The organism is Frigoribacterium sp. PhB24 (assembly GCF_003755185.1).
GTDB lineage: Bacteria > Actinomycetota > Actinomycetes > Actinomycetales > Microbacteriaceae > Frigoribacterium.
Genome location: NZ_RKIC01000013.1, coordinates 54691 through 109158 on the forward strand (window position 1 = coordinate 54691; position 54468 = coordinate 109158).

The following is a 54468-nucleotide window of genomic DNA, read 5'->3' on the forward strand; positions in this document are numbered from 1 at the left end:
CGACGGCCTGATCAGCGGGGGCAACGAGCTGACCAGGCCGTCGCGCCCGGGGGCCACCACGGTGGGCAGCACGAAGGCCCACATGTCACGCAGCCGGTCGAACAGGTCGGCCCGCCCCGTGAGGGCCTGCGACACGATGTGCACGCCGGCGTACGACCCGACGACGAACCGCGCGACGCTCTCGACGTCGGTGTCGACGCGGAAGTCCCCGTCGGCGACGGCACGGTCGACGAGGCCCGAGATCTGGGCCTGCCAGTCCCGGTACGGGTGCTCGACCCTGAGGTCGCGGCTCGGCGACTGGGTGGTCAGACGGATGCCGGCCGTCACGAGCACCTCGGTGGTCAACTGCGTGGCGAGCGACGCGCACGAGAGCATGAGCGCCTCGGCGCCGCTGCCCGCCGTCTCGGACACCTGGTCGGCGTAGGCCCGCGAGAGCGCGTGCTGCTCGGCGATCACGGCGTTCGCGAGGTCGGCCTTCGAGCGGAAGTGGAAGTAGAGCGCGCCCTTCGTCACCTTGGCGGTCTCGGCCACGAGGTCGAGCGAGGCCTCGCTGTAGCCGTGCTCGTCGAAGACGGCGGCAGCCCCGTGGATGATGGCGGCACGGGTCGCCTGGGCGCGTTTCTGCTGGGGCATCGGGTGGGTTTCTCCTGCGGGTCGGCACGGCGTCTTGCGAGGCACCGCACGGTCGCCCCCCGTCGGCCGTTGCACACGTTACCGGGGCGACCTGCGCCCTCCGGCAGTCTCCGGGGTACGCGTGGCCAAGCGTTTCGGGGTACGACCGACCGGTCCACCCGCCGCCCGCTTCCCGGCGAGGACCGCGGGTCAGCGCCTGACGCTCGGCCCGGGAGGCGCGGTGCCGGTCTCGGGGACGGGCAGCGGCTCGGGCGGGGCGACCCGCGCCTCCTCGGGGTGGCCGTCCACGGCGCGGGCCCCGGGCACGCGGCTGGCGTAGAGCACCCCGCCGACCACCGCGACCCCGGCGACGAGCTCGACGAGGTCGGGCACCTCGCCGAACGCCAGCCACGAGGCCAGCACGCCGACGACGGGCACGAGCATCGAGAACGGGGCGACGGTCGCCGAGGGGTAGACCGAGAGCAGGCGGGTCCAGATGCCGTAGCCGACGACCGAGGCGATCAGCACGAGGTAGAGCAGGCAGAGCGCCGACGGCAGCGCCTCGAGCGTGACGACCGTGCCGAGGCTCTCACCGATGCGCGCCGGGCCCTCGACGACGAACGACAGCGCGAGCATGGGCACCGGCGCGACGATCGACATCCACAAGGTCAGGTGCATCGGGTTCGGCGGCGCCGCCCGCCGGACGGCGACGTTGCCGATCGCCCAGCCGAGCGCGCCGCAGAGCGTCAGCACGACGGGCAGCAGCGCGGCGACCTGCGACCGGTGACCCGCGATGACGACGAGCCCCACGACGGCGATGCCGATGCCGATCGCCTGCCGGCGCGTGATGCGCTCGCGCAGCCAGAATCCGGCGATCACGACGGTGAACGGGGCCGAGGCCTGCAGCACGAGCGAGGCGAGGCCCGACGGCATGCCCGCCGCGATGCCGAGGTAGAGGAACGCGAACTGCAGCATGCCGAGGGTGGCCCCGACGAGCAGGAGGCGCGGCCACGGGATCGCAGGACGCGGCACCAGCAGCACGGTCGGCACCGCCAGCAACGTGAAGCGCAGGGCCACGAGCAGGAACGGCGGGAAGTGCTCGAGGGCGATCGCCGTCACGGGGAAGTTGATGCCCCAGCAGACGGCGACGACGAGGGCGAGGAGGCGGTCGCGGACGGTCACCGGACCATCGTGGCGTGGGTGACCGTTCAGGACCAGACCTGATCGTCTCATCGTCTTTGTAGGCTGACTTCATGGATCTCACCCACCTCGACTTGTTGCGCGAACTCGCCGACCGCGGCAGCGTCACCGCGGTGGCCGACGCGACGCGTCGTTCGCCCAGTGCCGTCTCGCAGCAGCTGAAGACCCTGCAGCGTCAGCTCGGGGTCGAACTCGTGCGGCGGGTCGGCCGTGGCGTCGAGCTGACCGAGGCCGGTCAGGCGTTGGCCCGGGCGTCGGTCGGCGTCGCGACGGCGGTGGCCGAGGCCGAGGCGGCGTTCGAAGCCGTCCGGGGCGGCACCGGGGGCGTCGTCCGCGTGTCGATGTTCGCCTCGGCGGCCGAACTGCTGCTGCCCGGCCTGCTGCACCGCATGCGCTCGCACCCGGGCATCGAACTCGACGTCGCCGATCGCGACGTCTCGGAGGACGACTTCGCCCCCCTCACGGCGGACTTCGACGTGGTGCTCGCCCACCGGTCGGACGGCGTGCTGCCGCCGGGGCGCGAGTCGACGACCGTCGTGTCCCTGCTGCGCGAGCCACTCGAGGTGGCCCTACCGCTCGACCACCGGCTCGCCGACCGCACGCGCGTGACGATCGACGACGTCATCGGCGAACGCTGGATCGGCGTGCCCGAGGGCTACCCGATCGACCGCGTGCTGGTGTCGATGGCCCTGCAGTCGGGAGTCGCGCCCGACGTCGTCCACCGCACCGTGCACCTGCCCCTGATCGAGAACCTGGTCGCCGCCGGCCACGGGGTCGCCCTCGTCCCGCGCCACACCTCGGCATCGCGCGCGCCCGGCCGGTTCCACCTGGCGACGCTCGAGAACGTCCGGGCCGGGCGGCACCTCGAGGCCCTGGTGCGACCCGATCGCGCGGCCAGGCCGGCCGTCCGCACCGTGGTCGACGAGATCCGGGCCGAAGCCGCGTCGATCTGACGAACCGATGGGTGGGGCGCGCGGAGTCTCGGCGCCATCTTGTGACACCGACCTCACGGACGTACAATTTCCTGTACTCAGGAGGCATGATGAAGACACTCACCTATTCCGAGTCCCGTGCGAACTACGCGGCGACGCTCGACTCGGTCACCGACGATCGCGAAGAGGTCGTCATCACCCGTGCCGGCCACGACCCCGTCGTGCTCGTCGCCCTCGACGACTACGAGTCGCTGAAGGAGGCGGCCTACTTGTTGCGCAGCCCGGCGAACGCACGGCGACTCCTGGGGGCCATCGAGCGCTTGAGCGACGGCGGCGGGAGCGAGCGCGAGCTGCACGGATGAGGATCGTCTTCGACGACGACGCGTGGGACGACTACGTGTACTGGCAGACGCAGGACCGAAAGGTGCTGAAGCGCATCGACACTCTGATCCGTGACATCGAACGCAACGGGAACGAGGGCATCGGGAAGCCCGAGGCCCTCAAACACGGATTCCACGGCTTCTGGTCTCGCCGCATCACCGACGAGCACAGGCTCGTCTACAAGGTCACCGAGACGGACGTCTTGATCGCGCAGTGCCGCTACCACTACTCGGGCTGAACTGGCGTCGTCAGCGGACGCCCTGGGACGCCAGGAAGACCACGGGGTCGGTCGCGACCCCGCCCTGGCGCACCTCGAGGTGGAGGTGGCAGCCGGTCGAGCCGCCCGAGGTGCCGACACCGGCGATGTTCTGGCCGGCCCGGACCTGCTGGCCGACCGAGACGTAGATGCCGTTCCGCTCCATGTGGGCGTACGCGCTGCTGACGCCGCCGCCGTGGTCCACGACGATCAGGTTGCCGTAGCCGCTCGACGGCCCGGCGTAGCTGACGCGGCCCGCCGAGACCGAGTAGATGGGCGTGCCGCAGGCCGCCCCGAAGTCGGCACCGGCGTGGAGTCGACGATCGCCCGTGATCGGGTGGATGCGGTAGCCGTAGGCCTGGTACGAGCTGTATGAGCGGATGGCCGCGACCCACCCCGTGCCCGGGTCGGGAACGGTGACGCCCGGGCCCGGGCCGCCCGTACCGGGTGCCACGGGGCCCGTGCCGCCCCCGGCGGCCGGGGCGGGACGCGCCGCGGCGGCGGCCGCGGCCGCGGCAGCCGCCTGCGCCTGGGCGTACCCCTGCTCGAGCGTCATGCGGTCGTCCTCGAGCAGGGCGACCTGGGCGACGAGGGTGGCCTTCTCGTCGTCGACGGCCGCCAGGTCGGCCTCGGCCGTCACACCGGCCGCGGCCGCCTCGTCGAGCGCGGTCCGGGCGTCGGCGGCGAGCCGGTCGCGTTCGGCGAGCGCCACGGCGGCCTGGTCGGCCGACGAGGTCGCGAGGTTGTCGGCGGCCTGGGCCCGCTCGCGGAGGCGGCCGATGTTCTCACCGAGCTTGCTCGACAGACTCAGGCCTTTGAGGACCTCTTGGGCGCCGTCGCCGGCCGCGAGGAGGTCGCCCACCATGCCCCCGCTGCCGGGGCGGGCCATCAGGGCAGCGGCCTGGCCGACGACCTCTCGCGACGAGTCAGCGGTCGCACGGGCCTCGGCTCGACGCGTCTCGAGTTGCTCGTGCCGCGCGGTCGCCTCGTCGACGGCCGCCTGGGCCTCGCCCAGCACGCGTCCGGCATCGTCGGCCGAGGTGCGGGCGGCCTCGGCGCGGGCCGAGGCGGCGTCGAGCGCCGCCTGCAGGTCGGCCAGCGCCGTTCTCTTGGCGGACTCGTCGTCGCGCGCGGCGAGGACGGCCTGCCAGGTCGGGGCGGCGGCGCTCGCCCGATCGGGAACGACGAGCACGGCGAGCAGCGCCACCACCAGCGCGAGGACGAGGGTCGACGCCGACGTCGGTCGGTGGAGTGGACTCGAGGCGGGAACGGGGCGGACGGAGTGGGGCATGGCTCTCTGTCTGTCTGGTGCGCACGACCCGTCCGGTGAGGCCGGGGGTGCGCCGCGGTGCAAGGGCGTCCGCGCTCGGGCCTCGCGGACCACCCACCCTACCGGGGCAGGCCGGGACGGGAACATCGCGGCCACCCGGCACCGCGCCTCCTCGGGGGGGCTCGAGGGCCTGGGGACGAGACGTCGACGCAGCGTCGATCCCGGCCCCGCGAGGTACGGCCCTGTCCCCCTTTCGGCCCCTGTGCGCGGGGGTGCATCCGTGGTCGACTGGTGCCTTCCACCACCGTCGGGGCAGCATCCCCGACTGCGCCGAGAGAGGCGCAGATGGCATCGTCCCGACCGGCCCGGACCACCCTCGGCCTGCTCGTCGCGGCCACCGTCGTCCTGCTGACCGCGTGCTCGTCGGGTGACACGCCCCGTCCGACACCGAGCGACGGGTCCGTCACTCCCAACCCGACCCCGACCCCGACGTCGCAGGCGACCCGCGTGACCCCCGAGACGATCCGCACGGCTCCGACCGGCGCCGTCTTCCACGGCGGCATCGCCCTCGAGCCGAACTCGCTGGCGGTGCGGGCCGAGGCGACGCTGAGCGCCGACGGCGAGACGGACGCCGCCCGCGCCGCGGCCCTGATCGCGGAGCGTCCCGTCGCGATGTGGATCGGCGACGGCTACGACGACGCCCAGCTCGTCGAGGTCATCACCGACTATCTGGCGGCAGCCGAGGAGCAGGGCGCCACGCCCGTGTTCGTCACGTACGCGATCCCCGACCGGGACTGCGGCAACTACTCGGCCGGCGGCCTGTCGGTCGAGCGCTATCCCGCATGGAACGCGACCATCGCGGCCACCCTCGCCGGCCACCGGGCCGTCGTCGTCGTCGAGCCGGACTCGCTCGGCATGCTGAGCCGGTGTCCTCAGCTGGCCGACACGCGCCTCCCGCTGTTGAAGCAGGCGGTCGCGGACTTCTCGGCGGTGGGCGTGCCCGCCTACCTCGACGGCGGCAACTCGCACTGGGTGCCGCCCGGGGTGATGGCCGAGCGGCTCGAGGCGGCCGGGGTCGACCAGGCGCGTGGCTTCTTCACGAACGTCGCCGGCTTCTACCCCGTGGGCGACGAGCAGCCCTACGCCGAGGAGGTGGCCGCGATGACGGGCGGCAGCCGCTACGTGATCGACGTGTCGCGCAACGGCCGCGGCTGGAAGGGCACCTGGTGCAACCCCGAGGACGTCGGCCTCGGCCAGGACCCTCGCCTGGTGTCGGACGACGGCCGCCTCGACGCCCTGCTCTGGGTCAAGACGCCGGGCATCAGCGACGGCACCTGCAACGACGGCCCCCCGGCCGGCGAGTGGTACCCGACGTACGCCGAGATGCTCGTCGACCGCCGCCCCGAGTGGGCCCGCCGCTGAGTCGCGGCGCTCAGCGCAGGCGGGCTCGCAGCAGCTCGAGGAACTCGTCGGCCATCGCGAGCTGGCGCTCGAGCTTGGCGCGACGCTCGACGGTCTCGTCGACGAACGCCGCCAAGGAGGCGCGGGTCGCCTGAGCGCGCCCGTCGCCCTCCTCGCCCTCCCCGCCGTCGAGCGCATCGACGACCCGCAGCAGCTCGGCCATCTCGTCGAGGCTGAACCCCAGCGGTTTCATCCGCCGGATCACCATGAGTCGCAGGTAGTCGTCGTGCGTGTAGAGCCGGAACCCGCCCTCGCTGCGGCCCGACGGCGTCAGTAGGCCGACCTCGTCGTAGTGGCGGATCGTGCGCAGCGACATCTCGGTGCGTTCGGCGAGCTCGCCGATCTGCATCGTGGCGGTCTCGTCGGGCATGGGGGTCTCGTTCCATCTCTACCCTCACGTAAGGGTAGGGTTGCATCGTACGGCAGTGTCGCCGGCTCCCCCATTCTTCCGCACACCCCCAGGAGTCCCCCGTGACCACTGCCCCCGACTCCGACCGCGCGCGCCCTGAACCCGCCGCGCGGTCGGTCCGCCCCGACCGCCCTGCCGACACGGTGCTGTCCGTGTTGCGCGACCCGCGCCTCCTGACCCGCGAGGCCCTGGCCGGCGTCGTCACGACGCTCGCGCTCGTGCCCGAGGTCATCTCGTTCTCGGTGATCGCCGGCGTCGACCCGATGGTCAGCCTGGTCGCGTCGATCGTGCTGGCGCTCGTCATGTCGGTGCTCGGCGGGCGCCCGGCGATGGTCACGGCCGCGGCCGGCTCGGTCGCGCTCGTGATCGCGCCGCTGGTGCGCGAGCACGGCACCGAGTACGTCCTGCCGACCGTGGTGCTGGCGGGGCTCGTGCAGCTCGCCTTCGGCCTCGCCGGTCTCGCCCGGCTGATGCGGTTCATCCCCCGCTCGGTCATGATCGGCTTCGTCAACGCGCTCGGCGTGCTGATCTTCGTGGCGCAGGTGCCGCACATCATCGATCAGCCGTGGGTCGTCTACCCGCTGTTCGCCCTCACCATCGCGATCGTGGTGCTGCTTCCGAAGGTGACGAAGGCCGTGCCGGCACCGCTGGTCGCCATCGTCGTCGTCACGGTCATCGCCGTGGCCGCCCGCCTCGACGTTCACACCGTCGGCGACGAGGGCCCGATGGGCGGCGGCCTGCCCGGCCTGACGCCGTGGCTCGCCCCCTTCACGCTCGAGACGCTGCAGATCATCTGGCCGACAGCCCTGAGCGTCGCCTTCGTCGGTCTGATGGAGACCCTGCTGACCGCCAAGCTCGTCGACGACCTCACTGAGACCCCGTCGCACAAGGGCAGGGAGTCCTGGGCGCTCGGCGTCGCGAACATCGCGGCCGGCTTCTACGGCGGCATCGCCGGCTGCGCCATGATCGGGCAGACGGTGGTCAACGTGAAGATCGGACGGGCCCGCACGCGGGTGTCGACGATCGCCGCCGGGCTCTTCCTGCTGTTGCTGGTCACCGGGCTGAGCGCGGTGATGTCGGCGATCCCGATGGTGGCGCTGGCGGCGGTCATGATGATCGTCGCGATCACGACCGTCGACTGGCACTCGCTCAAGCCGTCGACCCTGCGGCGCATGCCGGTGCCCGAGACACTCGTCATGGTGGTCACGGTGGCCGTGGTGGTGGCGACGAACAACCTCGCCCTCGGCGTCGCGGTCGGTGTGCTGCTCGCGATGGTGCTCTTCGCCCGACGGGTGGCGCACGTCATCACGGTCGAACGGCACGTGACGCCCGGCACGAGCGCCGGCGACGAGGCCTGCGCGGGCCCCGGCGCCGACTCCGGCGCATCGGACGCAGGAGGCGCGGGTGCGGTCGTCGAGGCGGCCACGGCCCCAGAGACGGTGCGGTACGACGTCGTCGGCCCGTTGTTCTTCGGCAGCAGCAACGACCTCGTCGAGCACTTCTCCTACGGTGACGACCCGGCCACGGTCGTCGTCGACCTCTCACGCGCCCAGGTCTGGGACGCGTCGAGCGTCGCGGCCCTCGACTCGGTCGACGAGAAGTTCCGGGCACACGGCGTGACGGCGACGTTCGTCGGGCTGGACGACCGCAGCGAGGCGTTCCACGGACGCCTCACCGGTCGCCTCGGGTAGCGGGCCGCTCCGGCGACGCGCCGGGACGCGAGCGCTCGGCTCAGCCGTCGATGCGGACGAAGTGGTGCGCCTGGTTCCAGATGGGACGGACGTCGACGAAGCCGCCGGGCTTGGGGGCGTCGAGGATCATGCCGTTGCCGGCGTAGATGCCGTCGTGGGCCAGGTTGTCGAAGACGACGAGGTCGCCCGGTACCGCTTCGGACTCGGGGATCGTGCGACCCTCGGTGTTCTGCGTGGGCACGTAGTGGGTGAGCTTGATGCCGAACTGCGCGTAGACGAAGGTGATCAGCCCCGAGCAGTCGAACTTCGAGGGGTCCTCGCCGCCGTGCACGTACGGCGTGCCGATGTACTGCAGCGCCACCGCGAGCACCTGGTCGCGGTCGAGCTCGGGGTAGAGCGGGTTCGCGAGGTAGTCGGCCGTGGTCGGCCCCTCGTAGGTCGTGTTCGCCGCGGCCTTGCGGTTCTGCAGGTTCTGCGTCACGACGTCGACCATCGACGTGGCGGAGTAGGTGTCGCGAGCGGTCTCGTCGGACTCGTCGGACAGCGAGGCCGTGTCGACCGAGAGGGTCTGCGAGCCGAGCGACGACCGCGCCGACGCCCCCGCCGCGACGGCCTGGGCCTCGTCGCCCGTGGTCGCGAGCAGGGGCAGCACGCCGCTGGCGGCGAACCCGACGATCGCCGTGACGATGGAGAGCTTCTTCACGGCGGTGCCGACGCTGCGCGCTGCACCGGCGCGCCCGGCGGCACCGGCATGGGCCTGCGAGGCGGGACGCGCGGCCAGGGTCGAGGCCCGGCGAGCGCGACGCGAGGGTCGGTCGGCGGCCGGTCGAGCGGCGGCCGAGGAGGCGCGGGCGGCGACCGCAGGACGAGCGGCCTCGGTCGCGGCGGACTCCTCGAGGCCGAGCAACGGGCTGGTCCGGGCCGGAGCGTCGGAGCGACGCGGCCGGACGCGCGGGGCGACCGCAGCCTCGGCGGCACCGACGAGGGCGGGGCACTCGACGAAGGACTGGCGGTGCGAGGTCGGCAGGACGTCCCGGCGGGCACGGCGTTCGCGTCGTTCGAGGGCGAGGCGGGCCGAGCGCTCACCGAGCGGACGAGGACCGTTCTGGCCTTCTGTCGCCTGACCGGCGGGCTGTTGACCGGAACCGTCGGTGTGACCAGCCGTCGCGCCACCCTGATCCGAAGAGGTCGGGGAGGCGGGCTTCGTCACGCGTGCGGTCCTCTCGTCTGGGGGTGGTGCGAACACTCGACCCTAGCGCGCATCATCCTCGAGGTGTAGTTGTCGTCGGAAAAAGGTCACGAATCGATCACGAAATCATGCGGGTGATCGCTCGTCGGGTGACCCGTGATCACCCGGTGCCGACGGGCCCGACACCGCACGACGGCGCGTGAGCTCGCGCCGCAACGCCCGCCGTTCACGCCACGTCGGCGGACGGGGCGGAACGGTGGCGGCCTCGGCGGACCGCCGCGCCTGACGCCTCTCGTGCCAGAGCAACACCTCGGCGTCGACGTCGCGCGTGGGCGTCACGACCGGCGGACCGCCCGAGAGCTGGCGCCTCGCCTCGACGATGCGGGCGTTGAAGTCGTCGAGGTGCGATCGGACGGCGGCCTCGGACCGCAACCGGTCGAGCTCGGCGTGCAGCCCCGTGCTCTCGGCCCGCAATGACAGGGCCGGAGGCGCGAGCCCCGTGAGCCCTTCGCGCTCGATCAGGCCGCGGAGCCACCAGTCGGGATCGACCGTGCCCCCTCCCGGGCCGGGCAGGGGTTTGCCGGCCAGCGGCAGGTCGTCGAACTCGCCCCGCGCGATCGCGAGGTCGATGGCGGTGCGCGCCCAGGCCCGCATCTCGGCGGCCGTGCGCGTGTCGCGGGGCGCGTCACCATTCGGCACGTCGCCGTCGACCCGGTAGCGGGCCGCGTCGACGCGGTGGTCGCGACCCTGCGGTCGTCGTTCGGGTTCTCGGTCCATGTGCCGCGCCTCCTGCGCTCGTCGTCGGACGGCGGGCGGTGCCCTGTCGTCACCGTGTGCCGGTTCGTGGCGTCGAGGTTACGCCGCACCACCGACGGCGGCCGGGCCTAGCCTGGTGTCCCGCCCGTCGATCGAGGAGGCCTGATGCGTGACGCCGCCCCACCCGCCCCCGGCACGATCTCGACGGCGTACGCCCTGTGGATCGTCGTCGTCGCCCTGGGCGTCGTCGGCGCCGTCGTGCTGATGCTGTTCGGCGGGCCGGCCCGGGTGTCGACGTCCGGCGGGGCCCTGGCGGACCCGCGGGGGGCCGACATCGCCGGCGGGGTGTTCGCGATCGTGGTCGCCCTGGTGCAGCTGGCGGTCGTCCGGTCGATGCGCGACGGGCGGCGCTGGGCACGCACCGTGCTGCTCGTGCTGACCATCCTGCAGGTGCTGGGCGGTGTGAGCGGGGCGAGCGGCGGTGGCGTGCTCGTGTGGGCCTCGGTGATCAGCGCGTTGATCGCCTGCCTGCTGATGCTGCTGCCGTCGTCGACGGCCTTCTTCGAGCGGCACGCCCGCTAGGCGTACCGGCACCCTGCGACCTCCCGAGGAGGCGCGGGCCGTCAGACCGAGCGTCCCCGTCCCCGGGCGCGCAGCACGTCGACGACGACCGCACCGACCACGGCCCCGGCGCCCAGCAGGGCGAGCACGGTGCTCGACCGGACGAAGTCCGAGCGGCGACCACGGGGCAGACGACCGGCGGCCAGGTCGTGCAGCAGCTGACCGGACGCCGCGAGGCAGGCCGACTCGGCCTCGGCGTCGTGCAGGGACCAGTCGGGCGCGGACACGTCTCCGATCACGCTGACGTCACCGTCGTCGGCGTCGAACCACACGTCGATCGGCGCCCGCCTCGGGCCCGTGATCGTCAGCACGCGTGACTGCCAGCCGGCACGACGGATCGCGCCTCCCGGCACCTCGTCGCCGACCCAGGAGTGGACGACCCGCAGGCGCCCGCTCTCCTCCGCGGCGGCCAGGTCGAGCGCCCGTCGCAGCCGGTCGACGAACGGCGGACGCTCGGGTTCGGGCAACGAGATGGTCGGCAGGCCTCGGTACATGCCGACAGTGTGCCCCGCCCGCCTGGACGCCGTCGCACCCGGCCGCCCGTCGGCCCGCCGGCCATCTCCTCGCAGGGCGCCAGGAAGTGGTCACGACGCCACGACTAGTCCTGGCGCTGTGTCCATCTCCTGGCGAGGAGCGCAGGAGGCGCGGCGCGGGCCGGGCGGGCGGCGAGGGCAGGAGGCGCGGCGCGGGCCGCCGACGGAGCCCGCCCCCGTCACACGCTTGGCACGGCGGCCCGCAGGCAGTTGACTGTGTCCATCCGCCCGGCCCGCGCCGCCGGCAGTCCACAGCACACACGTCCCGGAGGTCCCGCCTCATGCCCGTCCGTCCTGCCGCACCCGCACGTCCCACCGGCACCAGCCCGGCAGCCGCCCGCGCCGGGGACCGTGAGTCGTCCCGCCGCCGTCACCCGCGCCTCCTCGGGGTCGCCGGCGGCCTCGCCGGTCTCGCCCTGCTCGCGGGCTGTGCCAGCGCTCCCGCCGAGGGTGGCGGCAGCACCGCCGCGGGGTCCGAGAACTGCGCCCGCATGGTGACGAACTCCGGCGGACTCGACGACCGCTCGTTCAACCAGTCGAGCTGGGCCGGGCTGCAGAAGGCCGAGAAGGACGACGGCATCCAGGCCCGCGTGCTCGTGTCGACGACCGAGAACGACCTGGCCCCGAACGTCGCCCAGGCCGTCGACTCGGGCTGCGGCTTCGTGCTGACGGTCGGCTACGAGCTCGCCCCCGCCACCGAGGAGCAGGCGAAAGCCCACCCCGACATCGACTTCGCCATCGTCGACGAGACCGTCGAGGCCCCGAACGTCAAGCCGATCCTGTTCGACACGGCCCAGGCCTCGTACCTGGCCGGCTACCTCGCGGCGGGCGTCAGCACGACGGGCAAGGTCGCGACCTTCGGCGGCGGGAACCAGCCCCCGGTCACCCTGTTCATGGACGGCTTCGCCGACGGCGTCGACGCCTACAACGCCGCGCACGGCACGAGCGTGCAGCTGCTCGGTTGGTCGAAGGAGGCGCAGGACGGCTCGTTCACCGGCGACTTCGAGGACGTCAACAAGGGCAAGCAGCTGGCGCAGGCGCTGATCGACCAGGGTGCGGACGTCATCATGCCGGTCGCCGGTCAGGTCGGCGAGGGGGCGGCGTCGGCCGCGCTCGCCACGGGCGGCGTCGACGTGATCTGGGTCGACAACGACGGCTACGACACGCTCCCCGCCGAGTACCGACCGATCATGTTGACCAGCGTCATCAAGGACACCGAGAAGGCCGTCCAGCAGATCGCCGTGTCGTCGACGGACGACTCGTTCAGCAACGACCCCTACGTCGGCACGCTCGACAACGGCGGGGTCGACCTCGCGCCGTTCCACGACCTCGCGTCGTCGGTCAGCCCCGAGCTGTCCGCCGAGCTCGACGCCCTGCGCGGTCAGATCGTGAGCGGAGCCGTGACGGTCACCTCGCCCAGCCAGCCGTAGGCCGGGCCGGCCCAGGGCCGGCCGCGGCCCGACCGCTCCGCCGAGTGGGCAGAAGAGGCTCGTCGGCGAGAGCCGAGCAGCACCTTCTGCCCACTCGCTGGCCAGGACGAGGAGGCGCGGGTCAGGAAGCGACGGAGGTCGCAGCCCGGGCGGCAGCGGCGCGCACCGCGGCGACGACGCGTTCCGTCGTCATGCCGCGCTCGCGCAACGCATCGGCCGCGGGGGCCGACAGGCCGAACTCGTCGATGCCGACGATCACGCCGCCGGGGCCGGCGACGCCCTCCCAGCCGAAGCTGGCGGCGGCCTCGACGACGACCCGGGCCGACACGGCGCGGGGCAGCACCTGCTCGCGGTACTCGACGGGCTCGGCGTCGAACCACTCGCGGCACGGCATCGACACGACGCGCACGGCGAGATCGTCGATCTGCGCGACGGCCTCGAGCACGAGGGCGACCTCGCTGCCCGTGGCGACGACGACCACGTCGGGCGTGCCGCCCTCAGCCGGGTCACCAGCCGCGCCACCGGCCGGGCCACCGGCCGAGCCACCGGCCGAGGCCGACGCGTCCTGCACGACGTAGGCCCCGCGACGCACACCCGCGCGCACCACGTCGGCCGGCGTCGGCGCGACCGGCAGGGGCTGGCGGGCCAGCACGAGACCGGCCGGGCCGTCCTTCTCGAGGATCGCGAGCCAGGCCGCGGCCGTCTCGGCGCCGTCGGCGGGGCGCACCACCGAGAACCCGGGCATCGCGCGGAGGCTCGCCAGATGCTCGATCGGCTGGTGGGTGGGCCCGTCGGCGCCGAGGGCCACCGAGTCGTGCGACCAGAGGTAGGTGACCGGCAGCTGCATGAGCGCCGCCAGGCGGATCGCCGGGCGCTGGTAGTCGCTGAACACCAGGAACGTGCCGGCGAAGAACCGTGAGCCCTCGATCAGCGCGATGCCGTTCATGGCCGAGGCCATCGCCCCCTCGCGCACGCCCCAGTGGACGTTGCGACCGGCGCGGCCGGTGCCGGGACCCTCGTCGGGGAGGAACGACGCGCCTCCTGCGATCGCCGTCCGGTTGGGCTCGGCGAGGTCGGCCGAGCCGCCCCACAGCTCGGGCAGCGCCTCGGCGAACGCCTGGATGACCTGTCCGGACGCGTCGCGGGTGGCGAGCGTGTCGCCGGGCGAGAAGACGGGGAGGCGCGACCCGAGGTCCGCGGGCAGGGTGCGCGACCGCGAGCGCCGCAGTTCGGCGGCGGCCACGGGGTGGGCGAGCTCCCAGGCGTCGGCGGCGACCTGCCAGGCCTCGCGGGCGGCCCGACCGCGCTCGAGGGCCGTCCGGGTGTGAGCGAGCACGGTGTCGTCCACCGTGAAGGGGTCGGAGTCGACGCCGAGCTCGACGCGGGTGGCCGCGACCTCGTCGGCCCCGAGCGGGGCGCCGTGCGACGCCGAGGTGTTGCGGGCGTTCGGGGCGGGCCAGGCGATCTGCGACTTGAGCACGACGAGGTGCGGACGGTCACCGCGGCGGTCGGCGGCCGAGAGCACCTCGTCGAGGGCGTCGACGTCGACGTCGCCGTCCGAGGCGAGGCCGACGTGGTCCACCCGCCAGCCCTGCGCGGCGAAGCGGGCACCGACGTTCTCGCTCGAGGTGAGGCTCGTGTCGCCCTCGATCTGGATGTCGTTGTCGTCGTAGATCACCGTGAGGCCGCCGAGGCGGTGGCGTCCGGCGAGCGCGCCGGCCTCGTACGAGAGCCCCTCCTGCAGGTCGCCGTCCGAGGCGAGCACGAACACGCGTCGGTCGAAGACGGACTCGCCGGGTGCGGCGTCGGGGTCGTTGACGGCTCGCTCGTGCGCGATGGCCATCGCCATGCCGACGGCCGTGGCGAAACCCTGGCCGAGCGGCCCGGTCGTGGTCTCGACACCCGGGGTGTGGCCGAGTTCGGGGTGGCCGGGCGTGCGCGAGCCGAACGAGCGGAACGCCTTGAGGTCGTCCAGCGACACGTCGTAGCCGGTGAGGAAGAGCTGCGTGTAGAGCAGGACGCTCGCGTGCCCGCAGCTGAGCACGAAACGGTCGCGGCCGGGCCAGTCGGGTGCCTGCGGGTCGTGCCGCAGGTGCTTCTGGAAGAGGAGGTGCGCGACGGGAGCCAGCGCGGCCGCCGTCCCCGGGTGACCCGAGCCCGCACGCTCGACGGCGTCCAGGGCGAGCAGGCGGGCGGTGGTGACGGCGGCGTGGTCGAGAGGGGTCTGGTCGAAAGCGTGGGTCACGTGTGGGGCTCCGGTTCGGGGTGGGGCGGGCGCGGACTCCGACGACCGTAACCGAAGGCATCATGACGTCATGATGAATCAAGACGACTTTCGAGTTGCACGCGAGCCACGCGGCACGTACGCTCGTCGAAGTCATCATGACGACTTGACGACCTGACGTCTCGGGTCCGAGCAGGCCACGGCCCGCGACACCATCTTCAGCAACGGCGCGGAGGCACCAGATGAGCACCACGAGCGGCACGAGCAAGTACGTGGCCGTGCGCGAGCACCTGCTGTCCCGCATCCAGAAGCTCGAGTCCGGCTCACAGTTGCCCGCCGAGCCCGTGCTCTGCGACGAGTACGGCGTCAGCCGGATCACGCTGCGGCACGCGGTCGACGGCCTGATCGCCGACGGCCACCTGGTGCGCGAGCACGGTCGGGGCACCTTCGTCACCGAGCCGCAGTACCGCCTGCACTACCGCGAGCGGTTCGCCGACGAGGTCAAGGGCTTCCATGCGCAGCAGACCGGCGAGGGCTTCGCGGTCAGCACCCGCGTGCTCGATCAGAAGGTCGTCCGGGCCGGCGAGACCGTGGCGAGCCACCTCGACATCAATTCGGCCGACGAGGTCGTCGAGCTGACCCGCCTGCGCTTCGTCAACGGCTCGTTGCACCACCTCGTCGTGACCTGGCTGCCGTACGCGCTGTTCCCCGAGACGTCGACCGTCGACTTCACCGACGGCTCGCTCTACGGGCACCTCGACCGCGAGCACGGCGTCACGCTCGCCCGACAGGACCTACTCGTGTCGCTCGACGGGGCCAGCACCCTCCACGCCGACGAGCTCGACGTGCCGCTCGGCACGACGCTGCTCAAGATCGCGTCGACCGTCTACGACGGCGACGAGCGCGCCGTCGCGTACGGCACCAGCCACTTCACCCCGCAGAACAGCGAGATCTTCTTCGGCCTGCACGGGTGACCGACCGGGCGCTCCCCGGCTGCCGGGCCGCGCCTCCTCAATCCCCCACCGACATCCACCACCGACGCCCGTCCCGACGCCGACGTCACCGACCCCACCAGGAACTCCAGTGCTGACCGACCTCCTCACCCCCGAGACCATCCTCTTCGCCGACCGCGTCGACGGTTGGCGCGACGCCGTCGAGCGCGTGGCGCAGCCCCTGCTCGACGACGGCGCGATCAGCGTCCACTACGTCGCGGCCATGACCGACTCGATCGCGGCGGGCGGCACCTACATCGACCTCGGCTTCGGCATCGCGCTCGCGCACAGCCGGCCCGAGAACGGCGTCGAGCGCACCGGGTTGTCGAGCCTCCGCGTCGGCGAGACCGTCCTGCTGAACGACGAGCCCGCCCACCCGATCGACCTCTTCTTCTGCCTCGCCGCGACCGACCCGCAGAGCCACCTCGACACGATGATGGCCCTCGCCACCCTGCTCTCCGACGAGACGCTCCGCGCCGAGCTGCTCGCCTCCTCCACCCCCGCCGACACCCTGGCGGTCCTCACCAAGATCGGACAGAACGCATGAAATTCCTCGCCGTCTGCAGCTCGGGCCTCGGCTCGAGCTTCATGGTCCACATGAACATCGAGAAGGTCCTCAAAGAGCAGGGCATCACCGGGGTCGACGTCGACCACGCCGATCTCGGCTCGGTGGGCCCTGGTGCCGCCGACGTCATCTTCGTCGGCGCCGACCTGGCCGACTCGGTCGGAGGCCTCGGCGACGTCGTGGTGCTCGACAGCATCATCGACCTGGCCGAGCTTCGCACCAAGGTGCGCGAGACCGCCGTGCGCAAGGGCGTGACCGTGCCCGACGCCGGGGCCAACTGATGGAGGGCGTGCTCTCCGTCCTGCTGGACGTCTTCCGCCAGCCCGCGATCATCGTCGCGCTGATCTCGCTCGTCGGCCTGCTGCTGCAGCGCAAGGCGTTCAGCGACGTGCTGAAGGGCACCGTACGCACGCTCGTCGGGTTCCTGGTGCTGGCCGCCGGCGCGGGCGTCGTCGTCGCCTCGCTCGACCCGTTCGGCGCCATGTTCCAGCAGGCGTTCAACGTGCAAGGCGTGGTGCCGAACAACGAGGCGATCGTCGGCCAGGTCCTGCTCGACTACGGGTCGGCCGCCGCGCTGATCTTCTTCTTCGGGTTCATCGTCAACGTGCTGCTGGCCGCGACGACGCACTTCAAGTACATCTACCTCTCGGGTCACGTCGCCTTCTACATGGCCGCGATGATCGCCGTGATCCTCGGCGTCGCCGGGTTCCCGGTGTGGGGCGTCGTGCTCTGGGGCGCGCTGCTGCAGGGCCTCGTCACCACGCTGTCGCCGGCGATCGTGCAGCCCTTCATGCGGAAGGTCACCGGCTCGAACGACGTCGCCCTCGGCCACACCGGCGGTGCCGGTGTGGCCTTGAGCGGCCTGGTCGCCACGCTGACCCGCGGCAAGGGCACGCCGTCGAAGTCGACGGAGGACATCACGTTCCCCAAGGGCCTCGGCTTCCTGCGTGACACCACGGTGATCGTGGCGCTCTCGATGGCCGTGATCTACGTGATCGTCGCGCTGTTCGCCGGGGCCTCGTTCGTCGAGACCGAACTGAGCGGCGGCCAGAACTACATCGTCTACGTCGTCATGCAGGCCGCGACCTTCTCGGCGGGTGTCTTCGTGATCCTCGCCGGCGTGCGTGTCGTGCTGGCCGAGATCGTGCCCGCGTTCAAGGGCATCAGCGAGCGCCTCGTCAAGAACGCGATCCCCGCGCTCGACGTGCCGATCACCTTCACCTTCGCCCCGAACGCCGTGCTGATCGGGTTCCTCGCGAGCTTCGTCGGTGGCATCGTCGGCATGTCGGTGATGATCTTCGCCGGCACCGCCATCGTGATCCCGGGCGTCGTCGCGCACTTCATGACCGGAGCCGCCTCGGGCGTCATCGGCAACGCCGCGGGTGGTCGACGCGGAGCCGTGCTCGGCGCCTTCGCCAACGGTCTCGCGATCACGTTCCTGCCGCTGTTCCTGCTGCCGGTGCTCGGCGACATCGGGCTGTCGAACTCGACCTTCTCCGACTCGGACTACGGCGTGGTCGGCATCCTGTTCGGCCAGATCAGCCTGGCCGGCAGTCAGATCGCCGTGATCGTCGCGATCCTCGCATCGCTCGTGCTGGTCTACGCGTCGAGCCTGTTCGTGCGGGCGCGGGCCCGCCGGAACGGTGGCCGCGACGGTCGCGACGGTGGCGACGGGTCGGACGGCTCCGCCACCGACGCCGGTACGACTCGCGTCGGCGAGACCGCCTCGGCCCGCTAGGTCGGCGACCTCCCGCAGAAACGGGCGGGTCCGGTGGGAACGGGCGTCTTCGGACGCCCGCCTCCCCTGGGCCCGCCCGTTCTGCGCGTCCGGGCCGGTCGGCCGTGGGCTCAGTGCGTCGCGCCTCCGGACGCCTCGAGGTCGAGCAGCCACTCGTGGGCTGCGGCCACGAGTGCGTCCACGCCGTTCGTCAGGGTGGGCTCGACGACCGGCGCATAGAGCGGGGAGTGGTTCGAGGGCAGCTGTCCGACGACGCGGACGAGGTCGGCAGATGACCGGGCCTCGGCGAACGCAGCGGGGTCGGCACCCCCGAGCAACCAGAAGCTGCACGGGGCGCCCGCCGCCGCGGCGAGGATGCCCACGTCTTCGCTGCCCGTCACGGGCCCGGGAGCGATGACCTGCTGCTCGCCGAAGCGACGCACCAAGGAGGCGCGGGTGCGGTCCGCCGCGAACGGGTCGTTCACGACGGCCGGAAAGCTCTCGTAGTGCTCGATCGTCGGCGGCTGCGGTGCGCCGGCCGCCGAGGCCTCGCCCACGGCGATGCGCGTGATGGCGGCGAGTGCCCGTTCGCGGACGTGCTCGTCGAACGACCGCATGCTGATCAGGATCTCGGCGGTGTCGGGGATCACGTTGTTCTTGGTGCCCGCGTGGATCGAGCCGACGGTGACGACCAGCCGGTCGGCCGCGGACGTCTCGCGAGACACGACGGACTGCAACCGCAGGACGGTCGCGGCCGCCAGCACGATGGGGTCGACGGTCGTCTCGGGCCGCGAGCCGTGCCCCCCGCGACCGTGGAAGGTGATGCGGATGCCGTCCTGCGCGGCGAACGCCGGGCCGGACTGCAGGGCGACGAAACCGGCCGGGAACGGCGCGACGTGCTGGCCGAGGACGACGGCGGGGGCGGGGATGCGGTCGAAGAGCCCGTCGGCGACGAGCGCGCGAGCGCCGGCACCGAGTTCTTCGGCGGGTTGGAAGAGCACCTCGAGGGTGCCCGACCAGGCGCCGTCGGCCGCCAGTCGGCGGGCGGCACCGACGAGGCAGGTCACGTGGACGTCGTGGCCGCAGGCGTGCATCACCGGCACGTCGCGGCCGTCGGGATCGACACCTCGGGCGGTGCTCGCGTAGTCCAGGCCGGTGGCCTCGGCGACGGGCAGGCCGTCCATGTCGGCGCGGAGCAGCACGGTCGGGCCGTCCCCGCGACGGAGGACGCCGACCACGCCCGTCCCCCCGATGCCGGTCTGCACCTCGAAGCCGAGGGCGGTCAGTTCGGCCGCGACGATCGCGGCCGTCGCCTTCTCGTGGAACGACAGCTCGGGGTGTCGGTGCAGGTGTCGGTACAACTCGTCGAGCGGGGCGCCCACGGCCGGCGGCCGGGCGTCGTCGAGAGGGGGGCGCGGCTGGTCGGTGCCGGTCGAGGTCATGAGGTGCTCCTCTGGTGGTGCGTGGGTGGTCCGTCGCCTCGACGCTACTCACCACCCCCGACACCCGCCGGGTCCCCCGGGCCGGCCCGTCAGGCCTCGAGGTGCGCGTAGTCGGGCAGGTCGAGGGCGTCGGCCGGCGGGGTGGAGAAGCGCGCTCCGAGCCGACCGGCGAGCCGGGTCGAGGCGAGCCGCACCCCGGCGTGGAACACGGCGACCCCGGCCCGGGTCCTCGGGTTCGCGACCCGCGGCACCCCCGGGGGCAGCTGCTGAGACTGCTCGACGTAGGGCCGCATCAGCCGCTCGTACCCGGAGAACGCGTCGTGGTGGTGCCGGTGCGCGGCGAGTTCTCCGGCCAGCACGTAGGCCCCGGCGAGGGACAGGCTCGTGCCCATGCCGCTGACCGGCGACGCGCAGTACCCGGCGTCGCCCACGAGCGCCACCCGGCCCGACGACCAGCGCGGAGCGCGCACCTGCCCGATCGACTCGACGTAGAGGTCGTCGGCGCTGTCGAACCCGTCGAGCACACGGCGGGCCTCCCAGCCGGCGTCGCCGAAGATCTCGCGCAGCCGGACCCGCTGCTCGTCGACGCTGCGCCGTTCGGCCCCGGCCCGCTCGCGGGTGCGGTCGGTGACGAACGACATCGCGGCACGGATCGTGCCGTGGGAGTCCGGGCGGAGGGTGATCGAGCGGCCCCCGGCGGCGTTGTACCAGCGCCACCAGTCGTCGTCGGCGGCCGTGCGCGGGATCGTCGCGTACGAGGTCTCGAGCCCGAGCGACCGGACCCTCGGTTCGTCGCCGAACACCAGTCGTCGCGTGCTCGAACCGATGCCGTCGGCGGCGATCACGAGGTCGAAGCGCTCATCGGAGGCGTGCTCGAACGAGACGACGACCCCCGACGAACCGGACCCGGGAGGCGCGACGCGGTCCGGCACGGACCGCGCGGTGGTCGCGTGGTCGCTCCCCGCGTCCTCGCGCCCGGCCTCCTCGCGCCCGGCCTCCTCGCGAATCGCGGTGATGCGGTCTCCGAAGCGGTACTCGGTGCCGCCGCCGGTGCCGTCGCCCGTGCTGCGCTCGACGAGGAGCCGCGCGAGATCGCCTCGCAGGATCTCGAGTTCGGCGGTCGCGCCTCCGGAGTCCGAGGTGCCGGCCGCGAACTCGGCGACCGTGCCGCCGGTCGGCCCGATGAAGCGGGTACCGACCTCGCCCGTGGTGGCGGCGCGGATGTCGTCCTCGAGGCCCATGCGGCGGGCGACCTCACGACCGGCCCCACGGACGTCGACGTTCTGGCCGCCGGTGCGGAGCTCGGGTGCGCGTTCGACGATCGTCGTCTCGAAGCCGTAGCGGTTCAGCCAGTACGCGAGGGCGGGCCCGGCGATGCTGGCACCCGAGATCAGGACGCGGGTGCGCGGTGTGGAGGTGGTCACGAGTTGCTCCCTCGGTTGATTATCAACAGAATTGGCAATCTACACGGTTATCCTCGTCGTGTGACCGACACAGACCCCCGAGGGCGACCCGACCCGCGCGCTCGCGCCGACCGAGACGACCGGACCCGCGCCCGGCGTGACGGGCGCGACCTGCCCGCCGACGACATCCGTGCCCGCGTGCAGCAGCTCGCCGTGCGGCAGCAACGGTTCGAGCGCCACCTGGCCGAGCGTCTGGGTGTCGACCGGGCCGGGCTCGACGCCATGGACCACCTGATCACCACCGGCCCGGCCACGCCGAGCGAACTGGCCCGCCGGGTCGAGGTGTCGACGGCCGCGATGACGCTCGTGCTGAACCGACTCGAGTCGGCCGGTCACGTCCGCCGCGAGCGGCACCCCTCGGACGGCCGCAAGCTGATCGTCACGGCCGAGCAGGCGTCGTCCGACCTGGCCTACGAGCAGGTGGTGCCGATGATCCACGGCATCGAGCGCATCGTCGACGAGCTGGACGAGACCGAACGTGCGGTGGTGCAGGGGTTCCTCGACCGACTGATCGCGGTGTACGACGACGCGACCCCCTGAGGCCGTCCGACGCGTGCCGCCCCGACCCGCGCCTCCCGGGCTGGGGGTCGCGGCTCAGCGGCGCCGCAGCCGCGACGCCTGCAGCACGGCCGTCACGACGACCACGCCCACCACGAACAACGCGGTCGGCACGAGCGGTCCGCCCGACGGCGCGAGCGCTTGCCCGGTGTCGGTCTGCCACGGCCAGAGCGCGCGCAGCGAGCCGACCATCAGCCCGGTCATGATCGACAGCGTCACGCGCCGGCGGTGTTCGAGGAGCCACTGCAGCACCGAGACGAAGGACGCGAGCCCGGCCACGGCTCCGAGCACGAACAACCCGAGGTAGGCGAGGTCGCGCTCGTTGACGGCCGCGAGGGTCGGGGCGTACATGCCGACCGTGAGCAGCACGAACGAGCCCGAGAGACCCGGGACCACGAGGGCGCAGACGGCGACGGCGGCCGACAGCACGATGACGACGGGCGACGGCTCGAGCGGGGCCGACGACGGGATGCCGGTCAGCACGAACGACACGGCCGCGGCGACCGCGGCGAGCGCCCACTCGCGGGCGCGCCATCGGCCGCCGACCATGCGGGCCGGCACGGCGATGCTCGCGACGATCAGGCCGGCGAAGAGAGCCCGGGTCTCGACCGGGTGGTCGTCGAAGAGCGGCGCCACGATCGCCGACGCCGTGACGACGGCCAGCACCATGCCGACGCCGACGGGCACGATCACCGCCCACGACACGGCGCCGAAGTGGTGGCGGGCCCGGCTCGTCCCCCGGCCCCGAGCGAGGTCGGCCCCGCCCCGGACCACACCGCGCACGAGGTGACCGGCCGAGCCGATCAGGTCGTCGTAGACGCCCACGAGCAGGGCGACGGTGCCGCCGCTGATCCCCGGGGCGACCTCGACCACCCCGATCAGTGCCCCGCGCACGAGGTCGGTCAGGCTGCGGCCTGGTCTCACGGTCGGCTCCCCTCGATCGGACGAGCGACCACGGTATCGGCCCGCCGGACCGCGCGGCTGGGAGCCGCGCGGCCCGCATCACGCCAGGAGGTGGGCACCGCGCCGCCCCGACCCCGACCCGCCCGGCGAGGCACCCCCGCCACGCCCGCACGCCGTGTTCTGCTGGACGCATGCCGTTCGACCAGAGCCTCGTCCCGTGGATCATCGCCGCCTTGCTGCTCGTCGTCCTGATCGTCGTCGCCGTCGTGCTGCGCGCCCGGGCGAAGCGTGCCCTGACCGCCGCGAAGGCCGCCGCCGACGAGCAGGCCCGGGCTGCCCGTGAGCAGCACGTGGCACTCGCCGCGGCCCACGACGACGCCCTCGCGCAGGCCGCCGCCGACCATGCCCGCGAGCGCGACACCCTGGGTGCCGAACGCCAGGCCGCCCTCACCGAGGCGAAGCAGGCCCGTGACCTCGTGGCGGCCGGCCTCAAGTGGGAGGCCACCTCGCGCGACGACATCGCCGAGACCTGTCGTCAGCTGGGGGTCGACGCCGTGTTGCTGACCAACGTGGTCTTCGTGCCCGTGGCGACCAGCGCCTCCTCGCGGTTCGTCGCCCAGGTCGACCACGTCCTGCTCAGCGAGACCGGCGTGATGGTGATCGAGAACAAGGGCTGGAACGGCATCGTCTTCGACGGGCTCACGCCGAGCAGCGTCTTCCCGGCGTTCGCCGGCCTGTTCGACGAGAGCACGATGACGCCGCCCTTCGCGCTGCAGGTCGTCAAGGACTCCCCTACTGTCCTCACCGTCCGGACGCATCTCGGCCGGGACGCCCCCGCGTCGCAGGTGCGCAGGCAGGCGCAGCGGCTGTCCGATCGGGTGCAGGCCGAGACCGGTGTCCGGCTCTGGTTCGACACCTGCGTGTTCTACTCGCACCGTGACGCGACGGTCTTCGCGACCGAGCGCGACGCGACCGACGGAGGCGCGGCGACGGCGATCGTGTCGCACCGGTCCCAGCTCGCGGGCGTCGTGCGCGAACTGACCTCGCGGCCGACGAAGAAGCTGTCCCGGGCGCGGGTCGACGACCTGGCCCGACTGTTCGCGTCGTACGGAGCTGACGTGCTGCGCTTCGGCGCCCATGCCCACGAGCTGCGTGAGGCGCCGGAACCGCGGGAGGCGCCGGTCGCGTCGACCCCGCAGGTCGCCGTCGCGTCGGTGCCCGAGGCCGCGGACGCGCCGCCTCAGGAGGCGGCGGACGTCCAGCTGCCCGACCCGACCGAGTGATCTCTCGGCGCTCCGTCACCGGATGACGGGGTCGCCGCCCGGCCCCGACCCGTCGCCGAGCCCGCCGAGGTCGACCGCGCCCTCCCAGTCGCCCGCGTGACGGCACGCCGCGGCGCCCGACAGGCTCGCGAGCCGCAGACGTCCGGTCAGCCGCTCGCCCCGGGCCCACCCCGCGAGGTACCCCGCGACGAAGGCGTCCCCGGCGCCGACGGTGTCGACCACGTCGATCTCGTGCGCGACGACCGAGGCCCGGTCGCCTCCGTCGATCGCGAACGCTCCGGCCGCGCCCGCCGTGACCACGACGTGCTCGTGCCCTACCCCGGCCAACGCGTCGGCGGCGAGTTCGGCCTGTTCGAGGCCGGGCACCCGGGGGTCGCCCCCGGACGAGGCACCCACGAGGAACGGCACCTCGTCGACGCTCGCGACCACGAGGTCGGCCGCCGCGGCCAGCTCTCGGTGCGCCTCGGCGGCGGGCCGGTCGCCCCACAGCCGCGGCCGGTGGTTGACGTCGAACGAGACGAGGGCGCCGGCCTCGCGGGCCCGGGTGACGAGGTGCCGGACGGCCTCCGCGGCGGAATCCGAGAGGCAGCCGGTGATGCCGGTCACGTGCACGAGGGTGCCGGGCGCCAGGTCGAGGCCGAACGCGTCGACGTCGGCGGGGGTGAGGGCGCTGCCCGCGCTGCCGGCGCGGTGGTACGAGACGGCGGTGCGGCCGTCGGCGAGGACGTCCTTGACGAGGAGGCCGGTGGGGCGGTCCGGGTCGACGACGGTGCGGACGGTCACGCCCTCGGCCCGCAGCTCGCGGACGACGCGGCGGGCGAGCGAGTCGGCCGCCACGCGCCCGGCCCAGACGACCGGGACGCCCAGGTGGGCGAGCGTCATCGCGACGTTGGCTTCGGCGCCGCCGGTGCCGACGGCCACCTGATCGGCCCGCCAGAGCTGCTCGTCGGGTCCGGACCGGAAGACGGCGAGCCCCTCGCCGACGGTGACGACGCGCTCGATCATGCCGTCACCTGCTCGCGGAACGCACGGGCCCGGTCGGTGACCAGGTCGAAGCGTCCGGCTGCGACCGCGTCCCGGGGGGTGATCCAGCTCGTGCTGACCGAGTGCACGGCGTCCCCCCGATAGGACGCGGCCTCGGCGAGACCGACTCCCCCGCTCGGGACGAACCGCAGATCGGGGAACGGCCCGGCGAGGGCCGAGATCGCCGCCGCCCCGCCGAGCTGGGCCGCGGGGAAGAACTTCTGCACCGTGAAACCCGCCGAACGCGCCCGCATCACCTCCGTGGCCGTGGCCACGCCGGGCACGTGCGGCACGCCGAGCGAGCGACACCGGTCGGCGACCGCCTCGTCGAGCCCCGGGCTGACGACGAACGCCGCCCCGGCCTCGACGGACGCGTCGACCTGCTCGCACGACAGTGCCGTGCCGCACCCGACGACGAAGTCGGGCACCCCGGCCATGGCCCGCATCGCCTCGACCGCGCCCGGCGTGCGGAGGGTCACCTCGGCGCACGGCACACCGCCCGCCACGAGGGCACGGGCGAGCGGGACGGCCCGCCCCGGGTCGTCGATGACGACCACGGGCAGCACCCGGATCTCGGAGAGACGGGCGAGGACGTCGGCGGCGCTCATGCCACCACCCAACCATCGTCCGCCCACCCCACACAACGACCGGGCATCACACCTGGGGACGACCCCTCGTCCCCAGGAGGCGCGGTGTCGGTTCCGCCCACACCGCGCTTCCCGGGTCCTCGGCTCGGGCGGTCGCACCCTGTAGCGTCGTCCCGAAGGCGAAACAAGACGACACCTGTGGTCGACGGGCGATCCAGGGGCGAGGGGATCGGTGTGAGACGTGTGACGAAGGCTCCCGACGCGGTCGGCCGAGCGCTCAACACGGCCCTGCGGCGCGTGCCGCTCGAGAAGGTGCCGTCGTTCCGGCAGTCGTTCATCGCCCTGATGATCGTGCTGGCCGCCGTGTTGAGCACGACGCTGCCCTGGCTCATCGTCACCGACGCGCTCACGATGTGGCTCGGTGTCGTCGTCGCCGTCGCCGCATTGGCCTTCGCGGGCGCGATGGCGCGGTACGCCGAACTGCGCCGGTGGGAGCTCCTCGTCCCCGCTGCCGACTTCGTCGCCGTGGGGCTGCTGCGCTACGGCACGGGCGACCAGAGGTCGGTCTTCCTGCCCATCGCGCTGCTGGCCGTCATCTGGATCGCGTCCTGGCCGGGGCGCCGCAACGTGCTGCTTCCGCTGCTCGGCACCTGCATCACCCTGCTCATGCCGTACCTGTTCACCCCGGGCGGCCGGGGCCCGAGCGAGCTGATCCGGCTGGGCTTCGCCCTGGTCGTCTACGCGACGGTCGCCGCGGCGGTCAACGAGCTGGCCCGACAGGCGAAGGCGCGACTCGAGCGGGCTCGGGCCCAGCAGCACGCCGTCGAGCGTGAACTCAACCGTGCGGCCGTGGTGCAGCAGTCACTGCTGCCGCCCGACGCCTCGACGCTGCCCGACGCGTTCGCGGTGTTCGGGGCCTGCGTGCCGGCCCGCGAGGTGGGCGGCGACTTCTTCGACTGGTACCCGACCTCGACCGGCATCGCCGTGACCGTCGGCGACGTGATGGGCAAGGGCGTCGGGGCGGGCATGATCGCGGCCGCGGTGCGCTCGGTGATCCGCAGCAGCGTCGACGACGGCGACCCGTCCGAGGCCTTCCACCGCGCCTCCGTGGGGTTGACGACGAGCGCCTACGACACCGAGACGCAGTTCACGACGTCGTTCCACGCCCGCATCGACACCGACGGCGGGGTGCTCTGGGCCGATGCCGGGCACGGCCTCGCGTTCATCCGTCGGGTGGCGGGCGGGGTCGACCGGCTCAACTCGGCCGACCTGCCGATCGGCGTGGGCACCGGCTGGCAACGGCATCGATCGCAGCTCGACGAGGGCGACGTGTTCGTCTGCGTGAGCGACGGTGTGCTCGACCTGTTCCCGGTCGAGCTCGAGGCGCTGCACGATCTCGAGCGGTTGCTCGCGGCCACCCCCGAGCCCGCCAGCATCGTCGAGGTGGTCGAGGGGCTGGCCCGCGAGCGCGACCGCAGCGACGACGTCACGGTCGTCGCGACGACGCTCGTGCCGGCGTCCGTGCCGGTACGGGCCTGACCCGGCCGGCCGTCCGCCCCACCCTGGAAGCCCTGCCTGTCAGGCCCGCTCGATGACCCGCTTGACCGGGAGCCGCAGCGCTCCGCGCCCGGGGTTCCCGCCACGAAGTGAACACCCCTCGCACCACACCACGAGATGGACACAGCACCAGGTCTAGTCCTGGCGTCATGCCCATCTCCTGGCGCGGTGGACATCCCGGCCGGGCACGCACTCAGGCCCGGCTGCCAGGCCCGGCTGCCACACCCGCCCGCCACGCCCGCCCGCTACCCCCGCGCACCCACCCCGGGCGCCGGCCCGCTCGACCCCGCGACGTGCAGCACGCACGGCAGCAGCACCTGCGTCAGCTCGCCCTCGCCCCCCGGGCCGCCCTCGCCCCCCGCACCCGCACCGGCACCCGCACCCGCACCCCCCGCGGCCTCGCCTCCCGCACCCACGCCGGCGTCCAGTCGGGCGACGAGCGACTCGACCGCGAGCCGGCCCATCTCGACCCCCGGGGCGTCGAGGGTGGTCAGGGTGGGCTCGGTCGCGGCCCCGTTCGCCGTCGACGAGGCCAGCGAGACGACCGACACGTCGTCCGGCACGTGGCGCCCCGTGCCGGCCAGCCCGCTGAGCAGGCCGCCGGTGGCGTCGTCCTTCATGATCAGGACGCCGGTCACGTCGGGTAGTGCCGCCACCAGGTCGTGTGCCGCCCGACGGCCACCCGCGGACGACGGCCCGCACGTGACCGACGCCGACCGCAGGCCCCGGCGCGCCACCGACCGCCGGAACGCCTCCTCGGTGCGGGCCGCCGGGCCGTACCCGACGATCGGGCTCGCCGAGAAGTCCTCGAGCACGAGGCCGATGCTCTGGTGCCCCAGGGACTCGAGGTGGTCGAGCGCCTGTTCCACCGCCTCCTCGAAGTCCATGTCGACGAACGGCACGCGGTCGTTCTGCGAGGTGCGGCCCATCGACACGAAGGGGAGGCCGAGCTCGAGCAGGGCCTCGACGCGGCTGTCGTGCAGTTGCACCTCCATCACGAGCACGCCGTCGACGAGGCGGCCCGACACGAGGTCGCGGACGTCCCGTTCGGTCTCGCCGCTCGGCCAGAGCACGAGGTGGTAGCCCAGCTCGGAGGCACGGGTGGCGGCGCTCATGAACATCCGCAGCGCGATGCCGCCGAGGCGCTCCTCGAGGGCGGGGAAGAGCAGCGCGACGATGCGGGTGCGCTTGCTGGCGAGGGCCCGGGCGACGACGTTGTTCGTGTAGCCCAGCTCGGCCATCGCGTCGGTGACCCGTTGGTGGGTGGTGGGCGAGACGCTCCTCGAGCCGTTGACGACGAACGACACCGTCGCGATCGACACCCCGGCCCGCGCCGCCACCTCTCGCATGGTCGCCACGGCGCCCTCCCTTCCTGCCGCTCAGGCTAGTGCGGCGCGGCCACCGCATCCGACCGCCCGGTCGAGGAGGCGCGGTGAGGGCCTCGTACCGGCCATCGGTCACCCGATTGTGGTTAACCGCTTTACAAGCTAAGCGGTTAACTGTTACTTTCTCGGCATCGGAGCCGCGACGTCGCGCTCCGCCTCTCGGGCCCGGCCCGGGTGGCCGACGTCGCGGGCCGCCCACCAGTCGCCAAGAGAGAGCTGAGCAATGAAGCCTGCATCGATCCGCAGAAGGTCCCTGACCGCGACCGCCCTGGTCGCCGTCGTCCCCCTCGTCCTCGCCGGGTGCACCGGTGGCGGCGGAGGCGCGAGCACCGGCGGCGAGGTCACCAAGCTGACCGTCGTCGACTACTACGGCGAGAACGACGAGAAGGTCATCACGTCGTTCCTCGACACCTGCGGCACCGAGAACGGCGTCGAGATCGAGCGCACGATGGTGCCCGGCGGCTCGCTGATCCAGCGCGTGCTGCAGCAGGCGTCGTCGCGCACCCTGCCCGACGTGCTCATGCTCGACAACCCCGACTTGGCCCAGATCGCCGAGACCGGGGCCCTCGCTCCCCTGTCCGACTTCGGCCTCGACGCCGACGGATACGCCGAGGGCGTCGTCCAGTCGGGCACCTACGACGGCAAGCTCTACGGGCTCGCCCCGACCGTCAACACGATCGCGCTGTTCTACGACAAGAGCGTGCTCGCCGACGCGGGCATCGAACCTCCAGCGACGTGGGACGAGCTCGAGAGCGCCGCGAAGGCGCTCACCTCGGGCGACCGCTACGGCATGGCGGTCGACGCGAACGCCACCTACGAGGCGTCCTGGCAGTTCTTGCCGTTCATGTGGTCGAACGGTGCGGACGAGAAGGACATCGCGACCCCCGAGAGCGCCGAGGCCCTGCAGCTCTGGACCGACCTGGTCGCCGACGGCTCGATGTCGAAGAGCGTCCTGAACTGGACGCAGGCCGACGTCAACGACCAGTTCATCGCCGGCAAGACCGCGATGATGGTCAACGGCCCGTGGCAGCTGCCCGCCCTCGACGCCGCCGGTGCCGACTACGGTGTCGTCACCATCCCCGTGAAGGACGCCTCCGACACGGCCGTCACCCCGCTCGGCGGCGAGGTCTGGACCGTGCCGCAGACCGGTGACGCGGCCCGCCAGGCCGTCGCCGCGAAGGTCGTCGCCTGCATGAACTCCGACGAGAACCAGCTCGCGATGGCCGAGCAGCGCAACACCATCCCGTCGAAGACCTCGGTCGCCGACACCTACGCCGAGCAGCAGCCCGACCAGCAGGCCTTCGTCACCCTCGTCGCCAGCGCCCGCTCGCGCACGGCCGAGCTCGGGGCCGAGTGGCCGACCGCCGCGACCGCGATCTACACGGCCATCCAGGCGGCCCTCACCGGCCAGGCCTCGCCCGAGAAGGCACTCGACGACGCCCAGGCGAGCAACTGACGTGACCACCGCCACCCCGCTCGCCCCCCGGCGGGCCGCCGACGACGACACCGCGGTGTCGCGTCGGCGGCCCGGCCGGGCCGGGCCCGGCTCGCCCCGGCGCCGCACCCTGACCTGGGAGCGGATCTCGCAGCTGCTCTTCGTGATGCCGGCCGCCGTCTTCCTGCTGCTGTTCTTCGGCTACCCCGTCGTCAAGAACCTCGTCATGAGTTTCCAGGCGTACACGACCACCACGTTCTACACGGGCGAGGCCCCCTGGGTCGGGTTCGCGAACTACGCGAAGGTCATCGGCTCGCAGCTGTTCGGCACCGCCCTGCTCAACACGGCGCTCTTCACCATCGGCTCGATCGTCGGCCAGTTCGTCATCGGCCTGCTGTTCGCCCTGTTCTTCCGCCGGGCGTTCCCGTTGAACGGCGTGCTGCGCTCGTTGCTGCTGCTGCCCTGGCTGTTGCCGCTGATCGTCTCGAGCGCGGTCTGGAAATGGATCCTCGACCAGGACTCCGGCGTGCTCAATCAGTTCCTCGGGTCGTTCGGCGTCCCTGCCGTGCCCTGGCTGACCAGCCCGAGCGTCGCCTTGCTGACCGTGGTGCTCGTAAACGTCTGGATCGGCATCCCCTTCAACACGACGATCCTCTACGGCGGGCTGCAGGACATCCCGACCGAGCTCTACGAGGCCGCCTCGCTCGACGGCGCCACCGGGTTCAAGGGGTTCCGCCACGTCACCTGGCCCCTGCTGCGGCCGGTGGTCAGCGTCGTGCTCGTGCTCGGCGTCGTCTACACGATCAAGGTGCTCGACATCATCCTCGGGTTGACCAACGGCGGGCCCGCGAACGCGACGCAGACCATCGCGACGCAGTCGTACTCCCTGTCGTTCCAGCAGTTCGACTTCGGCTCGGGCGCCGCGCTCAGCAACGTGCTGATCGTGATCTCGGCCGTGTTCGCCGTCGTGTACCTGCGACTCAACCGGAAGGCCGTCGATGAGTGAGACCGCCCTGCGCGTGCCGAGCACCCGGGCCGTGGCCCGCGGCGCCCGGCCACGTCGACCCCGGGCCGAGGGCCCGAAGAAGTACGCCCTGACCGCCGTCGGCGTGCTGCTGCTCGCCGTCATGCTGTTCCCCGTCTACTGGATGGTGAACATCTCGCTGCAGCCCGCGGGCTCGGCGATCGAGGCCGAGTGGTTCCCGTTCCAGGCGCAGTTCGGCGGCTACGCGCAGGCCTTCGCCGATCAGGGCCGCAACCTGGTCACGAGCCTCGTGATCGCACTCGGCAGCGTCGTGCTCAGCCTCGTCATCGCGACCCCCGCCTCCTACGCCCTGGCGCAGTTCAAGGTGAGGGGCGTGAACGCCGTGCTGTTCGCCATCTTGATCTCGCAGATGATCCCGGGCATCGTCGTCGCGAACGCGCTGTACGCGGCGTACAACGACCTCGGCCTGTTGAACTCGATCCCCGGGTTGATCCTCGCCGACTCGACCGCCGGGGTGCCGTTCGCCATCTTGATCATGCGGGCGTTCATGCTGAACATCCCCACCTCGATCGTCGAGGCGGCGAAGGTCGACGGCGCCGGAAACTTCCGGGCGTTCCGCAGCATCGTGCTGCCGATCAGCCGCAACGCCATGATCACGGCCGGGCTCTTCACGTTCCTGTTCACGTGGAGCGACTTCCTGATGGCGCTGACCCTGACCACCACGACCGACATCCGGCCGATCACGCTGGGCATCTACCAGTACATCGGCACTTACACCGCCGACTGGTCGACCGTGATGGCCGCCGCCGTGCTCGCCTCGCTGCCGGCCATCGTGCTGCTGCTCGCGGCACAGAAGTTCATCGCCGCCGGTGCCACCGGTGGCGCGGTCAAATGACACACGAGAGGACCACCATGACCACCACACCGTTGCGCGTCACCGTCTGGGGCGAGAACGTCCACGAGAAGGTCGAGCAGCACGTCGCCGACCGGTACCCCGACGGCATGCACGGCGCGATCGCGGCCGGCATCGCCGAGAACCTGCCCGACGCCGTCGTCCGCACCGCCACCATGGACCAGCCCGAGCACGGCCTCACCGAGGACGTGCTCGAGCAGACCGACGTGCTGACCTGGTGGGGCCATGCCGCCCACGCCGACGTCGACGACGAGATCGTCGAGCGCGTGCACCGTCACGTGCTCGCCGGCATGGGACTCGTCGTGCTGCACTCCGGCCACTGGTCGAAGATCTTCACCAAGCTGATGGGCACGACCTGCACCCTGCGCTGGCGGAGCGAGCACGATCAGGAGCTCGTCTGGACGGTCAACCCGCAGCACCCGATCACCCGGGGCGTGCCGAACCCGATCGTCATCCCCGAACAAGAGATGTACGGCGAGTACTTCGACGTGCCGACGCCCGACGAGCTGATCTTCATCTCGGGCTTCACCGGCGGCGAGGTGTTCCGCAGCGGCATGACCTACCGTCGAGGCTTCGGCAAGATCTTCTTCTTCTCGCCCGGCGACCAGGACTTCCCGGTGTACTTCCACCCGGACGTGCGGCGCGTCGTCTCGAACGGTGCCGAGTGGGCCCGCCCCGAGCGCGAGCGCGCGACGCCCACCCTGCTGCGCTACGAGCTCGGCGAGTACTTCGACGGCAAGGACTACTCGGGCCCGATCGACGAACCGGTCGAGGCGTGAGCGCCGAGGTCGGCGCCGCGGGTGCCGCGAGCCCCGGCGGCTTCCGCCGGCTCGAGAACGCAGGAGGCGCGGTGCGCGTGATCCAGGTCGGCGCCGGCGAGATGGGCCGCGCCTGGTTGCGCACCGTGGCCGAGTCGTCCGACGTGGAGCTGGTCGGCATCGTCGACCTCGACCTCGACGCCGCCCGGGCCGGTGCCGCCGCGGCGGGCCTGCCCGACCTGCCCGTCGACCGCGACCTGGCGCAGCTGGTCGAGCGCACCTCCCCGGACGCCGTGCTCGACGTGACCGTGCCGGTCGCGCACCACCCCGTCACGATGCAGGCGCTGCGCCTCGGCCTGCCCGTGCTCGGCGAGAAGCCGGCCGCCCAGACGGTCGCCGAGGCCCTGTCGCTGACGGCGGCGGCCGAGGTGACGGGCGAGCTGTTCATGGTGTCGCAGTCGCGCCGGTACAACGACCAGCTCGTCGCGCTGCGCGCGCACGCCGAGCTGCTGGGCGACGTCGGCATGGTGTCGACGTCGTTCGCCCGGGCACCGCACTTCGGCGGGTTCCGCGAGCAGATGGACGACGTGCTGCTGCTCGACATGGCGATCCACGCCTTCGACTCGGCGCGGTACCTGATCGGCCGCGACCCCGTCTCGGTCTGGTGCGACTCGTGGAACCCGTCGTGGTCGTGGTACCGCGGCGACGCGGCCGCGAGCGTCGTGGTCGAGTTCGAGGGCGGCATCCGGTACCGCTACGACGGGTCGTGGTGCAGCCCCGGTGCCGAGACGTCGTGGAACGGCTCCTGGCGCGTCTCCGGCTCGGGCGGCACGGCCCTGTGGTCGGGCGACGACGAGCCCACCAGCGACCTCGACGGTACGCCCGGGGTCGCCGAGCCGCGACCGAGCGTCGGCGTCGAGATCGCCGGGTCGCTCGCGGCCTTCACGCGGGCGCTGCGGACGGGCGACCGGCCCGACGGCGAGGTCCACGGCAACGTCATGAGCCTGGTGATGGTCGAGGCGGCGATCGCCTCGACGCGGGGCGGGCAGCGGGTGCTGGTCGACGAGGTGCTCGAGAAGGCGCTTCGCGAGGCCGTCGAGGCCGAGCGCGACCCCGAGGTGCGTGCCCGACTCGAGTCGTGGCGGTCCGTGCGGGGTGCCCTGCAGGGCGACCCGGCGGCGGACGGCGACGGTCTCGGCGAGCCGGCCCGCGCCTCCTCGGCGGCGTCCGGCGTCGGCCTGCAGGAGGCGCGGTGACCGGAGGGGGCGAGCTGCGGTTCGCCCTCGTCGGACACGGGTTCATGGGTGCGGCGCACTCGCAGGCCCTCCGCGTCGCCCCGGCCTTCGTCGACCTGCCGCTCGCCCCGGTGATGGCGACGCTGGTCGGCCGCGACGTGGCCGCCACCCGGGCCGCCGCCGACCGGTGGGGCTGGCGCTCGACCGCCGCGGACTGGCACGACGTGCTCGACGACCCGGAGATCGACGTGGTCGACATCTGCTCGCCCGGGTCGACGCACGTCGAGATCGCGGTGGCGGCGCTCGAGGCCGGCAAGCACGTGCTCTGCGAGAAGCCGCTCGCCAACACGGTGGTCGAGGCCGAACGCATGGCCGAGGCCGCGGCGAGCGCCGCCGAGCGCGGCGTCTTCGCGATGGTGGGCTTCTCGTACCGCCGGGTGCCCGCGGTGACGCTGGCGCGCGACGTCGTGCGGTCGGGACGTCTCGGCGAGGTGCGTCAGGTCCGGGCGCAGTACCTGCAGGACTGGCTGGTCGACGCCGACGACCCGATGACCTGGCGGCTCGACAAGTCGGTCGCCGGCTCGGGCGCGCTCGGCGACATCGGGGCGCACGCGGTCGACGCGGCGCAGTTCGTGACCGGTTCGGCCGTGACCGAGGTCTCGGGCACGCTGCACACCTTCGTGACCGAGCGGCCGCTGGTCGACGAGTCGGTGGCGACCTCCGGCCTCGGCGGCGTCGCGGGCTCGGAGCGCGGAGCGGTGACCGTCGACGACGCCGCCTGGTTCACGGCCCGAATGGAAGGAGGCGCGATCGCGTCGGTCGAGGCGTCGCGGTTCGCGACCGGCCGGAAGAACGCCTTCCGGCTCGAGGTCTCGGGGTCGCGGGGAGCCGTGGCGTTCGACCTCGAGCGCCCCAACGAGCTCGAGCTGCTCGAGGTCGACGGCCCCGACTCGGGCTTCCGCCGCGTGCTGGTGACCGAGCCCGAGCACCCCTACGTCGGCGCCTGGTGGCCCGCGGGTCACGGCCTCGGCTGGGAGCACGCGTTCACGCACCAGCTGAGCGACCTCGTGGTGGCCCTGGCCGCGGGCCGGCAGCCGACGCCGTCGTTCGCCGACGGGCTGCGGGTGCAGCGGGTGCTGGACGCGGTCGAGCGGTCGTCCGGGGCCGGGTCGGTCTGGACGCCGGTCGGCTGAGCCCGGCGCCGGCGCTTCCGGCGCCGGACCGCACGCCGCCACGATGTGAACACGCCGCCACGTTTAAACGTGGCGGCGTGTTCATCACGTGGCGGGGTGTTCATCACGTGGCGGGGTGACGCGCGCAGGTCGCCGCCGCCGCCGGCTACCCGCGGCGGCGGCTCGCGACGAGCGCGACGACGAGCCCCGAGATGACGACGGCACCCACGGCGTTGGTGACCCGCGCTCGGCGGCGGTAGCGCTGGTGGGCCTGGTCGGTGGCCTCCATCGCGGCGATCGTGACGGTCTCGGCGACGTCGCGCACGGTCTTCTCGGCCCGGTCGGCGATCACCTCGGCACGGTCGACCAGGTCGTGGGCCGACGACCCGGCCCGGTCCGTGACGTCGCGCACGGCCGTCTCGGCCCGGCCCGCGAGGTCGTGCAGGGCACCGCGGGCGACGGACGGCACGACGTCGGAGGTGTCGATCAGTTCACGGGCCCGCCGGGCGGCGCGGGTGACGAAGTCGTCGGGATCGGTGGTGCTCATGGTGGCTCTCCGTTCGCCCGGGCACGGGTGCGACGGGTCCCCGCCATCGTGCTCCCCTCCGGACGGCGCGGGTACGCACGTCCGCGGTCGAGCCGTCGAGCCGGAGGAGACGCATGCGCCCGCACACCCGCGCACCCGCACCCGCACCCGCCGCGCCACCCTGAACCGCCACCGAGCGCGCAGACTGGCCTCCGACCCCCGACGGAACGAGCCCCTCCCCATGACCACCACCGTCCTCCTCGCCGGTGCGACCGGCGACCTCGGGCAGCGCATCGCCCGCGAGCTGCTCCGCGACGCCGCGAGCGACGTGCACCTGCGCGTCCTGACCCGCCCCGGCAGCACCGCCGCGACCACGCTGTTCGGTGACGACGACCGGGTCGAGGTGACCCGCGCCTCCTACACGGACGTGCCCGCCCTGACCGAGGCCGCCCGCGGTGCCGACGTCGTCGTGTCGGCCGTGAGCGGCGTCCGCCCGGTGATCGTCGACGCGCAGCGCGCCCTGCTGACGGCAGCCGTCGCGGCGGGCGTGCCGCGGTTCGTGCCGTCGGACTACTCGGCCGACTACCGCAGCATCCCGCCGGGCAGCAACCGCAACTTCGAACTGCGGCGAGAGTTCGCGGCCGACGTCGACGCGGCACCGATCCGGGCGACGTCCGTGCTGAACGGCATGTTCACCGACCTGCTGACCGGGGACGCGCCGATGGTCCTGTTCGACCGCCGGCGGGTGCTGTTCTGGTCGTCGGCCGATCAGGTGCTCGACTTCACGACGAAGGACGACGTCGCCCACGTCGTCGCCGGGGTCGCGCTCGACCCCGAGGCGCCGCGGGTCGTCGAGGTCGCCGGCGACCAGGTCACGGCCCGCGAGGTCGCCCGCACGATGAGCGAACTCACGGGCACGCCGTTCAGACCGCAGTGGGCCGGCACGACCGGCACCCTCTCGGCGATGGCGGCCGTCATGCGTCGCACGTCGAAGGGCGGCGACACCTTCCCCGCCTGGCAGGGCATGCAGTACTTCGTCAACATGTTCAGCGGTGACGCGCAGCTGCGTCACCTCGGCGGTGCCCGCTACGCCCCCGAGCGCTGGACGACCGTGCGCGACGTCCTCGCGACGCGCGTCGGCAACGCAGGCGGGTCCGCGGCCTCGGCAGCGGCCTCGGCCTCGGCCTGAGCGTCCAGTCCGCCCCCACCGGTCCAGCGATGCCGAGAAGGCATGGCAGGCCGGGGAGGGCTCCCTACATCTCGTTTTCCCGATACTGGGTCTTTATCGGAAAATTCGAATAACAACGAGTTATCCGAAAAATCGGATAGTGTTCCGTTATCAAGAAAACGAGATACGAGAAGGACGTGGCATGAGGAGTTCACCCATCAGGGACGCCGCCACACTCGGCCTCGTGCTCCGCCATGCCCGCATCCAGCGGGGCCTGACACAGACGGACCTGGCCGAGATCCTGGACGTCCATCAGAGCTACATCGCCGGAATGGAAGCAGGCAAGTCCGTCAAGGCCGTCGAGCGCCTCCTCGAGATGGCCCGCGAGACCGGGGTCACCATCATCGCCGAGGTGGACGACGACCCCGTGAGCGGTCCCCGAGGGAACCGATGACCGAACTCGCCGTCGAGCTGTACGGGCACCGCGTGGGGACGATCGTCGAGGCTGCGGGGACGTTCGACTTCCATGCCGATGCCGACGCGATCGATCGTCACGGCCTCGGCAGCTCGATCCTCTCCTTCGCCGTACCCCTCGTGCCCCGGGCTCGTCCGGGCGACGCGCCTCTTCGCCGAAACTTCTTCGACGAGATCCTCCCCGAGGGGCGAGCGCGAACCCGTCTCGCCGGCAATGCGAAGCTCGCGCCCGACTACACGGTCGGCATGCTGGCCCGCTACGGCCGCGACGTCGCCGGTGCCGTGGTCGTGTGGGACCCCATGGCTCCTGACGAACCCCGAGTACCGACGACGCGCCCGCTGACTCCCGCCGACGTCGCCGACCTCCTGCGCGAGGTCATCCGTGCCCCGGTCGGGAACACGTCGCCGCGCCGGATGTCGTCGCTCGCCGGGGTGCAAGACAAGATCGTCCTGGCCCGGACGGATGACACCTGGGCCGAGCCTCTCGACGGATTCCCCTCGACGCACATCGTGAAGCCGGTGGTGCCGAACCGCCACACGCTCATCTTCGACGAAGAGTACGGCGCGCGGATCGCCAGGCACCTGGGCCTCCTCGACTACGACACGCACCTCGAGGCGTTCGGCGGGGTCACGGCCCTGGTGATCGAGAGGTATGACCGGTCGCCCGAAACCGACGATTCCCGTATCCATCAAGAAGACTTCAACCAGATCCTCGGGATGTCCGGCGATGGCAAGTACCAGGGCGACGGCGTGGGCGAGTCCCATCCCGGGCTGGCCGCCATCGCCCGCGTCGTGCGTCGCGCCGGCAGGGCATCACTCATCCGACTCCTGCAGATGACGACGATGTCGGTCGCCGTGGGCAACCTCGACATGCACGCCAAGAACATCTCGATGCTCCACCTGCCCGACGGGACGAGCCGGCTGGCACCCGCCTACGACATCGTGCCGCAACTGCACCAGTACGAGAAACACGTCGTCGCGCTCAAGGTCAACGGGAAGTCCTTGCACGCCGACATCACGCTCGCCGACCTCGTGGCCGAGGGTCGCGGGTGGGGTCTGCGACAAGCGGAGTCGGTCGTCGTCGACACCGTCGCGAGCATCCTCGAATTCGCCCAGGAGGAGCGTCAGCACCCGGCGGCGCACTTCACCCTCTCCGAGGACATCACCCGACTCTGCCGACGACTCCTCGACGGCCACGACGGTCGAGTGACACCTCGTGCCACCGACTCGGGCACGACGACGGTCGTGTCCACCACCGCATCCGAGTGGGCACCCCTCGCCCAGGCACCCGGCGGCTGGGGAGGCCCCGTCGCTCGGTGAGCGCGCCCTCAGGCCTGAGGCCGGCGGACCAGACCCCAGGAGGCGCGGGCCGTCTCGATCGAGGAGCCCGCTAGCGTGGCCGGATGAGCACCGACGAGTGGGAAGACCGCGTCGCCGCCCTCTGGGCCGACGAGACCGTCGACGACGAGCAACGCATCGAGCGCATGACGGCGTTGGCCGCCGCCGCCCCGCACCCTGCCCTGGGCGAGTTCGAGCTCGGCGGCGCCCACGACTCGGGCGGGCGCGAGGCCGAGGCCCACGTCCACTACGCCGCCGCGACCGAGGCCGGCCTGGACGCCGTCGACCCCGGCCGGGCCGCCCGCATGGTCGTCCAGCACGCCTCGACCCTCCGCAACCTCGGTCGCGTCGACGAGGCGATCACGATGCTGCGCGACGCCCCCGCGCACCCCGCCACCGGGGCCGCCCCGAAGGTCTTCCTCGCACTCGCCCTGCACAGCGCCGGTCGCGCCGACGAGGCCCTGCGGGTGGCGATCGAGGCCGTCGAGCCGACGCTTCCCCGCTACCACCGCTCGGTCCGCGCCTACGCCGCGGCCCTCACCGATGCCTGAAACGCAGGAGGCGCTGGTCCCTAGAATCGGAGCATGCCCTTCGACCAGTGGTACGACGACGCCACCCGCGAGGCCGCGACGGCACGGGTCCTGCAGCGCAAGATGACCAACCCGACCGACCGCAACGTCCTGACGGTGGTCGCCGAAGAGTTCAACGTCCCCCGCCAGACGCTCAGCGACTGGGTCGACCAGGTCTCGCCCGGGTCGGCCAAGCCGCCGCGCAAGCCCCGACCCAAGTTCTCGCAGGTCGTCAAGACGACCAAGGAGGCGCGGGTCGAGTCCCCCACGGACGAGGACGCAGACGAGGTACCGCCGCCCGCCGCACCTCCGGAACCCGCGAGCGAATTCGGGCCCGAGGCCGCGCCGCAGACCGAGCCCGAACGCGAGCCCGACCCCGAACGAGGTCCCTGGTCGCCGGCCGATCCTGCCCCTGAGCCCGAGCCGACTCCGGAGCCCGAGCCCGAGCCCGAACCGCAGACCTCATCCGTGCCCGCACCCGCTGACGACCGCCTCTCCGCCCTCGAGGCCGAGGTCGCTGCCCTCCGCGCCGACAACCGGGCGCTCGTCGAGGCGCTCCGCGTCCTGGTCGACGACTGATGGGGGTGGCCGACCTGCTGGTCGTGCTGGTCACCGGCTTCGTGGTGATCGCCGCGGCGACCGTGGTCGGCCCCCGCCTCGGCGTCGCCGCACCGCTGCTGCTGGTCGCCGTCGGGGTCGCCGCGAGCTTCCTGCCGGTGTTCGCGTCGGTCGAGATCGACCCCGAGCTGATCCTCGCCGGGGTGCTGCCACCGCTGCTCTACTCGTCGGCGGTGTCGATGCCGGCGATGAACTTCCGCCGCGAGTTCGGCGCCATCAGCGGCCTGTCGGTGATCCTGGTCGTGGCGACCGCCCTGCTGCTCGGCGTGTTCTTCCAGCTCGTCCTGCCCGACCTCGGCTTCGCCTGGGGCGTCGCGCTCGGGGCCGTGATCAGCCCCACGGACGCGGTCGCGACGTCGATCGTCAAGCAGACGTCGGTGTCGAAGCGGGTCGTCGCCATGCTCGACGGCGAGAGCCTGCTCAACGACGCGACCGCGCTGGTGCTGTTGCGCACCGCGATCGTGGCGACCGCCGCCTCCTTCTCGTTCTGGGGTGCGCTGGGTACGTTCGCCTACTCGGTCGTGGTCGCCCTCGTGATCGGCCTGGTCGTCGGCTGGGCCAACCTCACCGTGCGGAGGCGCGTCACCGACTCGACCGTCAACACGGTGATCTCGTTCGCGGTGCCGTTCGTCGCGTCGCTCCCGGCGAGCGCCGTCGGGGCGTCCGGGCTGGTGGCCGCGGTGGTCGCCGGGCTGGTGACCGGCTTCCGCGCGCCACGCGAGCTGTCGCCGCAGAACCGCCTGTCGGACACACAGAACTGGCGAACGGTCGAGCTCGTGCTCGAGGGTGCGGTCTTCCTCACCATGGGCCTGCAGATCAAGTCGATCGTCGTGGACGTGCAAGAGGACCACTCCGGGGTGGCACCGGCGCTGCTGATCGCGGTCGGCGCATTGGTGCTGACGATCGTCGTGCGGGCGGCGTACGTCGCGCCGCTGCTGCGGGTGCTGTCGGCCCGGGCCCGGCACGCCGAGGCGATGCAGCCGCAGGTGCAGGGCATGCAGCAGCGCATCGAGTCCGAGGGCGCCGGCGGCTCGTTCGCCGAACTGAACCGGCGGGGGCGCAGCGACCCGCGGCAGCTCGAGGCCGGCACACGCACCCCCTCGCAGCGCACGCTCGACCAGTTCACGAGGCGGGTCACGCAGGGCCTGGCCGACATCGAGTACTTCCTGAGGCAGCCGCTCGGCTGGCGCGACGGCACGGCGGTCGTCTGGGCGGGGATGCGCGGGGCCGTGACGGTCGCGGCGGCGCAGACCCTGCCCGAGGACACCCCGCAGCGGCCGGTGCTGGTGTTGGTCGCGTTCGCGGTGGCGGCGCTGTCGCTGCTGCTGCAGGGCGGGACGATCGGGCCCCTGCTGAGGCGTCTGTCGCCACCGGTCGACGAGGCCGCACAGCACGCGCACGACGAGTCCGAGCGCACCAAGATCTTCGAGCTGATGCGGACGAGCGCCGACACCGTCCCGGGCCCCGACCCCCGCACGGTCGACCGCTCGACGGAGGGCTTCGACGCGTCGATGGCCCACACCTTGGCGATGCTGGCGGCGCAGCGCGAGGCCCTGCTCGACGCCCGCGACAACGGCCTGTTCGACGCCGACGTCCTCGCGGACGCCCTCGCCAACCTCGACGCCTCCGAGATCGCGATCGAGCTCCGCGGCCGCCTCGCCGACTGAGCGGGCGCACCGGGGCCGTCGTCGACCGCAGGAGGCGCGGGTCGGGTGACCAGCGCCTCCTCGGTGACCGGGCCTAGCGGCGGTCGGCCGCGCGCGCCTCCCGGGGGAGGCGGAAGCCGTCGCGGTAGACGCCCACGACATCGAGGGCGACGCCCACGAGGGAGCGGACGGCGGTGCGCCGCTCGCGCGAGCCGTACCAGTTGCGGTGGAGACGCCAGAGCTCGACGATCCCCCGCACGAGCAGTCCCCCGCCGAAGAAGAGGGCGGCGATCCAGAAGATGCCGGTCGAGCCGAAGACGACGACGGCACCGCTGCAGACGACCAGCGTCACCACGAAGGTGATCGTCAGCGTGCGCGGGCTCGGCAGCTGTCGGCCGTGCTCGCCGGTCCAGTACGACGACAGCAGGTAGAGGGCGTCCTCGCGTGAGCCTCCGCCCTGCCGGAGGCGCTCGACAGCGGCGTCGGTGCGCGCGAACCGCTCGGGCCCGTCGGTCTGGCGCACCGCGGCGCTGGTCAACGCGACGATGCGGATCACGGGAGGTTCGCGTCGAGCCACCAGGCCATCCTGCCGGACGCAGGCCGCCACCCTCCGGACCGGCCCGCGATGTCCCCCGCCTGGCCGAAAGACGAGTGCCCGGCGACCCGAGCCTGGAAGCTCACTGGAGGTCGATGACGGGCGGGCCACCGCACGCGTCCGAATGGTGTGTCGACCACGACACAGCGTGTCCGCACCGCGGCACGGCGATCCCGGCCACCGACCCGAGTGGCCCCGCCGAGAGAAGGACCACCATGAGCTCAGACGACGAGAAGCAGGCCGACGCAGGCTTCGCCGGCAGGTTCCGCGACCAGCTCGGAACCCGGGCGATCGAGCCCTTCGTCAAGGCCGTGCGCACCGAACTGAGATCGGCACGCGACGAGATCGCCGACCGGGCCCGTGACGCGCGATCGGGCGTCGTGATGCTCGCCGTCGGGGCCGTCCTCGCGGTCGTGACCGTGATCCTCCTGGCCGGCACCGCCGTCGCCCTGCTGGCGCTGGCCCTTCCGGTGTGGGCCGCGGCGCTGATCACCTTCGCCGTGTTCGCCGTCGTGACCGCGGTGCTCGTCGCCGTAGGCCTGAAGGGCGTCGCGCGCGGCATCCCGCCGGTGCCCGCCGACACGGTGAAGAACCTCACCTCGTCCGCCGACTAGCCGTCCGCTCCCCCCGGCACCCCGAGAACCCGGCACCCCTCCCTACCCGACACCGTCCGCACCCGACACCAGAGAGCCACCCATGCCCCGCACCCCCTCCGCCAGCCGCACCACCAAAGAGCAGCGCACCCAGCACGCCGAGACCTACACGCCGCTCGCACGGTACGCCTCCGAGGCGTTCGGAGCGTTCCTCCTCGTCGTCGGAGGCGTGGGCACGGCTGTCTTCGCCTCGTCGTTCCCGGACGACACCAACACCCTCGGCGTCGGCTTCCTCGGAGTGGCCCTGGCGTTCGGGCTCAGCGTGATGGCCGGCATCTACGCCGTCGGCCACATCTCGGGTGGCCATTTCAACCCGGCCGTGACGGTCGGCTTCGCCCTGGCCGGCCGGACCACGTGGGCGAGCGTGCCCGGCTACGTCGTGGCGCAGCTCGTCGGTGCGACCGCCGGGGCGAGCGTCGTGGCGCTCGTCGCCGCGGACGGCCCCGCCGGCTACTTCACCGCGGCTCGTGAGTCGGGCTTCGCGTCGAACGGCTTCGGTGCGTCGTCGCCCGGCGGTTTCGGCCTCGGAGCCGTGCTCGTCACCGAGATCGTGCTGACGGCCGTGTTCGCCGGCGTGATCCTCTCGGTAACCGCCAAGAACGAGTACAAGGCCCTGGCGCCCCTGGCGATCGGCCTGACCCTGACGCTGATCCACCTGATCAGCATCCCGGTGAGCAACACGTCGGTGAACCCCGCCCGCTCGCTCGCGGCGGCTCTGTACGGCGGCCCCGACGCCCTGGCGCAGGTCTGGGTCTTCTTCGTGGCGCCCCTCATCGGAGCCGCCCTCGCGGGTCTCGCCCACCGCGTCCTGCGCCGTCGCGCCTGACCCGCCTGACCCGCCGGGCACGGCGTGGGCATCGTTTTCGTCGAGACTCCTGACGACCGCGACAACGGCCTGTTCGACGCCGACGTCCTCGCGGACGCCCTCGCCAACCTCGACGCGTCCGAGACCGCCATCGAGCTCCGCGGAGGCCTCGCCGACTGACCCCGGCGGAGGCGGGCCGTCGTCGCCCGTAGGAGGCGCGGGTCAGGTCCCCCACATCGCATCGCGTCATCGACGGTCACCCGTCGTCTCGCGTGAGCGATGGTCAGCGCGAGCTGGTGACCCCGGAGCGGGCATGGCCCGACCCGTCGTCCGCGACGACATGTCGCTCGACGCTCAGGTGGCGAGATCGCTGTTTCCAGCTCGAGAAAAGATAGGCCAGGCCGAGGCCGGCGTAGACCACGCCGGCAACGATCGATGTGACCGTCTCGACATGGACCGCGGAGGGTACGAGCAGGCTCAGCCCACTGAGCCCGAAGAACACGGCTAGCACGACGCCAGACGCCAGGCCCCCGGTCAGCTGCCACGCAGGTCGGGCCGAACCCACGGGTTCGTCCGGCCCCCTGAACACCCGCGCGCAGAAGAGGCTGGTGCCGACCGACAGGGCCAGGGTGACGACGAGCGTCGCCGTCTCACCGAAAACAAGGGCCACGGTGAGTCCGAGCCCGAATCCGACGACGACGACCGCCAAGACGAGGCCGACCTTGGTCGTCGCCGAGGTGATGCGAAGGGTCATGAGAACTGTCCTGACTACGCGATGACGAAGAACTTGTAGTAATTGCAGTAGTTAGCTGCGCAGTTGTAGAACACTGCCTTGATACGCTTTTTTTGATAGTGGGCCTGAGTGATCGCCTGATCTAATGCTGGAGTGATGCCGCAGCCGACGCCCACGAGATAACTCGTAGGTACGACTCTGCAAAATTGACCGACATTGCCCTTCCTTGCAAACATGTTTTCGACCGTCGTCCTGGACCAGTAGAACGTGGTGGTCTTGTACGACGGGTCTGCGATCACTGGGTAAGCCATGCCGGCGTCGTGGTGGACGACCTGCGTCAGTGTCGCACCAGAAATCTCGAATGAGGTATCGACGGAAGTCCCATCGGCTTGGTAAGCCCACGGCGCGTCGAACCGGCCGAGCGGGGTTCCATCGGCCAGGACGATGATGGCTCCTCCATCGTCCCCCAGAGCAAGACTGCCGCCGGCTGGAAGCACCAACGGGTACTCGTAACGAGAAGGGGCGGTTGGGGAATCGATCACAGTGGCGATACGGAGAGATCCATCCTCGCGGACACTCGGCACTGACGACGACCCATTCCTGTTGTCGATGACCAGAGTGCTCGAGTCGACGATCACGGGGTCGCCCGCTTGTTCATCGAAGGGCAGCCCGATTCTGAGGTCGAGACCGCTGTCAACACCGATACCTTCAGTCGGATCGGCGGGTAGGTCGACATCGACCGGACCGGCTGTTCCAGCAGGCCCAGACCCTCGTGCTTCTGTCGAGAGTTCGGCAGGCGCAGCGACCGGCGGGGCAACGGCGGCGACAGCAGAAGCTGCCGCTACCGCTGTGTCGTAGGGGCTTCTCGAGACCGCGTGAGCAGGCGCAGCCAGGAGGCAGGCCCACAGAGCGATCGCGGCCACGGGCGCCACGAAGCGAATGGACTCGAGTGATGTCATCAGGCTCCTCCATTTGTCTGCGTTGATATTCCAGAGTTCCAATGTAGAAGCTGATTGCCTGATGGGCAAGAGATTTAATGAGAAACACGAGTAGGGAGCCCTGCGGGTTCCCCTGTACGCGCAGTCCGCCGCCGAACGCGTTCGGTTCGGGGAGCTACCTCAACAATGCCCGCGACCAGTGGTCGAGCAGGGGGTCCTCGCTCGGCACCTTCATGGTCGACAGCATGAAGGCCCAGGTGGACCCGATCATCAAGCGGTGACGCCACGGGCGGAGCCCGGACCGACCGCAGGAGGCGCGGTGCGAGATCGTCGCGCACCGCGCCTCCCTAGGATCGGGGCATGCCTCTCGACCAGTGGTACGACGACGCGAGCCCCCCGCGCGAATCGGCACGTCCCGACGAGCGGATGGCCGACACGAACGAGATCGTGCACGTGGTCCTGGTCGAGTGGGCCGAGGGAGCCCCGGCCGACGTGGCCGAGCAGGCGTCGCGGCTGTCGACCGAGCACCTGACCGGCATCGACGGCGTGCTGTCGGTGTCGAGCGGAGGCAGCGTCAGCCCCGAGCAGCTCGAGGCCGGCTTCGACTGGATGCTCGTGGTGCGTTTCCGTGACGCCGCGGCGCGCGACGGCTACCTCCCCCACCCGTCGCACCAGCCCGTGGCGACCTACCTCGGCGACGCGTCCGCCCGCGTCGTCGTCTTCGACGTCGAGGCCTGACCGACCGAAGGAGGCGCGGGTCGGGTGAGCCGCGCCTCCTCCGGTCGCATTCCCCGCTGTCGCCGGCACCGGCGCGGCGGTAGGTTCACCTCATGAAGCTCCTCGCCGGCCTCCTCACCGCCGTCTTGGTGGTGACGGTGCTGTTGGTGCTCGCCGTGCGGGCCGACCCGGACGTGCCGCTGTCGTTGTCCGGGGCCGACGCGCGCATCCCGTACTGCACGACCTACGAGCTGGTGGTGGCCGCCGACCTGTCGACCGAGACACTGCCGGCCTGTGCGCCGCACGGGGTCGAACTGCGCTTCCCCGACGGAGCCGTCCTCGACCTGCCCGACGAGCCCGGCACCGGGGCCATGTCCTCCGGAGGCCACGACTACACCTACGTCGACGTCGGCGCCTTCGGCCTGTACGCCTCGCGAGCCGACCACGCGTGCGAGCAGATCGAGCAATGGGGCACCCCCGAAGCCATCCGCCGCGTCACCGAGGCCTTCGGCGACGACTACGCCTGCGTCCCCGAGCTCCACTGACCCGAGGAGGCGCGGGTCACCCGAGCACCCGAGGCGTCAGGTCGACGAGCCGCTAGAGCTCTTTCGCGTCCGCCGCTCGAATAGCTGGCCCGAGAAGACTCCGACGACGATCCCGAACAAGGCTAGGCACAGCGGTCCCGCTTCACTGTCGTTCAGGCCGCCACGACGTGCCAGCACGAAGACGACGAACCAGGCCGCCATGGGCAGACAGGCCAGAACCGTGCCCCAGACCCGGTTGCTGAAGGCGGATGCGAGCCCGAAGGCGAACCCTGCCGCGAGGCCGATGAGGACCGTCACGACCGTGCCTCAGCATCTCGCGAAGGTCGGCCACCACGTCCCGAGGATGGGCGGCGCGAGGCGGTCTACCCGTTCGGCGCAACCAGCACCTTCGCGTGCTCCGTCTTCCCGCTGTCGAGCTCCTCGAGCAGCCCCGGCAGCTCGTCGAGTCCGACTGTCCCCGTGATGAGCGGTCCCGCCTCGACCGAGCCGTCGGCGAGCGCCCGCATCGCGCCGACGAAGTCGGAGTGCGTGTAGGCGAGACTGCCGACGACGGTCAGTTCGCGGCTCTGCCAGTCGCCGTACGAGACCTCCGAGGTGGTCATCGGGTAGCCGAGCAGGGCGAGCGTGCCGCCGCGGCGGACGAGCTCGGCGCTCGGCTGGAACAGCGAGGAGGCGCCGGTGCACTCGTAGAGGACGTCCGCGCCGAGTCCGTCGGTCAGTTCGAGCACCCGAGCCGTGAACCCCTCGCCGGGAGCGTGGACGTCGGTGAAGCCGAGGCGGCGGGCGGTCTCGCGCCGCGCCTCCATGGGTTCGACGACGACGACGGCACCGGCGCCGGCGTGGCGGGCGTGCTGGGCGGTGAGCAGGCCGATGGGTCCGGCGCCCTGGACCACGACGACCGAGCCGAGGCGCTGGGCGGCGCGGCGGACGGCGTGGAAGGTGACGGCGGTGGGTTCGACGAGGCCGAGCTGCTCGTCGGTGAGGCCGTCGAGGGCGCGCTGGACGCGGCGTTCGTGGACGGTGAGGTGCTGGGCGAAGGCTCCGTGGGTGGGGGCGTCGGGCGAGATGCCGTTGGCCTCGGCGAAGGCGGTGTCGCAGTGGTCGGGGTGTCCGGCGCGGCACATGGCGCAGGTGCCGCAGGGCGGGCCGACGCTGGCGACGACGCGGTCCCCCACGGCGACGGTCGTGACCCGGCTGCCCGCGGCGACGACGGTGCCGGTCCACTCGTGGCCGAACACCGCAGCGGGGATGATCCCGCCCGACGCCCACCCGTGCGTGTCCGTGGCGCAGACGCCCGTGTAGCGGATGCGCACCACGACCTGCTGCTCCCCCGGAGCCTCGAGGTCGGCCTCGGCGAAGGCCACCGAGCGCTCGGCGTCGACGGTGGCGAAACGGGTGCGGGCAGGCAGGTCGGTCATGCAGCCCAGGGTAGACGTGGGCGACAGGTGTCGCCCACGCTCACGGTCGACTTGCGGCCGCACGTGCGCGGAGTTACGGCGCAGCGCTCGGACACTGGCGACTTGCGACGATGCGCCCGGGGGTGTGAAGAAGGGGCCCCCGCCTCGTGTCTCGAAGGGCGTCGAGGCGAGGGGAAGCAGCAGGTCATGCGCACATCTCCGAGCGCGCTAGATGGACGTGTATCCGCCGTCGATGACGATCTGCTGGCCGGTGATGTAGCTGGAGTTGTCGGACACGAGGAAGCGAACGAGCCCCGTGAGGTCTTCCGGCTTCGCCATGCGCCCCTGCGGGATGAGAGATGTCCAGCTCTCGAGCAGTTCCGGTTCGCGGTCGATGATCTGCTGGGTGAGGTCGGTGAGGACATAGCCCGGTGACATCGAGTTCACGCGGATGCCTCGGCTGGCCCATTCGACGGCCAGGGACTTGGCCAGGTGGGCGACGGCTGCCTTGGACGAGTTGTAGGAGGCAGCCCACTGCGGCACGTTGACGATGAGCCCGGACATGGACGCGATCAGGACGGCACTACCGGTGAGGTCGTTGGCCAGGAGGCCGCGACCGAATGCCTGGGTCGAGAAGAAGGTGCCGGTCAAGTTGACGTCGATGACTTTCCGCCAGTGGTCGGCTGTCACGTCGACGGAGTCCCCGTTGATCTCGATGCCCGCGGCCGTGAGGAGGATCTGTGGGACTCCCAGCTGCTCGGAGATCACGTCGAAGGCGGTGTTGGTTGCGTCCTGGTCGGTGACGTCGAGCTTCTGACCGAGAGCGCGCACGCCGTATTCCTCGGAGAGCGTGTGCGCCGTGTCCTCGACCGTGTCGAGCAGATCGAGCAGCGCGATGTCTGCTCCGTCGGCAGCTAGTGCGCGGGCCACGGTGAGGCCGATGCCGCGTCCTCCGCCCGTGATGACCGCCGTCGTTCCTGTCAGATTGGTGTCCATGAGTTGCTCCTTGTGGTGATGAAGAGTGAGTGCAGGTCTTGGTGGTGGCTAGCGAGCGTCGTCCCAGCCGGTGCGGGCCTCGGCGATGAAGCGTCGGGCAGCTGACGCCGGATCGTCAGAGCTGAGGACGCCACTCGTCGATCCGGTGCCGTCGGCACCGGCGGCCATGATGCTTCGAGCGATGTCGGGTGACGAGACGCCGCCCGCGTGCATCATGAGCACGCGCGGATGGGCGTCCTTCACAGCAGTGTTCGACGACGGGATCCACGCGCGCGTATGGCCTCCGCTCGTTCCGATGAGGTCGGGCGGCTCGAAGAGGATCACGCTCGGATTCAGGGCCGCGGATTCGAGCGCTTCTCGTTCCGTGCCTGCACACACGATGCTGAGGAGGCCAGTCTCGGCGGTGCGGCGAACGGCGTCGGCGAGAGCGTCCGCGCTGAGAGGGTTGCTGTCGTGGTTGAGCATCACTCCGTCAGCAGCGACATCTTCCAGCGCCTCGGCGGTCACGGTGCCGAAAGTGGGACCGATGCCGTCGGCGCTCAGCTCCTGCCCGAAGACGAGCACGCCGGTCTTCAGCTGGACGAGGGGCGAGATGAACGCGGTCGGGACCGTGACGATGACCGTGACGCCGTAGTCGTACCCTGCTCGACCGGCGGCGCGGGCGACGTCCACCATCTCAGGGAGTCTGAGTAAGTTTTTCGGACCGATCTCGAAGAACGGCCCGGTGAGTGCCGCGGTCACGAGCGGAGTAGCTGTCGGAGGTAGCGGGCCGTCTCGGGCAGTGTGCGAGCAGGGTCTCCTTCGGTGGAGCACTCGAGGTTCAGGTAGCCGTCGTAGTCGATGTCTCGAAGGGCCTGGACGATGCCCGGCCAATCGAGGTGGCCGTGGCCGGGGAGAAGCCGGTTGTTGTCACCGAGGTGAACGTGCACCACATGGCCTCGGGCCTGTCGGAGCGACGCGGGGATGTCGGCTTCCTCGATGGACATGTGGAAGACGTCGGGGAGCAGGCCCGCGTTGGTGTGGCCTACCGCCTGGATGATGTCGAGGTTGTCGGAGACCAGGTTGAGGTACTTGCTCTCGTATCGGTTCAGGGGTTCCAGCAGGACGCGACCGTCACTACCCTCGACGATCTCGAGCAGTTCGCGGTAGAAGGCGATGAACGACGTGATCTGGTCATCGCTGAGTTGCTGGAAGGGGTCGAAGAGAGGCAGGGGGTTCTGGACCCCGTATTCGAACTCGATCTCGGTGACGGCACCGATCTCCGCGCACACGGAAGCCGCTTCTTTGTACATGGCGCGGCAGCGTTCACGGAGGTCGGGGTCGGAAGACATGGCCTTCCCGTATATGTCGTCGGTCAAGACGAACTCCACCGGACGAATGCCGGTCCGGCTGGTCAGAGAAGAGAGTTCGGCGCGCACACTGGCGTTCCACTCGCCGAGGGGTTGGAACACGGCGATTGCGTCGTAGCCCCATTCGGCGAGTCGCTCAGCTTTGTCGGTGAGAGTGGCTCCCGGGACCATCGGGGACGAGCAGGCTAATTTCATTTCTCTTCCGTTCATCTCAGCCTCGGTAGAGGCGGTCGAGCGAGTTTTCGAACTGCGCGTACCGCTCGACGCGGTCGCGAGTGGGGTGGGCGGTGAAACGCCGGGTGGTGGGCGGGCTCAGCGTGGCGACGTCATCGATCCCGTCGATCTCGCCCGCCGTGACGAGAGCCAGCGCAGCCGCCCCGCGACATGTGGCTTCTTTCTCGTCGGGCACAATGACGTCGACCCCGCAGACGTCGGCTTTGAGCTGACTCCAGAAGGACGATTCGGCCCCGCCTCCCGTCGAGACGATCTCCCGGACCGTGTCGACGGTCAGGTAGTCGACGTTTCGGCGCAGGAGGTGCGCGATGCCCTCCTCGACGGCATAGGCCATGTCGATGCGGTCGTGGGAAAGGGTCAGACCGAGCATGGCTCCCCGCGCGTTGGGGAGGAAGTCGGGCGGGTTGAGACCTGTCAGGTAGGGCAGGAAAAGGGGCGCTGTCGTGGGAGGCCGCTGCTGCAGCTGGCCTTCGAGGGCGTGGTAGCTCATACCTGACAGCCCTTGTTCCCGGAACCACTCGAGGGCGACCCCGCCACTGTCGGCACCGTTGAAGAGGATCGTCTCCCCTTCTCGTAGCCCTGGGTGGAAGGACACCTTGCGGGCGGCGTCGAAGGTCCAGTCCTCCACCAGCATCGACAGCGACAGGACCGTTCCAGCCGACTCACTGACCACACCTGCTCGGTACGAGCCGGTGCCGACCATGGCGCAGAAGTGATCCAGGGCGCCCGCGTTGACGTGGTAGCTGCGAGCTGGAGGAAGATCGCGGACGACGGCCTGAGCGACGGTGCCGACATCGGTGCCGGCGGGCACGACCTCGGGCAGGGTGGCCGGTTCCACACCGCAGGCGTCCACCATGGCGTCCCAGTAGTCACCTCGGGTCACGTCCCAGAGGTACGTGAAGCCACGCGTGGTCTTCTCGCCCACAGCGAGGCCGGTGAACCGTTGGATCAAGAAATCCTTGATCATCAGCACATTTGCGGCCCGGGCGAGCACGTTCGGTTCGTGCCGCCTGAGCCACAGCAGCTTGGATGCCGGCCACGTGGTACTCGAGAACGGCTCCCCCGTGACGGTGAAAGCCGTGTCCGGATCGAAGAGGCCGGCGAGGTCGTCTGTTTCGGCCACAGCGCGCTCATCGAGCCACGACATGGCCGGTCGGACGGCGCCACCATCCCGGTCGCTCAGGACGAGGGACTCAGCTTGACCCGTGAGGGCGATCACGATGTCGTGACCGGCCGTGCCGCCGGCCGTTCGAGCGCAGTCAGCGATGAGCCTCAACACGGTTCGGAACAGGCCCTCGGGGTCGAACTCGACCTGGACACCGATGCGATCGTAGGTGGCAGCCTGTGACGCGCTTGCGAGTTGACGGAGACTCTCGTCATACAAGACCGTCTTGAGGTTCGTCGTACCGACGTCCACCGCGTAGACCAGCACGCTCAGTCACCGATGAGGTGGAACTGGACGGTGCGGGTCCGGGCCCTCACTGAGTCGAGGTCGCCGAAATAGACCCGGCCGAACTCGCCCAGCACAGCCGAACCGTCGGCGACCGGAACCGTCTCGGATCGACCGAGGATCGACGAGATGATGTGTCCGTCCGTGTTCAAGCCCCACTCCGGAAGCTCCCCACGCAGATCGGCAGCGTTCTTGATGTGAATAGGACCAGGGTGCAGGTACTGTCCTTCGTGCCTCGTCGGAGGGACGATCTTGGACAACACGTTGAGCGTGTCCTGGAGAAGCAGCTGTGTGCCGTAGTAGGTCTTGTCCTCAGACTCTTCCTGGAGGAGAACGCAGCAGCTCGTGTGCTGCGAGTACACGAGAGCGATGCCGTCACGGAAGCCGGTCTGCTCGATGAAGGACACGAGCTGTTCGGTCACGTCGAAGAATTCCTGGCGGGCGGGGGTGTCGACTTCGATGGATCGGCGGTGAGTGACCATGGTTTACCTCTTCGTAAGTACGCGGTGGGGACACTTCACCTTCCCGTGGCGGCCCCACGAGGGGAAGCGGCAAGACTCGATGACCAAATAGCCTGCGGTTATCAATCCGAAAGGGACACCGATGCAGCAAGACGTCACGCTCCGACTTCTGCGCTATTTCGACGCGCTGAGTCGGGAACTGAACTATCGACGTGCGGCGGAGACGCTCTTCATCTCTCAGCCCGCCCTGTCCGGGGGCATCCGACAGTTGGAACAACTCGTCGGCGATCGGCTCTTCGACCGAGACACGAGGTCAGTTGCCCTGACGAGCTTCGGACGTGAGTGGCTGCCATCCGTCCGCTCCGCCCTCCGAGAAGTGGACGCCGCGCTCGATGCTGCTTCCAACCTCGTCGATCACGCTCACGTCCGCATCGGCTACCTCATCGGAACGGGCGCGGATCTCTTGTTCCGCCTCCTCGAGAACGTCGACCAGGAGTTGCCCGGGGTCACGATCGAGACCACTGAGTTCGACTTCTCCGATCCGACAGCCGGCCTTCAGACCGGCGCCACGGACATCGCACTGATTCGTCCCCCAGTGGAAACGGCGGGGCTCGAGATGGCAGTCGTTGCCGAAGAGTCCTGGGTTGCGTGCCTGCCGCGCACCCATCGCCTGGCGAACAGGGCTTCGCTGCGCGTGGGAGAGCTGCTCGATGAACCGATCGTCGTCGCACCGAAGTCGGCAGGTCAGTGGCGCGACTACTGGATGGCCACGGACGCACGACACGGCAAAGCAGCGGTCATCGCTGCGGAAGCTTCGACCTACGAGGCCGAGACCACTCTCGTCTCTCGCGGGGTGGGATTCAGCTTCACGACGTCCTCGATGACTCGCCTCTACGACCGGCCCGGAGTCGCCTTCGTTCCGATCATCGATCGCCCCGTCAGCTATACGACACTCGCCTGGAACCCAGGCCGGTTGTCGGTCTCGGCACGTCGATTGGTGCAGCACATGCTGACTCGGATTCCACTCGGTATCGAGACCGGCAATTAGCCAGTCTTATCAGTAGATAAGGCATCCGGACTTCCGAGCAACGCGCTTTTCTCGGTTCACTCTCTTCACGGCGTTGACCATCCGGTCTGCGAACCAGCAATGAAGCGAGGAGCAGCCATGTCCGAATCAGGTCATCCGTCCATTCCCGTCCAGGCCCACGCCGGTGAAGACGAAGACGCTCGCTTGGCCGAGTTCGGGTACGAACAGAAGCTCGACCGATCGGTGGGAAAGATCGCGTCATTCGCGATCGGCTTCTCGACCATCAGTGCGACCACGGCGGTCTTCACCGGATTCGGTGCCGGCTACGGCAACGCCGGGGCGCCGTTCATCTGGACCCTGTTCCTCGCCATCCCGGTCTTCTTGCTCTGGACCCTGATAGCGGCCGACGTCGCGGCGAAGATTCCCCTCGCCGGCTACGCCTATCAGTGGACGAGTCGGCTGAACGGTTCGAGCTTCGGCTGGTTCACCGGATTCAGCGCCCTGATCGGGTGGGTGAGCGGAATGACGAGCCTCGGCTACATCTTCGCCGGGTACTTCGGAAGCGTCTTCGGATGGGACCTGACGCAGACGTCGCAGATTCTTCTCGCGGTGGGGGTCGTCGCCGTCTGTGCCTTGATCAACGCCTACAAAGTCCGCCTCGCCACGCTGATCAACAACATCGGTGTCGGGATCGAACTCGTCGTCACGATCGGAGTGACGCTGGTCGTGGCCGTCGTGGCGTTCCTCGTCCCCGACAACGCGCAGCCTTTCAGCTCGTTGTTCGAAGGCAAGAGCCCGGACGAGGCGACGCCGTACGTACTCGCGTTCCTCGCCGCCTCGCTCGGCCCGTTCTTCGGCTTGGTGGGTGTCGAGGCCGTTGCCGACGTGGCAGAAGAGACCAAGGGCGCTCGACGGGTCATCCCTCGGACGATGTTCATCGCCTTCGCCGCATCGTGCATCATCGAGTTCGCGATGTACCTCGTGTACACGCTCGCCATCAAGGACGCGGGCGCCGTGGTCGACTCCGCCGCACCCATCGAGGAGATCATCAACCAGCAGCTCGGGCCCGTCATCTCCCGCATCGTCGTCGCCTTCGCCCTCACCAACATCTTGGTGTGCCTGTTGTCCAACATGCTCGTGGGCACTCGACTTCTCTACTCGATGTCCCGGGACAACATGATGCCCTTCTCCGCCGCCCTCAGGCACGTGGCGCCCAACCGTAAGTCCCCGTCGACGTCGGTCATCGTCCTCGGAGCCGTCTCCATCTTGATGCTGTTGTCGGCTCTCGTGA

The 54468-nt window shown here is 71.3% G+C and carries 59 protein-coding genes (2 of these 59 cut by a window edge); 34 read left to right on the forward strand and 25 right to left on the reverse strand.

The window, feature by feature from the left end; translation table 11 throughout:
• On the reverse strand, positions 1-633 hold the 5' portion of the coding sequence (locus EDF50_RS11925) for a ScbR family autoregulator-binding transcription factor (RefSeq protein ID WP_123519771.1). Its footprint begins 45 nt before the window's first position; the window shows 633 of its 678 coding nt (coding positions 1-633); it begins with the start codon at positions 631-633; its stop codon lies off the left edge, out of view.
• 189 nt (positions 634-822) lie between these two features.
• Positions 823-1794, reverse strand: a complete 972-nt coding sequence (locus EDF50_RS11930) for an EamA family transporter (protein WP_123519772.1) — start codon at positions 1792-1794, stop codon at positions 823-825.
• Between the two features lie 71 nt (positions 1795-1865).
• Between EDF50_RS11930 and EDF50_RS11935 the strand changes: the two genes are divergently transcribed.
• From EDF50_RS11935 to EDF50_RS11945, 3 genes are all read left to right on the forward strand, one after another.
• Positions 1866-2765 carry a LysR family transcriptional regulator gene (locus EDF50_RS11935; protein WP_123519773.1) on the forward strand — a complete coding sequence of 300 codons (900 nt, stop codon included), beginning with the start codon at positions 1866-1868 and terminating at the stop codon, positions 2763-2765.
• An 89-nt stretch (positions 2766-2854) separates the two neighbouring features.
• Entirely contained in the window at positions 2855-3106 is a 252-nt protein-coding gene (locus EDF50_RS11940; protein WP_071255891.1) for a type II toxin-antitoxin system Phd/YefM family antitoxin, read from the forward strand.
• The gene (locus EDF50_RS11945) at positions 3103-3363 is read left to right on the forward strand and encodes a Txe/YoeB family addiction module toxin (RefSeq protein ID WP_123519774.1); all 261 of its coding nucleotides are present in this window, start codon (positions 3103-3105) and stop codon (positions 3361-3363) included. The genes EDF50_RS11940 and EDF50_RS11945 overlap by 4 nt, the downstream gene beginning before the upstream one ends.
• A 10-nt stretch (positions 3364-3373) precedes the next feature.
• Here EDF50_RS11945 and EDF50_RS11950 read toward each other — a convergent pair whose 3' ends face one another.
• On the reverse strand, positions 3374-4672 hold the full coding sequence (locus EDF50_RS11950; protein WP_123519775.1) for a M23 family metallopeptidase: 1299 nt from the start codon (positions 4670-4672) through the stop codon (positions 3374-3376).
• A gap of 324 nt (positions 4673-4996) precedes the next feature.
• Here EDF50_RS11950 and EDF50_RS11955 point away from each other — a divergent pair, with 324 nt between their 5' ends.
• Positions 4997-6073 (forward strand): glycoside hydrolase family 6 protein, encoded by a 1077-nt coding sequence (locus EDF50_RS11955; protein WP_123519776.1) that lies wholly within the window; start codon positions 4997-4999, stop codon positions 6071-6073.
• A gap of 10 nt (positions 6074-6083) precedes the next feature.
• Here EDF50_RS11955 and EDF50_RS11960 read toward each other — a convergent pair whose 3' ends face one another.
• Positions 6084-6482, reverse strand: a complete 399-nt coding sequence (locus EDF50_RS11960; protein ID WP_123519777.1) for a MerR family transcriptional regulator — start codon at positions 6480-6482, stop codon at positions 6084-6086.
• A 101-nt stretch (positions 6483-6583) separates the two neighbouring features.
• Between EDF50_RS11960 and EDF50_RS11965 the strand changes: the two genes are divergently transcribed.
• On the forward strand, positions 6584-8212 hold the full coding sequence (locus tag EDF50_RS11965) for a SulP family inorganic anion transporter (protein WP_158612708.1): 1629 nt from the start codon (positions 6584-6586) through the stop codon (positions 8210-8212).
• 40 nt (positions 8213-8252) lie between these two features.
• On the opposite strand, the gene EDF50_RS11970 is transcribed toward EDF50_RS11965, so the two are convergent.
• Both EDF50_RS11970 and EDF50_RS11975 read right to left on the reverse strand, forming a co-directional pair.
• Positions 8253-9422 (reverse strand): C40 family peptidase, encoded by a 1170-nt coding sequence (locus EDF50_RS11970; protein ID WP_123519779.1) that lies wholly within the window; start codon positions 9420-9422, stop codon positions 8253-8255.
• Positions 9423-9527: 105 nt separating this feature from the next.
• Positions 9528-10178 (reverse strand): DnaJ family domain-containing protein, encoded by a 651-nt coding sequence (locus tag EDF50_RS11975; RefSeq protein ID WP_123519780.1) that lies wholly within the window; start codon positions 10176-10178, stop codon positions 9528-9530.
• A gap of 144 nt (positions 10179-10322) precedes the next feature.
• Between EDF50_RS11975 and EDF50_RS11980 the strand changes: the two genes are divergently transcribed.
• Complete coding sequence (locus EDF50_RS11980) at positions 10323-10739, forward strand: hypothetical protein (RefSeq protein ID WP_123519781.1); 417 nt, start codon at positions 10323-10325, stop codon at positions 10737-10739.
• A gap of 41 nt (positions 10740-10780) precedes the next feature.
• Here EDF50_RS11980 and EDF50_RS11985 read toward each other — a convergent pair whose 3' ends face one another.
• A complete protein-coding gene (locus tag EDF50_RS11985) occupies positions 10781-11272 on the reverse strand; it encodes a hypothetical protein (RefSeq protein WP_123519782.1) in 492 nt (163 codons plus the stop codon).
• A 320-nt stretch (positions 11273-11592) separates the two neighbouring features.
• Between EDF50_RS11985 and EDF50_RS11990 the strand changes: the two genes are divergently transcribed.
• Entirely contained in the window at positions 11593-12741 is a 1149-nt protein-coding gene (locus tag EDF50_RS11990; RefSeq protein ID WP_123519783.1) for a BMP family protein, read from the forward strand.
• A gap of 121 nt (positions 12742-12862) precedes the next feature.
• Here EDF50_RS11990 and EDF50_RS11995 read toward each other — a convergent pair whose 3' ends face one another.
• Positions 12863-14986, reverse strand: coding sequence for a transketolase (locus tag EDF50_RS11995; RefSeq protein WP_123519784.1), 2124 nt, complete (start codon positions 14984-14986; stop codon positions 12863-12865).
• Between the two features lie 221 nt (positions 14987-15207).
• On the opposite strand from EDF50_RS11995, the gene EDF50_RS12000 reads away from it, so the two are divergent.
• The 4 genes from EDF50_RS12000 (at position 15208) to EDF50_RS12015 (ending at position 18260) form a co-directional block, all read left to right on the forward strand.
• Positions 15208-15939, forward strand: coding sequence for a GntR family transcriptional regulator (locus EDF50_RS12000; RefSeq protein ID WP_123519785.1), 732 nt, complete (start codon positions 15208-15210; stop codon positions 15937-15939).
• Positions 15940-16048: 109 nt separating this feature from the next.
• A complete protein-coding gene (locus tag EDF50_RS12005) occupies positions 16049-16504 on the forward strand; it encodes a PTS sugar transporter subunit IIA (protein WP_158612709.1) in 456 nt (151 codons plus the stop codon).
• Complete coding sequence (locus EDF50_RS12010) at positions 16501-16803, forward strand: PTS sugar transporter subunit IIB (protein WP_056044337.1); 303 nt, start codon at positions 16501-16503, stop codon at positions 16801-16803. The genes EDF50_RS12005 and EDF50_RS12010 overlap by 4 nt, the downstream gene beginning before the upstream one ends.
• An 8-nt stretch (positions 16804-16811) precedes the next feature.
• Positions 16812-18260: a PTS ascorbate transporter subunit IIC gene (locus EDF50_RS12015; protein WP_370453996.1), complete on the forward strand. Its 1449-nt coding sequence runs from the start codon at positions 16812-16814 to the stop codon at positions 18258-18260.
• 110 nt (positions 18261-18370) lie between these two features.
• Here EDF50_RS12015 and EDF50_RS12020 read toward each other — a convergent pair whose 3' ends face one another.
• Together EDF50_RS12020 and EDF50_RS12025 are read right to left on the reverse strand one after the other, a co-directional pair.
• Positions 18371-19681, reverse strand: coding sequence for an amidohydrolase (locus EDF50_RS12020; RefSeq protein ID WP_123519788.1), 1311 nt, complete (start codon positions 19679-19681; stop codon positions 18371-18373).
• Positions 19682-19770: 89 nt separating this feature from the next.
• Positions 19771-21105 (reverse strand): FAD-dependent monooxygenase, encoded by a 1335-nt coding sequence (locus EDF50_RS12025; protein WP_123519789.1) that lies wholly within the window; start codon positions 21103-21105, stop codon positions 19771-19773.
• A gap of 60 nt (positions 21106-21165) precedes the next feature.
• Here EDF50_RS12025 and EDF50_RS12030 point away from each other — a divergent pair, with 60 nt between their 5' ends.
• Positions 21166-21684, forward strand: coding sequence for a MarR family winged helix-turn-helix transcriptional regulator (locus EDF50_RS12030; RefSeq protein WP_123519790.1), 519 nt, complete (start codon positions 21166-21168; stop codon positions 21682-21684).
• A 54-nt stretch (positions 21685-21738) separates the two neighbouring features.
• On the opposite strand, the gene EDF50_RS12035 is transcribed toward EDF50_RS12030, so the two are convergent.
• Complete coding sequence (locus tag EDF50_RS12035; protein WP_123519791.1) at positions 21739-22626, reverse strand: DUF368 domain-containing protein; 888 nt, start codon at positions 22624-22626, stop codon at positions 21739-21741.
• A 170-nt stretch (positions 22627-22796) separates the two neighbouring features.
• Between EDF50_RS12035 and EDF50_RS12040 the strand changes: the two genes are divergently transcribed.
• On the forward strand, positions 22797-23888 hold the full coding sequence (locus EDF50_RS12040; RefSeq protein WP_123519792.1) for an NERD domain-containing protein: 1092 nt from the start codon (positions 22797-22799) through the stop codon (positions 23886-23888).
• Positions 23889-23903: 15 nt separating this feature from the next.
• Here the strand turns inward: EDF50_RS12040 and EDF50_RS12045 are convergent, their stop codons facing one another.
• Positions 23904-24893 (reverse strand): sugar kinase, encoded by a 990-nt coding sequence (locus tag EDF50_RS12045; protein WP_123519793.1) that lies wholly within the window; start codon positions 24891-24893, stop codon positions 23904-23906.
• Positions 24890-25519: a bifunctional 4-hydroxy-2-oxoglutarate aldolase/2-dehydro-3-deoxy-phosphogluconate aldolase gene (locus tag EDF50_RS12050; RefSeq protein ID WP_123519794.1), complete on the reverse strand. Its 630-nt coding sequence runs from the start codon at positions 25517-25519 to the stop codon at positions 24890-24892. Before EDF50_RS12050 ends, EDF50_RS12045 begins: the two co-directional genes overlap by 4 nt.
• A 213-nt stretch (positions 25520-25732) precedes the next feature.
• Between EDF50_RS12050 and EDF50_RS12055 the strand changes: the two genes are divergently transcribed.
• Positions 25733-27037 (forward strand): PP2C family protein-serine/threonine phosphatase, encoded by a 1305-nt coding sequence (locus tag EDF50_RS12055; RefSeq protein WP_123519795.1) that lies wholly within the window; start codon positions 25733-25735, stop codon positions 27035-27037.
• A 263-nt stretch (positions 27038-27300) separates the two neighbouring features.
• On the opposite strand, the gene EDF50_RS12060 is transcribed toward EDF50_RS12055, so the two are convergent.
• Positions 27301-28404 (reverse strand): LacI family DNA-binding transcriptional regulator, encoded by a 1104-nt coding sequence (locus tag EDF50_RS12060; RefSeq protein WP_123519949.1) that lies wholly within the window; start codon positions 28402-28404, stop codon positions 27301-27303.
• A 259-nt stretch (positions 28405-28663) separates the two neighbouring features.
• Here EDF50_RS12060 and EDF50_RS12065 point away from each other — a divergent pair, with 259 nt between their 5' ends.
• From EDF50_RS12065 to EDF50_RS12090, 6 genes are all read left to right on the forward strand, one after another.
• Positions 28664-29896, forward strand: coding sequence for an ABC transporter substrate-binding protein (locus EDF50_RS12065; RefSeq protein ID WP_123519796.1), 1233 nt, complete (start codon positions 28664-28666; stop codon positions 29894-29896).
• A gap of 55 nt (positions 29897-29951) precedes the next feature.
• Positions 29952-30881, forward strand: a complete 930-nt coding sequence (locus EDF50_RS12070) for a carbohydrate ABC transporter permease (RefSeq protein ID WP_370453999.1) — start codon at positions 29952-29954, stop codon at positions 30879-30881.
• Positions 30874-31755, forward strand: coding sequence for a carbohydrate ABC transporter permease (locus EDF50_RS12075; RefSeq protein WP_123519797.1), 882 nt, complete (start codon positions 30874-30876; stop codon positions 31753-31755). The genes EDF50_RS12070 and EDF50_RS12075 overlap by 8 nt, the downstream gene beginning before the upstream one ends.
• A 17-nt stretch (positions 31756-31772) precedes the next feature.
• Positions 31773-32552, forward strand: a complete 780-nt coding sequence (locus tag EDF50_RS12080; protein WP_123519798.1) for a ThuA domain-containing protein — start codon at positions 31773-31775, stop codon at positions 32550-32552.
• 101 nt (positions 32553-32653) lie between these two features.
• Positions 32654-33787: a Gfo/Idh/MocA family protein gene (locus EDF50_RS12085; protein ID WP_370454000.1), complete on the forward strand. Its 1134-nt coding sequence runs from the start codon at positions 32654-32656 to the stop codon at positions 33785-33787.
• Complete coding sequence (locus tag EDF50_RS12090) at positions 33784-34959, forward strand: Gfo/Idh/MocA family protein (RefSeq protein ID WP_255410086.1); 1176 nt, start codon at positions 33784-33786, stop codon at positions 34957-34959. The genes EDF50_RS12085 and EDF50_RS12090 overlap by 4 nt, the downstream gene beginning before the upstream one ends.
• Positions 34960-35104: 145 nt before the next feature.
• Here the strand turns inward: EDF50_RS12090 and EDF50_RS12095 are convergent, their stop codons facing one another.
• Positions 35105-35485, reverse strand: coding sequence for a hypothetical protein (locus EDF50_RS12095; RefSeq protein ID WP_123519800.1), 381 nt, complete (start codon positions 35483-35485; stop codon positions 35105-35107).
• Between the two features lie 220 nt (positions 35486-35705).
• Here EDF50_RS12095 and EDF50_RS12100 point away from each other — a divergent pair, with 220 nt between their 5' ends.
• The 6 genes from EDF50_RS12100 to EDF50_RS12125 all read left to right on the forward strand — a co-directional run bounded on the left by EDF50_RS12100 (position 35706) and on the right by EDF50_RS12125 (position 41298).
• Entirely contained in the window at positions 35706-36653 is a 948-nt protein-coding gene (locus EDF50_RS12100) for an NmrA family NAD(P)-binding protein (protein WP_123519801.1), read from the forward strand.
• A gap of 181 nt (positions 36654-36834) precedes the next feature.
• Positions 36835-37086 carry a helix-turn-helix domain-containing protein gene (locus EDF50_RS12105; protein ID WP_123519802.1) on the forward strand — a complete coding sequence of 84 codons (252 nt, stop codon included), beginning with the start codon at positions 36835-36837 and terminating at the stop codon, positions 37084-37086.
• Positions 37083-38426, forward strand: a complete 1344-nt coding sequence (locus EDF50_RS12110; RefSeq protein WP_123519803.1) for a type II toxin-antitoxin system HipA family toxin — start codon at positions 37083-37085, stop codon at positions 38424-38426. Before EDF50_RS12105 ends, EDF50_RS12110 begins: the two co-directional genes overlap by 4 nt.
• Before the next feature lie 83 nt (positions 38427-38509).
• Positions 38510-38995 (forward strand): tetratricopeptide repeat protein, encoded by a 486-nt coding sequence (locus tag EDF50_RS12115; protein WP_123519804.1) that lies wholly within the window; start codon positions 38510-38512, stop codon positions 38993-38995.
• A gap of 33 nt (positions 38996-39028) precedes the next feature.
• Positions 39029-39592 (forward strand): hypothetical protein, encoded by a 564-nt coding sequence (locus EDF50_RS12120; protein WP_123519805.1) that lies wholly within the window; start codon positions 39029-39031, stop codon positions 39590-39592.
• A gap of 5 nt (positions 39593-39597) precedes the next feature.
• Entirely contained in the window at positions 39598-41298 is a 1701-nt protein-coding gene (locus EDF50_RS12125; protein ID WP_370453997.1) for a cation:proton antiporter, read from the forward strand.
• A 73-nt stretch (positions 41299-41371) separates the two neighbouring features.
• Here the strand turns inward: EDF50_RS12125 and EDF50_RS12130 are convergent, their stop codons facing one another.
• Complete coding sequence (locus tag EDF50_RS12130) at positions 41372-41854, reverse strand: hypothetical protein (protein WP_148076831.1); 483 nt, start codon at positions 41852-41854, stop codon at positions 41372-41374.
• Between the two features lie 233 nt (positions 41855-42087).
• Between EDF50_RS12130 and EDF50_RS12135 the strand changes: the two genes are divergently transcribed.
• The 3 genes from EDF50_RS12135 (at position 42088) to EDF50_RS17040 (ending at position 43510) form a co-directional block, all read left to right on the forward strand.
• The gene (locus EDF50_RS12135; protein WP_158612711.1) at positions 42088-42486 is read left to right on the forward strand and encodes a phage holin family protein; all 399 of its coding nucleotides are present in this window, start codon (positions 42088-42090) and stop codon (positions 42484-42486) included.
• 82 nt (positions 42487-42568) lie between these two features.
• Positions 42569-43351, forward strand: coding sequence for an aquaporin Z (gene aqpZ, locus EDF50_RS12140; protein WP_123519809.1), 783 nt, complete (start codon positions 42569-42571; stop codon positions 43349-43351).
• Positions 43352-43375: 24 nt separating this feature from the next.
• The gene (locus EDF50_RS17040) at positions 43376-43510 is read left to right on the forward strand and encodes a hypothetical protein (protein WP_255410087.1); all 135 of its coding nucleotides are present in this window, start codon (positions 43376-43378) and stop codon (positions 43508-43510) included.
• Positions 43511-43613: 103 nt separating this feature from the next.
• On the opposite strand, the gene EDF50_RS12145 is transcribed toward EDF50_RS17040, so the two are convergent.
• Entirely contained in the window at positions 43614-44084 is a 471-nt protein-coding gene (locus EDF50_RS12145; protein WP_123519810.1) for a hypothetical protein, read from the reverse strand.
• Positions 44085-44098: 14 nt separating this feature from the next.
• Entirely contained in the window at positions 44099-45022 is a 924-nt protein-coding gene (locus EDF50_RS16465) for a hypothetical protein (RefSeq protein ID WP_148076832.1), read from the reverse strand.
• Between the two features lie 77 nt (positions 45023-45099).
• Here EDF50_RS16465 and EDF50_RS16995 point away from each other — a divergent pair, with 77 nt between their 5' ends.
• The 3 genes from EDF50_RS16995 (at position 45100) to EDF50_RS12155 (ending at position 46263) form a co-directional block, all read left to right on the forward strand.
• Positions 45100-45282: a hypothetical protein gene (locus EDF50_RS16995; protein ID WP_233570617.1), complete on the forward strand. Its 183-nt coding sequence runs from the start codon at positions 45100-45102 to the stop codon at positions 45280-45282.
• A 79-nt stretch (positions 45283-45361) separates the two neighbouring features.
• The gene (locus EDF50_RS12150) at positions 45362-45739 is read left to right on the forward strand and encodes a Dabb family protein (RefSeq protein ID WP_199738775.1); all 378 of its coding nucleotides are present in this window, start codon (positions 45362-45364) and stop codon (positions 45737-45739) included.
• A gap of 92 nt (positions 45740-45831) precedes the next feature.
• Positions 45832-46263, forward strand: a complete 432-nt coding sequence (locus EDF50_RS12155) for a hypothetical protein (protein ID WP_123519811.1) — start codon at positions 45832-45834, stop codon at positions 46261-46263.
• Positions 46264-46299: 36 nt separating this feature from the next.
• Here the strand turns inward: EDF50_RS12155 and EDF50_RS12160 are convergent, their stop codons facing one another.
• The 7 genes from EDF50_RS12160 to EDF50_RS12190 all read right to left on the reverse strand — a co-directional run bounded on the left by EDF50_RS12160 (position 46300) and on the right by EDF50_RS12190 (position 52171).
• The gene (locus EDF50_RS12160; RefSeq protein WP_123519812.1) at positions 46300-46560 is read right to left on the reverse strand and encodes a hypothetical protein; all 261 of its coding nucleotides are present in this window, start codon (positions 46558-46560) and stop codon (positions 46300-46302) included.
• Between the two features lie 65 nt (positions 46561-46625).
• Positions 46626-47681 (reverse strand): zinc-binding dehydrogenase, encoded by a 1056-nt coding sequence (locus EDF50_RS12165; protein WP_123519813.1) that lies wholly within the window; start codon positions 47679-47681, stop codon positions 46626-46628.
• 207 nt (positions 47682-47888) lie between these two features.
• The gene (locus tag EDF50_RS12170; RefSeq protein WP_123519814.1) at positions 47889-48656 is read right to left on the reverse strand and encodes an SDR family oxidoreductase; all 768 of its coding nucleotides are present in this window, start codon (positions 48654-48656) and stop codon (positions 47889-47891) included.
• A 48-nt stretch (positions 48657-48704) separates the two neighbouring features.
• A complete protein-coding gene (locus EDF50_RS12175) occupies positions 48705-49331 on the reverse strand; it encodes a triose-phosphate isomerase (protein WP_123519815.1) in 627 nt (208 codons plus the stop codon).
• Positions 49332-49393: 62 nt separating this feature from the next.
• On the reverse strand, positions 49394-50176 hold the full coding sequence (locus EDF50_RS12180; RefSeq protein WP_158612712.1) for a sugar phosphate isomerase/epimerase family protein: 783 nt from the start codon (positions 50174-50176) through the stop codon (positions 49394-49396).
• 40 nt (positions 50177-50216) lie between these two features.
• Complete coding sequence (locus EDF50_RS12185) at positions 50217-51671, reverse strand: L-fuculokinase (RefSeq protein WP_123519817.1); 1455 nt, start codon at positions 51669-51671, stop codon at positions 50217-50219.
• A 2-nt stretch (positions 51672-51673) separates the two neighbouring features.
• The gene (locus tag EDF50_RS12190) at positions 51674-52171 is read right to left on the reverse strand and encodes a secondary thiamine-phosphate synthase enzyme YjbQ (protein WP_123519818.1); all 498 of its coding nucleotides are present in this window, start codon (positions 52169-52171) and stop codon (positions 51674-51676) included.
• Positions 52172-52292: 121 nt separating this feature from the next.
• On the opposite strand from EDF50_RS12190, the gene EDF50_RS12195 reads away from it, so the two are divergent.
• Positions 52293-53198: a LysR family transcriptional regulator gene (locus EDF50_RS12195; protein ID WP_123519819.1), complete on the forward strand. Its 906-nt coding sequence runs from the start codon at positions 52293-52295 to the stop codon at positions 53196-53198.
• Positions 53199-53315: 117 nt separating this feature from the next.
• Positions 53316-54468, forward strand: the 5' portion of a protein-coding gene (locus tag EDF50_RS12200; protein ID WP_123519820.1) for an APC family permease. The gene runs 374 nt beyond the window's last position; only the first 1153 of its 1527 coding nucleotides appear in the window; the start codon lies at positions 53316-53318; its stop codon lies beyond the right edge, outside the window.

What these genes read in the sequence shown, in the direction of transcription:
- EDF50_RS12165 (WP_123519813.1), bottom strand. Translation starts at nt 47,681, where the DNA reads ATGACCGACCTGCCTGCCCGCACCCGTTTCGCCACCGTCGACGCCGAG.
- EDF50_RS11990 (WP_123519783.1), top strand. Translation starts at nt 11,593, where the DNA reads ATGCCCGTCCGTCCTGCCGCACCCGCACGTCCCACCGGCACCAGCCCG.
- EDF50_RS12155 (WP_123519811.1), top strand. Translation starts at nt 45,832, where the DNA reads ATGAAGCTCCTCGCCGGCCTCCTCACCGCCGTCTTGGTGGTGACGGTG.
- EDF50_RS11985 (WP_123519782.1), bottom strand. Translation starts at nt 11,272, where the DNA reads ATGTACCGAGGCCTGCCGACCATCTCGTTGCCCGAACCCGAGCGTCCG.
- EDF50_RS11950 (WP_123519775.1), bottom strand. Translation starts at nt 4,672, where the DNA reads ATGCCCCACTCCGTCCGCCCCGTTCCCGCCTCGAGTCCACTCCACCGA.
- EDF50_RS16995 (WP_233570617.1), top strand. Translation starts at nt 45,100, where the DNA reads ATGAGAAACACGAGTAGGGAGCCCTGCGGGTTCCCCTGTACGCGCAGT.
- EDF50_RS11975 (WP_123519780.1), bottom strand. Translation starts at nt 10,178, where the DNA reads ATGGACCGAGAACCCGAACGACGACCGCAGGGTCGCGACCACCGCGTC.
- EDF50_RS12135 (WP_158612711.1), top strand. Translation starts at nt 42,088, where the DNA reads ATGAGCTCAGACGACGAGAAGCAGGCCGACGCAGGCTTCGCCGGCAGG.
- aqpZ (WP_123519809.1), top strand. Translation starts at nt 42,569, where the DNA reads ATGCCCCGCACCCCCTCCGCCAGCCGCACCACCAAAGAGCAGCGCACC.
- EDF50_RS12100 (WP_123519801.1), top strand. Translation starts at nt 35,706, where the DNA reads ATGACCACCACCGTCCTCCTCGCCGGTGCGACCGGCGACCTCGGGCAG.
- EDF50_RS11940 (WP_071255891.1), top strand. Translation starts at nt 2,855, where the DNA reads ATGAAGACACTCACCTATTCCGAGTCCCGTGCGAACTACGCGGCGACG.
- EDF50_RS12180 (WP_158612712.1), bottom strand. Translation starts at nt 50,176, where the DNA reads ATGGTCCCGGGAGCCACTCTCACCGACAAAGCTGAGCGACTCGCCGAA.
- EDF50_RS12085 (WP_370454000.1), top strand. Translation starts at nt 32,654, where the DNA reads ATGGGCCGCGCCTGGTTGCGCACCGTGGCCGAGTCGTCCGACGTGGAG.
- EDF50_RS12010 (WP_056044337.1), top strand. Translation starts at nt 16,501, where the DNA reads ATGAAATTCCTCGCCGTCTGCAGCTCGGGCCTCGGCTCGAGCTTCATG.
- EDF50_RS11960 (WP_123519777.1), bottom strand. Translation starts at nt 6,482, where the DNA reads ATGCCCGACGAGACCGCCACGATGCAGATCGGCGAGCTCGCCGAACGC.
- EDF50_RS12120 (WP_123519805.1), top strand. Translation starts at nt 39,029, where the DNA reads ATGCCCTTCGACCAGTGGTACGACGACGCCACCCGCGAGGCCGCGACG.
- EDF50_RS12050 (WP_123519794.1), bottom strand. Translation starts at nt 25,519, where the DNA reads ATGAGCGCCGCCGACGTCCTCGCCCGTCTCTCCGAGATCCGGGTGCTG.
- EDF50_RS12040 (WP_123519792.1), top strand. Translation starts at nt 22,797, where the DNA reads ATGCCGTTCGACCAGAGCCTCGTCCCGTGGATCATCGCCGCCTTGCTG.
- EDF50_RS11945 (WP_123519774.1), top strand. Translation starts at nt 3,103, where the DNA reads ATGAGGATCGTCTTCGACGACGACGCGTGGGACGACTACGTGTACTGG.
- EDF50_RS12145 (WP_123519810.1), bottom strand. Translation starts at nt 44,084, where the DNA reads ATGACCCTTCGCATCACCTCGGCGACGACCAAGGTCGGCCTCGTCTTG.
- EDF50_RS12080 (WP_123519798.1), top strand. Translation starts at nt 31,773, where the DNA reads ATGACCACCACACCGTTGCGCGTCACCGTCTGGGGCGAGAACGTCCAC.
- EDF50_RS12170 (WP_123519814.1), bottom strand. Translation starts at nt 48,656, where the DNA reads ATGGACACCAATCTGACAGGAACGACGGCGGTCATCACGGGCGGAGGA.
- EDF50_RS12075 (WP_123519797.1), top strand. Translation starts at nt 30,874, where the DNA reads ATGAGTGAGACCGCCCTGCGCGTGCCGAGCACCCGGGCCGTGGCCCGC.
- EDF50_RS12045 (WP_123519793.1), bottom strand. Translation starts at nt 24,893, where the DNA reads ATGATCGAGCGCGTCGTCACCGTCGGCGAGGGGCTCGCCGTCTTCCGG.
- EDF50_RS12065 (WP_123519796.1), top strand. Translation starts at nt 28,664, where the DNA reads ATGAAGCCTGCATCGATCCGCAGAAGGTCCCTGACCGCGACCGCCCTG.
- EDF50_RS12110 (WP_123519803.1), top strand. Translation starts at nt 37,083, where the DNA reads ATGACCGAACTCGCCGTCGAGCTGTACGGGCACCGCGTGGGGACGATC.
- EDF50_RS11980 (WP_123519781.1), top strand. Translation starts at nt 10,323, where the DNA reads ATGCGTGACGCCGCCCCACCCGCCCCCGGCACGATCTCGACGGCGTAC.
- EDF50_RS12105 (WP_123519802.1), top strand. Translation starts at nt 36,835, where the DNA reads ATGAGGAGTTCACCCATCAGGGACGCCGCCACACTCGGCCTCGTGCTC.
- EDF50_RS12190 (WP_123519818.1), bottom strand. Translation starts at nt 52,171, where the DNA reads ATGGTCACTCACCGCCGATCCATCGAAGTCGACACCCCCGCCCGCCAG.
- EDF50_RS12095 (WP_123519800.1), bottom strand. Translation starts at nt 35,485, where the DNA reads ATGAGCACCACCGATCCCGACGACTTCGTCACCCGCGCCGCCCGGCGG.
- EDF50_RS12020 (WP_123519788.1), bottom strand. Translation starts at nt 19,681, where the DNA reads ATGACCTCGACCGGCACCGACCAGCCGCGCCCCCCTCTCGACGACGCC.
- EDF50_RS16465 (WP_148076832.1), bottom strand. Translation starts at nt 45,022, where the DNA reads ATGACATCACTCGAGTCCATTCGCTTCGTGGCGCCCGTGGCCGCGATC.
- EDF50_RS12000 (WP_123519785.1), top strand. Translation starts at nt 15,208, where the DNA reads ATGAGCACCACGAGCGGCACGAGCAAGTACGTGGCCGTGCGCGAGCAC.
- EDF50_RS12175 (WP_123519815.1), bottom strand. Translation starts at nt 49,331, where the DNA reads ATGGTGGACGTCGCCCGCGCCGCCGGTCGAGCAGGGTACGACTACGGC.
- EDF50_RS11955 (WP_123519776.1), top strand. Translation starts at nt 4,997, where the DNA reads ATGGCATCGTCCCGACCGGCCCGGACCACCCTCGGCCTGCTCGTCGCG.
- EDF50_RS11935 (WP_123519773.1), top strand. Translation starts at nt 1,866, where the DNA reads ATGGATCTCACCCACCTCGACTTGTTGCGCGAACTCGCCGACCGCGGC.
- EDF50_RS12150 (WP_199738775.1), top strand. Translation starts at nt 45,362, where the DNA reads ATGCCTCTCGACCAGTGGTACGACGACGCGAGCCCCCCGCGCGAATCG.
- EDF50_RS12115 (WP_123519804.1), top strand. Translation starts at nt 38,510, where the DNA reads ATGAGCACCGACGAGTGGGAAGACCGCGTCGCCGCCCTCTGGGCCGAC.
- EDF50_RS12195 (WP_123519819.1), top strand. Translation starts at nt 52,293, where the DNA reads ATGCAGCAAGACGTCACGCTCCGACTTCTGCGCTATTTCGACGCGCTG.
- EDF50_RS12060 (WP_123519949.1), bottom strand. Translation starts at nt 28,404, where the DNA reads ATGCGAGAGGTGGCGGCGCGGGCCGGGGTGTCGATCGCGACGGTGTCG.